Source organism: Streptomyces sp. NPDC045701 (assembly GCF_056432045.1).
This window is the reverse complement of record NZ_JBWKJV010000023.1, coordinates 57,672-104,450: the sequence shown is the minus strand read 5'-3', so window position 1 is coordinate 104,450 and position 46,779 is coordinate 57,672. Positions and strand designations below refer to the sequence as shown.

Sequence of the window (46,779 nt, the reverse complement as noted above, 5' to 3'; positions counted from 1 at the left end):
GCGTCAACGTCCTGTGGGCCCTGATCCGTGACCGGCGGTGCTACGAGGTCACACCCCCCGTGGCCGCAACCGCTTGACAACAACATTAGGAAGCGGTCACCGCGTCAGCCATGCCCCGGCGAACACGACGGTCCAGGTGACGACCGCCGCCACCACGCCGAGGAGGACCAGGCGCAGCTTGAGCCGCTCGTACCGTGCCGAGTACTCGGCCCGCAGTTCCTCGCAGCGAGTGGCGATGCCGCGCAGGACCGTCTTGGACAGTTCGACGCGGTCCTCGGCGTACAGGCGGGCGACCTCCTCCCGCTGTCCTGCGGTCAGCCAGGGCATGCGGCGCGCGAACGCCTCCGCCTCGCCGCGGGCCGTCCGGAGTTCCTGCTGGTAGATCAGGTATCCCTCGACCTCGTTGACGGCTGCGGCCAGCTCCCGGTCCGCCGGGGACCCGGCGGGCCTCATTCCTCGCCCTTCCCGGTGAGGGGTGCTGCTCCTTTGCCCGGTTCGAAGACGTCACGGCGGCCGTGGCTCACCGCGCTGTCGTACTCGCTGATGGCCGGGTGGTGGAGGTCGAACGCCGGGGACTCGGAGCGGATCTTCGGCAGGGTGAGGAAGTTGTGGCGGGGCGGCGGGCAGGAGGTCGCCCACTCCAGGGACCGGCCGTACCCCCACGGGTCGTCGACGTCGACCCGCTTGCCGCTCATGGCCGTCTTGTACACGTTGTAGAGGAACGGCAGGGTGGACAGGCCGAGCAGGAACGAGCCGATGGACGAGACGGTGTTGAGGGCGGTGAACCCGTCGGCGGCGAGGTAGTCGGCGTAGCGCCGCGGCATGCCTTCCGCGCCGAGCCAGTGCTGCACCAGGAAGGTCGTGTGGAAGCCCACGAAGAGGGTCCAGAAGTGGATCTTCCCGAGGCGTTCGTCGAGCATGGTGCCGGTCATCTTGGGCCACCAGAAGTGGAATCCGGCGAACATCGCGAAGACGATCGTGCCGAAGAGCACGTAGTGGAAATGGGCGACGACGAAATAGCTGTCGGTCACGTGGAGGTCCATGGGCGGTGAGCCCAGGATGACACCGGTCAGCCCGCCGAAGAGAAAGGTGACGAGAAATCCGACGGCCCACAGCATGGGTGTCTCGAAGCTGAGGGATCCCTTCCACATGGTGCCGATCCAGTTGAAGAACTTCACACCCGTGGGCACGGCGATGAGGAACGTCATGAAGGAGAAGAACGGCAGCAGCACCGCGCCGGTGGCGAACATGTGGTGGGCCCATACCGTCACCGAAAGGCCGGTGATGGCGATGGTGGCGCCCACCAGACCGATGTAGCCGAACAGCGGTTTGCGGGAGAAGACCGGGAAGATCTCGCTGACGACACCGAAGAACGGCAGCGCCAGGATGTACACCTCGGGATGGCCGAAGAACCAGAACAGGTGCTGCCACAGCATCGCCCCGCCGTTCTCGGGCGCGAAGACGTGGGAGCCGAAGCGCCGGTCGGACTCCAGCACCAGCAGGGCCGCGGCCAGGACCGGGAAGGCCAGCAGTACCAGGATCGAGGTCAGCAGCACGTTCCAGGTGAAGATGGGCATCCGGAACATCGTCATGCCCGGCGCGCGCATGCAGATGATGGTGGTGATGAAGTTGACCGCGCCGAGGATCGTGCCGAAGCCCGACAGGGCCAGACCCATGATCCACATGTCCGATCCCGGGCTGGGCGAGCGCTCCTCCCGGCTGAGCGGCGTGTACGCGGTCCAGCCGAAGTCCGCGGCGCCCTGCGGCTGGAGGAGGCTGGCGACGACGATGAGACCACCGAAGAGGAACAGCCAGTACGAGAGCATGTTCAGGCGCGGAAAGGCCACGTCGGGGGAGCCGATCTGCAGCGGCATGATGGCGTTGGCGAATCCGGCGAAGGTCGGTGTCGCGAACAGCAGCAGCATGATCGTGCCGTGCATGGTGAAGGCCTGGTTGAACTGCTCGGTGGAGACGATCTGCAGGCCCGGCCTCGCCAGCTCGGCGCGCAGCATCATCGCCAGCAGACCGCCGAGGAGGAAGAACGCGAACGACGTGATCAGATACAGGTGACCGATCTTCTTGTGGTCCGTGGTGGTCAGCCAGTCGACGGCAATACGTCCCACCCCTCGCCTCTTGACGGGAACGAGTGTGGTCGGCTCGGTGGTCGTGGCCATGAGAACCCCAGGAATGTGGACATGGACGCGCTCGCCGCGAACGCATGGAAGAGTCGGAGCAGACGCTACTGGGCGGAATGGCGCGTCGGCGGCGGGAACGGTCACCGAGCGAATAAGACGTTTCATGCGACTTACCCGATGCGGTGACCGTCCCCGCCCGGCGCCCGGTATTCCGGGTGCGATGGGGAAAGGGCGGCAAGCAGGGGCTCGGCCCCGGGCTTTGCCGCCCTAATCCGGTCGACTCGCTCCCCGCGGGGCGTCATTCCCCCCGCGTCACCCTGTCCATGAGGCCGCTGTACGCGAGTTGCAGCGCGTCCGCCCCGGCGACGGACGCCATGACGGCAACGGCGGTGCGCGTCGCCCGCGGCCATACGCAGCGTCCCGCGGTCAGGGCCGTGGTCACCCACATGCTCATGCAGAAGGGGCAGGTGAGCAGCTCGCCCGCGGCGTGCCGCAGGCCATGGCGGGGGCGCTCGCTGACCTCCGCGGGCCCCTGGGCGCCTTCGTAGGTGGTGAAGGGTTTCCGCAGCGGGCTGGTGACCGCGCCCTTCGTCAGGAGCCGGCTGACCCTGAAGGCCGCGATCGCCGTCAGGGCGATGTCGCTCGCGTCGTGCCGCTCGGGCAGGCGTCCGCGGCGCCGGATCAGGGCGGCCCACCCGCCGGCGTACGCGGCATACGTCGCCAGAGCCACCGTGTAGCCGCTCATCGGGCGTTCGTCGGCCTCGCCGCCGGTCACCCGCTCGTCCTCTTGCTCGCCCATGCGCACTCTCTCCGTCACCAGTCGCTCGTCCGTGGTCGATCGCCGACAGTCGTCAGCCGGCAGGCCGCCAGGTTCCCCTGTGGGGCCTGTTCAATCCGCCCTCCCCCGTACGGGCGGCCGAGGCCGGGGAGTACGGGGCGGGTGTGGCGGTGCGTCCGGCACCGCCACGCACCGCCCCTCGGCGGCCGCGGGTCAGCTCGGCGGCCGGTCCTCCTCGTCGGTCGCTTCCCGCTTGCCGCCACCGGATGCCTCGCCACCCCGGCGCCGGGCGTCGTCCGCCGCCCGCTCCTCCTCCGGGTGCACGTCGTTCTCGCCGGTGACACGCTCCAGCGGCGACTTGTCCTGGTCTCGTCTTCCGGGCTCTCCCATGACTCCTCCTGTGCCGACAGGCGCTCCCGCACCGCGCGCGTTCACGCCGGGGCGGGCCGGACGGCACGGGTTCCCCTCATGCCCGCCCGCATGCGAACGCCGGTCAGGCACCCAGTTCGCGGGCCATCGTCGCCAGGGCCGCCGCGAGGGTGCGCACCCGGTCCTCCGACGGGTCCGCGGTGCCGAGCCGGTCGACCAGATCGGCGCGGGTCATCAGCACGACGGCGCCGCGGTACGACTCCGACGCCAGTCCGGCCGGACCGACCACCTGGGCCCGTCCCTCCATCAGGACCAGCGCCGCGTCGTCCTCGGACGTTCCCAGCAGCTCATGGACGTGACTTTCCTCGATCATGCGGGCGATCCTCCTTGTCGTACGGAACCTGCGATCAGGCTATCCATTGAGCCTGATGCTGCTCCTATGAGCGCGTACGGGTTTGAGCGCGTCGCTCCGGGACACCCGTCAGATGTGCCGCGGTGCCCGCTTCCGGTTCCTGACGACGAGGGAGCACGGGTCGCGCAGCACCGCGGGAGCGTGCTTCCGGGTGCGCGACATCGCGGCACACCAACAGACTTCCCCCCGTCGCGAGGCGCGGACGGGGGCGTGTTTCGGCCATGTCCCGAACACCGGGCCGCGACGCCGGCATGAACCGGGGCGACGAGGGCACGAGCCGTAGCGAAGGGCGTGCGTGGCGCCCGATGTACCTGGGGAAAGGGACTCGTTGTGCTGATGGCTCACCCGGCTGTCCTGGCCAAGCTCATCGAAGAGTACGAGGTGCTGACCGCCCTCCATGCCGAAGAGAGCACGCCGGAGGTGCAGCAGCGGCTCCAGGACGTTTCCTACACGCTGTGCGTCTCCACCGGCACGTGCGACGTCACCGCCGCGCTCATAGCGGCGCGCCACCAGCTGCCCGGCGCGCGCCCCGAGGACGACTCCCTCCTCGGCGTGTAGCGACCCGGGTGACGGCCCGAGGATCTCCGTAGAACACGCACGTGCCCGCCCGGCCCCCCACTCCCGGGAGTGGGGGGCCGGGCGGGCACGTGCACAATGGGGGGGCTGTGGGATTGAGGTGTGGACGATGACTGATCCCTCCCGGCCTGCGGAGGCCGCCAAGAGGGCCGGCGCTGTGCGGCGCCTCCTGAGCGACGCGCTGGACCGGCTGGGCCTCGGCGCGTACGCGGTCGACGCGGACGGCTGCATCGTCGCGGTGAACGCTCAGGCGGAGGCCCTGCTCGGCCACGACGCGGACGGCCTCCTCGGCCAGGACGCGCACGACTTCCTGCACCGGGACGCCCACGGCAGGTACCTGCCACGCAGCCGCTGCCCGATGATGGAGGCCTTCGTCGCCGGCCGGGCCCGGCAGGAGGACCTGGGCTACTTCCAGCGCGGGGACGGGTCGCTGCTGGCCATGTCATGGCTGGTCGCGCCCCTCCGCATCGGACGTGGCGACACCGGCGCCCTGGTGACGTTCCACGAGTACGATCCGTCCGGCGCGAACCCGGCCGAGCCGGCCATCGAGGCGGGGCTGCTCCCGGAGCTGGAGCGGCTGGCCCTGCTGGCCGAGACCACCACGCAGCTGACCGCCACCCTGGATGTCGGGGAGGCGCTGGACCGGCTGGTGCGGCTGGTGGTCCCCCTGCTGGCGGACTGGGCCGTCATCGACCTGATCACCGAGAACGACGAGGTGTCGCGCGCCGTCGTGGCCTGCGTCGACGACGGCCGGATCGTCCGCCGCGACGACTTGCAGGGAGCCATGCCTCCGGTGCTCCCGGCCTCACCGCTGCCGCTGTCCCGGGCTCTGCGCGGCGCCGGATCCACTCTGGCGACCCCGCAGACGTACCAGGGGCCGCCGGACTCCGGCATCGCCCTGGAGCAGCGCAACCTGTTCGACGCGACCGGCATCCACTCGGCCGTCATCGCGCCCATCCGGGGCCTGCGGGAGGTTCTCGGAGCGCTCACCCTCGGCAGGTCCAAGCGGCCCGAGGCCTTCACCACGGCCGAGATCCCGCTGGTGGAGGACATCACCCGCCGCGCCGGACTGGCCCTGGACAACGCCCGCCTCTACCAGCGCCAGCGCAAGGTCGCCGAGACCATGCAGCGTCATCTCCTGCCCCAGATGCCCCACGTGCCCGGCCTCCAGATGACCGCGCGCTACCTGCCCGCGCCGCACGCCTCCCAGGTCGGCGGCGACTGGTACGACGCCTTCCATCTGCCCGACCACGCCCTCGCCCTGGTGATCGGCGATGTCGTGGGACACGATCTGGACGCCGCGGCGGGCATGGCACAGCTCCGCAACATCCTCCGCGCCTACGCGTGGTCCCAGCAGGATCCGCCCGGCGCCATCGTCAGCCGCTTCGACCGGGCCCTGCCGCACATCGCGGAGGTCGGCATGGCCACCATGATCCTGGGCCGGCTGGAACGGGTCAGCGGTGGCCGGTGGCAGTGGCAGTGGACGAACGCGGGTCACCCGCCGCCCCTGCTGGTGACCCGCGACGGCCAGGCCCGCTACCTCACCGATGGGCACGGTCTCCTGCTCGGCACCGAGGCCGGCGTCCGGCGGAGCAACGCCACGAGCGTCCTGCCGCCGCAGTCCACCCTCGTGCTCTACACCGACGGCCTGGTCGAGTCGCCCCGGCGCCCCATCGACCACGGAATGGAGCGGCTGCGCCGGCACGCCGCGTCCCTGGCGCACCGGCCGCTGGAGTCGTTCAGCGACCTGCTCATGGAACGGGCCCGCCCGGTCGACAACGACGACGACGTGGCCCTCCTCGCCGTACGTCTCCCGGCGCCGGGGGCGTCAGAGGCGCCCGGGACCGAGACGCCCTGAACCGTGCCGTCCGGCTGAGAGGCGTGCCGGGCACCCGGTATGTCCGCCAGCGCCCCGCCGGCCGTGTGCCCGGGCGCGACCGTGTGCCCGGGCGGAGGCCGTCACACTCCCCGTCCGAGCACTCTCCCGAGAGTACGACGGCGGCGCGGCACCGCGAGAGTGCGCCGGTCCGTCCGGTCCGGACGCCTCCGCCGCTCCCCCACGCGGTGTTCGGTAGGGTTGCGGGGGCCGACAAGGCCCCTGGGGAGGATCCGATCGATGCGGGAGAGAAGCGTGCGTACGTTCGTGACGTCCGGCGCCGCCGCCTGCCCGCCGTGACGCCTCGCCCCGGTATGTGAGCCGCCCCGCCCGTTCGCGCGGCCGTCGCTCCCCCTCCTTTCCGGCTCCGTCCCTCACGGGGCCCTCCACGGCGTGCCGACCCGGTACCGCCGTGTCCTCCCGCCCGCCCCGGCCTGCCGACGGGGTGTGCCCGAGCCCGACAGGTGCACGTCTCTTGTCCTCTGCTGTTGCCGCTGTGTCCCCGGCCGCGCGCCTGCGCGGGCTGAAGCCCGACTGGCTGCGTGACCCGAAGGTGTGGCGCACCGAGGTGCTGGCCGGACTGGTCGTCGCCCTCGCGCTGATCCCCGAAGCGATCTCGTTCTCGATCATCGCCGGGGTCGATCCGGCGCTCGGCCTGTTCGCCTCGTTCACGATGGCCGTGACCATCGCGATCGTCGGCGGACGGCGGGCGATGATCTCCGCCGCGACCGGCGCGGTGGCCCTGGTGATCGCGCCGCTCAACCGGGAGCACGGGCTCGGCCACCTGATCGCGGCGGTCATCCTCGCCGGGGTCCTCCAGGTCGTCCTGGGTGCGCTCGGGGTGGCACGGCTGATGCGGTTCGTCCCCCGCTCGGTGATGGTCGGCTTCGTGAACTCCCTCGCCGTGCTCATCTTCATGGCCCAGCTGCCGGAGATGTGGAACGTGCCGTGGGCCGTGTACCCGCTCATCGTGGCCGGCCTGGCACTGATGGTGTTCTTCCCGAAGGTCACCACCGTGATCCCGGCGCCGCTGGTGTCGATCGTGATCCTGACCGTGATCACGGTCGGGGCGGCCGTCGCGGTGCCGACCGTCGGCGACAGGGGCGCTCTGCCCTCCTCGCTGCCGGTGCCGGGGCTGCCCGACGTGCCGTTCACGATGGAGACCCTGACGACGATCGCCCCGTACGCGGTCGCGATGGCGCTGGTCGGGCTGATGGAGTCGCTGATGACCGCCAAGCTGGTCGACGACATCACCGACACGAACTCCGACAAGAGGCGCGAGTCCATCGGGCAGGGCATCGCGAACATCGTCACGGGCTTCTTCGGTGGCATGGGCGGCTGCGCCATGATCGGCCAGACGATGATCAACGTGAAGGTCTCCGGCGCGCGTACCCGCGTGTCGACCTTCCTGGCCGGCGCCTTCCTGATGGTGCTGTGCATCGTCTTCGGGCCGGTCGTCTCCGACATCCCCATGGCCGCTCTGGTCGCCGTCATGATCATGGTGTCGGTCGCGACCTTCGACTGGCACTCCATCGCCCCGAAGACCCTCAGGCGCATGCCGGCCGGGGAGATCGGCGTCATGGTGATCACCGTCGTCTGCGTCGTGGCCACCCACAACCTCGCCGTCGGCGTCGTCGTCGGCTCCGTCACCGCCATGGTCGTCTTCGCCAAGCGCGTCGCGCACCTCACCGACGTCACGGCCGTCGCCGCCCCCCGACGGCACCGGCGTCGTCTACCGGGTCACCGGCGAGCTGTTCTTCGCATCCTCCAACGACCTCGCCGGCCGGTTCGACTACGCGGGCGACCCCGAGGACGTCGTCATCGACCTGAGCGCGGCGCACGTCTGGGACGTCTCGTCCGTCGCCGCTCTCGACGTCGTCCAGACCAAGTACGCCCAGCGCGGCAAGACCGTCAGGATCACCGGCCTGAACCGCCCGAGCGCGGACCTGCACGGCCGGCTCACCGGCGAGCTGACCGGTCACTGACCGGCGGCGCCCACCGCCGGTGAGCGCCGCCGCGGCCCCCGGCCGCTGTCAGCCCGTTGTCAGCAGCCCTCCGAGGGGGCGGGCGCTCCGGAACCGATCCGGAGGGTGGACGGGGCGGCGCAGCAGCCGCCGGCCGGCTCGTCGGCGGCCTCCGGCTCGTCGAAGAGGCCGGCGCCGCCGCACACCCCCGTCTCGGGCAGTGTCAGCTCGACGCGCTCGGCGGCCTCCCGGTCGCCGGCGAGGGCGGCGGCGATGGAGCGGACCTGCTCGTAGCCGGTCATCGCGAGGAAGGTCGGGGCGCGGCCGTAACTCTTCATGCCGACCAGGTACACGTCCTTCTCGGGGTGGGCCAGTTCGTTCACGCCGTGCGGGTATACCGTGCCGCAGGAGTGGACGTTGGGGTCGATGAGGGGTGCCAGGCCCAGCGGTGCCTGGAGCCGGTCGTCGAGGCCGAGGCGGAGCTCGGACAGGAAGGACAGGTCGGGGCGCAGGCCGGTCAGGACGACGACCTCGTCGACCGGGTCGAGGCGGCGCCCGTCCTCGGCGACCAGGACCAGCCGCTCGCCGTCGCGCTCGACGGCGGTCGTACGGAAGCCGGTGACGGTGGCCGCGTGACCGTTCTCCACGGCCGCCTTGGCCGCGAGGCCGAGGGCGCCGCGGGCCGGCAACTGGTCGGCCTCGCCACCGCCGAAGGTGGAGCCGCCGATGCCCCGGCGCAGGATCCAGGTGGTGTGGGTGCCGGCGCCGTCCGCCGACGCGGCCAGACCGGCGAGCCCGGCGAGGGCGGTGAAGGCGGAGGCGCCGGAGCCGACGACGGCGGTGCGCCGGCCGGCGTGGCGGGAGCGGACGGCGGGGTCCGCGAGGTCGGGGACGCGGTAGGCGACGCGGTCGGCGGCCGCGTGTTCGCCGAGGGCGGGCAGGCCGTCGCCGCCGAGGGGGCCGGGGGTGGACCAGGTGCCGGAGGCGTCGATCACGGCCCGCGCCGTGAGCCGCTCCTCGGCGCCGTCGGCGTACCTCACGTGCACGGTGAACGGCTGGGCGTCCCGGTCGGCGTCCACGACGCGGTCCCGGCCGAGGCGGGAGACGCCCGTGACCCGGGCGCCGAAGCGGACACGCTCGCCGAGGACTCCGGCGAGCGGCTGGAGGTACCGCTCGACCCAGTCGCCGCCCGTGGGGCAGGCCGCCGCGTCGGGAGCCGTCCAGCCGGTGGGGGCCAGCAGCTTCTCCGCCGCCGGGTCGACGAGTTCGCCCCAGGGGGAGAACAGCCGGACGTGGCTCCACTCGCGCACCGCCGTGCCCGCCGAAGGGCCGGCCTCCAGCACCAGCGGATCCAGGCCCCGCTGGACGAGCTGGGCGGCGGCGGCCAGGCCGACCGGCCCGGCGCCGATGACCACGATCGGGAGAGCGGAGAACACGGTGGCGGACGCGTCGGTGGTGTCGGTGCTGCCGGCGGTTCCGCTGGGCGGCGCGGACATGATGACTCCCTTGATTCGACATCTGTCGATGGATTGCACGCCTTCAGCATGGCAGGTTGATTCGACAAACGTCAACATAGATCGCCATCGAAATAGTGGTTCGATGTGTGCCAACATAGACGCATGTCGAATTTCAGCCCGCCGCCGGTCCTGGTCCCGGACGTCACCCCGTGCTGCCCACCGCTGACCGAACGCCCGTTGACGGCCGAGGAGGCCGTCCGCACGGCCGCCATGTTCAAGGCCCTGGGCGACCCGGTGCGGCTGCGGCTCTTCTCCGCGGTCGCCTCGCACGAGGGGGGTGAGGCGTGCGTGTGCGACATCTCCGACGTCGGGGTCTCGCAGCCGACCGTCAGCCATCACCTGAAGAAGCTCAAGGAGGCGGGGCTCCTCACCTCCGAGCGCCGCGGCACCTGGGTCTACTACCGCGTGGAGCCGTCCGTGCTCGCCGCGATGGGACACATCCTGGGGCGGTACGCCGCCTGAGCGAGGCGCTGGTACGGCCGGGGGGCTCTAGGCCACCCGGAACCTCTTGCGCCAGGCGAGCGAGACGTACACGAGGGCCACCAGCACCGGCACCTCGATCAGGGGGCCGACGACTCCGGAGAGGGCCTGCCCGGAGGTCACGCCGAAGGTTCCGATGGCGACGGCGATGGCCAGCTCGAAGTTGTTGCCGGCGGCGGTGAAGGCCAGGGTCGCGGTGCGGTCGTAGGCGAGGCCGATGAGCTTGCCCAGCAGGAAGGCGCCGAACCACATGACGCCGAAGTAGACCAGCAGGGGGATCGCGATGCGGGCGACGTCGAGCGGCCGCGAGGTGATGGTTCTCCCCTGAAGGGCGAACAGGATCACGATCGTGAAGAGCAGGCCGTGGAGCGCCCAGGGGCCGATCTTCGGCAGGAAGCGGCCCTCGTAGCCGGCGCGGCCGAGCCTCTTCTCGCCGATGCGGCGGGTCAGGAAGCCGGCGAGCAACGGGACGCCGAGGAAGACGACGACGTTGAGCGCGATCCGCCCCATCGGGATGTCGAGCGGCTCACCCGTGCCCAGGCCGAGCCATCCGGGCAGGAGGTCGAGGTAGAACCAGCCGAGCACGCCGAAGGCGAGGACCTGGAAGACCGAGTTGAGCGCGACGAGGACCGCGGCGGCCTCCCGGTCGCCGCACGCCAGGTCGTTCCAGATGATGACCATGGCGATGCAGCGGGCCAGGCCGACGATGATCAGGCCGGTGCGGTACTCGGGCAGGTCGGGCAGGAAGATCCACGCCAGCGCGAACATCACCGCCGGGCCGAGGACCCAGTTGATGACCAGGGACGAGACCATCAGCTTCTTGTCACCGCTGACGGCGTCGAGCCGGTCGTACCGGACCTTGGCGAGGACCGGGTACATCATGACCAGCAGGCCGACCGCGATCGGCAGCGAGATGCCGCCGATCTCGACCTTCGCCAGGGCGCCACCGAGACCGGGGACCAGCCGCCCGAGCCCGAGCCCGAGGGCCATGGCGAGCAGGATCCACGCGGCGAGGAAGCGGTCGAGCGTCGAGAGCCTCGCGACGACCGACGGGTCCTCGGCGGTCACGGGCGTTCCGGTACGGGTCACGGGCAGGCCCTCTTGTTGTCAGCGGCGCCGCGGGCGGACTCGGCCAGCTCGGCGAACCGGCCGGCGAGCCGGGCGATGACGTCGGGCCGCAGCCTGTAGTAGGTGAACCGGCCGCACGGCTCGGTCTCCACCACCCCCGCCTCGCGCAGCACCTTCAGATGGTTGGACAGGTTCGTCTGACGCGCGCCGGTCTCCTCCACCAGGTGGGTGGTGCAGAGCGTCTCCCTGGCGAGCAGGGTGACGATCCGGAGCCTGAGGGGGTCGGCGAGGACCCGGATCAGTTCGGTGTCGACCGACGTCATCATGGACTGATACTTTCACATCAGCCGCAGCTGACACCACCGGGTGCTGATATCAGTCCGCCCTGATGCACCGCGCGCGCTCCATCCTCGCTTCAACCCGCCGCGACCAGCCGTGAGACCAGGAGAGACCTCGATGCCCCGGAAGCCCTCCGTCCTGTTCGTCTGCGTCCACAACGCCGGCCGCTCGCAGATGGCCGCCGCGTGGCTGACCCACCTGGCCGGGGACCGCGTCGAGGTGCGCTCCGCCGGCTCCGCCCCGGCCGACCGGGTCAACCCGGCCGCGGTCGAGGCGATGCGCGAGGTGGGCATCGACATCTCCGCCGAGCTGCCCAAGGTGCTGACGGTCGACGCGGTCAGGGCGTCGGACGTGTGCGTCACCATGGGTTGCGGCGACACCTGTCCGGTCTTCCCCGGCAAGCGCTACCTGGACTGGCGGCTGGAGGACCCGGCCGGTCAGGGCGTCGAGGCCGTACGGCCGATCCGGGACGACATCAGGAGGCTCGTCGAGAGCCTGATCGAGGAGATCGCCCCGGAGACGCCGGCCTGAGCGGCACCCCGCCGAAGAGGGCGGGCCTGAGCGGCACCCCCGTGGGGCGGGCCCGGCGCGGGTCTCAGACGGGGGCGTCGGCGCGCCGCGCGGCGGCGAGGGCCGCCTCGGTGTCGGCGGCGGCCAGGTCGGCGTTCACGCGGGCGCCCGCCAGGGCGCCGGCCGCGGCGGAGGCGCCGACCTGGGCGGTCGGGTCGGTGGCGTTGCCGGCCACCCACACCCCCGGCACCCCGGTCGAACCCGCCGCCCCGGAGGCGATGCGGCACCCCAGCCCGCCGGGCAGCTCCTCCACGGTGAGCCCCAGCCCGCCCAGGCCCTCGGTGCGGGCCCGCAGGGTGGTCGCGACCGCGAGGACCCTGCGCTCCACGAGGCGCCCGTCACCGAGGCGTACGCCCGCGACGGCGCCGTTCCCGCCGGTCACCACCTCCGCCACCGGGGTGTCGACGACCCGGACGCCCCGGGCGGCGAACCGTTCGCGGGCGCCCGCGTCGAGTGCCGTACCGCGGGTGAAGTAGACGAGGTCGTCGGTCAACTGGCGGAAGAGCAGGGCGTGGTGGAGCGAGGCGGGTCCCACGGCCAGGATTCCGACGGGCTCGTCGCGTACCTCCCATCCGTGGCAGTAGGGGCAGTGCACCACCCCGCGCCCCCAGTGCTCGGCGAGCCCGGGCACCTCGGGCAGGACATCGCGCAGCCCGGTGGCGACGAGCAGGCGACGCGCTCCGAGGGTGCTGCCGTCGGCGAGGGTGACCCGGAAACGCGGATCACCCTCGGCGGAAGGGTCCGCCGGGGCGGCGGAGATCACTTTCCCGGTCACGGCCAGGCCGCCGTACCGGCGTACCTCTTCGCGGCCCTTGCGCAGCAGTTCGGCCGGCGGGGTGCCGTCCAGGCCGAGCAGACCGCGCACGCCTTCGGCCGGGGCGTTGCGCGGGGTACCGCTGTCGATCACGACGACGGAACGGCGGGAGCGGGCGAGCATCAGCGCGCCGCTCAAGCCCGCGGCGCCGCCGCCGATCACGACGGCGTCGACGGTGCCGTCCGGCAGTTCGTCGGTCGCATACGCGGCTGTGGTCGCGGTGGTCACAGACATGGCGTCGCATCCTTTCCTCACGCGGGTCCCGCGGGTCCACGCGGATTCGCACGGCCCCCCGGCGATTCCGGGGGCGTACCGCCGACGATAGGCGCGCCTTGCTCTACGGGCATACGATGTTGCCCATGACGCAAGACGATGACGATCTGGACAGCCTGGTACGCAAGCGGATCCGGGCCCTGCGCGTGGCGCAGGGCTGGTCGCTCGAGGAGCTGGCCACCCGGGCCCGGGTCAGCCAGTCCACGCTCAGCCGCATCGAGAACGGCCGGCGCCGGCTGGCCCTGGACCAGCTCGTGACCCTCGCCCGGGCCCTGGACACCTCCCTGGACCAGCTCGTGGAGACGGCGGCCGACGACGTCCTCATCAGCCCGATGATCGACGCGGCGCACGGCCTCATGCGCTGGCCGGTCAGGGCGGATCCGGGCCTGAGTGTCGTACGTCAGCGGATGACGGACCCGCCGCCCGACAACCCCGCCCGGATGCGCGCCCATCCGGGCCGCGAGTGGCTGGTCGTCCTGTCCGGCACCGCGGTCCTGCTCCTGGGCAACCGGCGCATCCGGGTGGAGACGAACCAGGCGGCGGAGTTCCCCACGATGCTGCCGCACGCCATCGGGGCCGAGGGCGGGCCCTGCGAGGTGCTCGGCATCTTCGACCGCGACGCCCGCCGGGGCCACCAGCGCGGCGACGACGACTGAGCCGGGACCGGGCCCGGGGCGCCGCGCTCCTCCCGGCTGCCGCTTGCGCCTCCGGCAGCAGAACCGGCCGTCGTCTTGCGCATCCCGGGAACCGTGACGCCGCTGCGGCCCGGCGCTCCTAGCGTGGCCGTCATGACCCACACTCCCCCGCGCCCGGCCGCCACTGCCCACACCGCCCCGCGCCCGGCACCCGGTGGCGCGCACGCGGCCACCCGGCACGTACACGACTCCGGCGACCAGGCCGAGCTCCTCGACCTCGAAGCGGAGGTGACCGCCGAGCACCTCGCGTCCGTCATCGCGTGGCTGCCGGTCGGCAAGGGCCCCCGCCACATCACCGACCTGGGGTGCGGGACCGGGGCCGGCACGTTCGCGCTGCTGTCGCGCTTCCCCGGCGCGGAGGTGACCGCCGTGGACGCGTCGGCCGGCCATCTGGACCGCCTGCGGGAGCGGGCCGAGGCCCTCGGGCTCGCCGACCGGGTGCGCACCGTGCGGGCCGACCTCGACGCCGACTGGCCCGAGCTCGGCCGGCCCGAACTGGTGTGGGCGTCGGCATCGCTGCACCACATGGCCGACCCCGGCCGCGTACTGCGCGAGGTCCGCGAACTGATCGCGCCCGGCGGCCTGTTCGCCGTCGTCGAGCCGGCCGGCTTCCCGCGCTTCCTGCCCGACGACGCCCCGGAAGGGCGACCCGGTCTCGAAGAGCGCTGCCACACCGCCCTCGCCCGGCACCACACCGAGCACGTGCCGCACCGCGGCGCCGACTGGGGCCCCGAACTGACCGCCGCGGGGTTCACCGTCGAGGGCGAGCGCGTGATCACCGTGGACGTCGGCGGCTCCGACAGCGCGGCGGTCGGCCCGTACGCGCTCAGCGGTCTGCGGCGCCTGCGCGACGCCGCCGCCCACGCCCTCACCGCCGAGGACCTCGCCGCACTCGACCAGTTGCTCGACCCCGAGAACCCGCGCGGCGTCCTGCGCCGCGGCGACCTCGCGGTCCGCACCGAACGCACCGTGTGGGCGGCCCGCCGCCCGTGAGTCGCACGTCGCCCCGCGCCGCCCCCGCCCGGTGACGGCCGGGGGACGGCCCGGGGGGCGGGGCTCCGGCCCGCCGGAGCCCCGTCCGGGTCAGCCGGTGGGGAAGGCGTCGGGGGTGCTGATCCGGCTCTTGAGCAGCGCCCCGGACTCGGTCAGCACGCCACTGCTGCTGTAGTCGCCGCCGTCGCACGTACCGGGCCTGAAGGCCGCGCTGCTCTCATTGGCGTCGGAGTAGGTCCAGTTCGCGTAACCGATCTTCAGCTGATCGAGCAGGTCCAGCCACGCCGTGGTGCTCGCCCGGTCCATCGCGCCACCGCCGGTGGCGCTCACCGTGCCGAACTCGGTGACGAAGAGCGGGAGTCGCGTCGCCGCGCGGCTCAGGGTGGCGCGGTAGGTGTCCTTGTGGCTCGCGGCGTAGAAGTGGAACGCGTACATGATGTTGGTGGCGTTGACCGGGTTGTTGACGACCTCGCTCTCGTTGGAGCCGTCCGAGACACCGAGCGAGGACCAGCCACGGGTGCCGACGATGATCACAGCGTCCGGGTCGGCGGCGCGGATCACCGGGATGACCTGCTCGGCGTAGTTCTTGATGGCCGTCCAGCTCACGCCGTTGGGCTCGTTGGCGATCTCGTAGATCACGTTCTTCTTGCCGGCGTTGCGGGCGGCGACGGACGCGAAGAACGTCTTGGCGCGGTCGAGGTTGTGGTTCGGGTCGCCCGGCGTCAGGGTGTGGAAGTCGATCATGGCGTACATGCCCCGCGCCTCCGCCAGGTCGACGAGGCCGTTCACACGGCTGGTGAAGCCCGCCGGGTCGGTCTCGTACCCGCCCTCCTGCACGTACATGGCGATGCGCAGCAGGTCCGACTTCCAGTCCTTCGCCAGCGCGTCCGCGGACGCGGTGTTGTAGCACTTGCCGAACCACTGGATGCCGTGGGTGCTCATGCCCCGAAGCTGGATGGGCCGGTTGTACTGGTTGCACAGATGGACGCCGCACACGTGGAGCTGTCCGTTGATACCGACGGGGGTGCCGCCGCCCGGTACCGGCGGCGGGGGCTCCTCGTCGACGGAGCCGGTGCAGGCGACGCCGTTGAGTGTGAAAGCCGTGGGCTTCGGATTGGCGCCCGCGAAGGAGCCCACGAAGCCCAGGTCGGTCGCCGCGCCGGTGACCAGCGTGCGGTTCCAGTCGACGTTGGTGGCGGTGGCCGTGGAACCGGACTGCGACCAGGTGGCGTTCCAGCCCTGGACGATCTTCTGCCCGGCGTCCGGCAGGGCGAACGCGAGCGTCCACCCGGTGACCGGAGCGCCCAGGTTGGTGATCTTCACCGCGGCCTGGTAGCCGCCCTGCCACTGACTGGTGACGGTGTAGTCGACCTTGCAGCCGGCGGCGGCCACCGCCCGGGAACCGGCCACGGCCTGCGGACCGGCCACCGCGGTGAGGCCCAGGGCCGTCGCGCAGGTCGCCAGTAGGGCCAGGATGCGTTTCACAGCGTTCCTCCTCGTGCGAGCGGACACAGCGAGATGGGAGCGCTCCCAAGACCCATCGGCCCGAGACCGTACACCGGTACGAGGGGGCGCGTACAGCCATACGACCGACGAAGTGTGCGGCGGTGCGGTCGACCGGGCGCGCCGCTCGTGCGCCGCGTCCGGTCGACCGGTCGTGCCGCTCAGCCGCCCTCGCGCTCCACCGGGAGCCACAGCTCGGCCTCGCCCTCGGCCCGGTCCGCCGACAGGCGGGTACGCAGGATTTCCGGGCCGGGGCGGCTGCGGTACGGGTTGGAGGGGAACCACTCCACGAAGACGTCGCGCCACAGCTCCTGGATCGCCTCCGGCACCGGTCCGGAGGCGGTGAAGACCGCCCACGTACCGGCCGGCACGGACAGGGCCGTGGCGCCCTCCGGGGTGGGCGCGGACGTGATCACCCCGTGGTAGTAGTCGAGTTCGGTGCCCTCGGCGCGGCTCGGGTCCAGGTCGTCGCAGACCGCGACGATGCCGTGGGGCTCCTCGTCCGACAACTTCTCCAGGCGCTCCAGGACCGGCGGTTCGATCCCCCGGACGAAATCGATGATCGCCTGGTTGGGCCCCGTGTGCACCAAGGGCACCCTGGCCTTGTACCCGACCACGGTGAAGGCCGGACGGTCACTTGTGCGGTAGCGCATACTCCTGCTCCCTTCGACGGTGAGGCGGAAGGCCAACCGGGGCTGGGAGACGAGCACCGCGCCGGTACGCCGGGCCTCGCCCGGGCCGACACCGTGCATGGCGCGGAACGCCCGTGCGAACGCCTCGCCCGAGCCGTAGCCGTAACGCACCGCGATGTCCAGCAGTGACTCGTGGCCCGCGAGCACCTCGGCACCCGCGACGGTGAGCCGCCGGCGCCGGACGTACTCCGACAGCGGCATGCCCGCGAGCGCCGAGAACATCCGGCGCAGGTGGTAGTCCGACGTGGCCGCGATGCGCGCGAGCACGGCCACGTCGACCGTTCGGTCGAGGTTGCTCTCGATGTGCTCCATGGCCCGGTTCAGCCGCTCCAGCATCCTGGTTCCCTTCCTCTTCGCGGTCACCACGCTAGGCAGCGCACCACCACCGGGACCCGACATCTCGTGCCCGTTCCTGTCGGGTGCGCGCACGCGGCTGCCCCGTCCTGGTGGTTCCGGGCGGACTGGGCGAACGGTGATCTCGTACCGGAAGAACGCCGGTTCGAGGCCGGACCCCTCCGCCGCGTGCGCCGTGGGTACGGGCGCGGCGGAGTCCTGGCCCCGGCGCCGCCGCAGCGGGCCGGCGGGCAGTGCGGCAGCGTCACCGTGGTCGCGCCCTCGGCACACGGGCGTCCGGCTCCGCACCGGCCGGGTACCAGTGCTCGCCCCCGCAGGGCCGGGCCCGGGCCCCGGAGGGTGACTCCTCGCCGGCCGCCACGGTGATGCGGCGCTCCGCCGTGCCGTACTCGGTGGGGCCGATGGAGCCGATGAGGGTGACCGCGACGGCCGTGGTGGCCAGGCCGGTGCGGGCGACGGCACCGAGCGGCCGGCAGCCCTTCGGAACGCGGTGTCACATGCGGGATCATGTCGGCCGGTTGTCCAGCACCTCGGCCGTCGTACGGGCGGTGCGCGGGCCGGGGCCGGCGGGCGCCGAAAAACACGTGGATCCGCCCCGGTCCGGCGGCTAGCGTCACGAGATGAGCACTCGTACGTTCCGTATCACCGTCCGTGGAGTCTTCGACGGCCTCAGCGACGACCAGCGGGCCGAACTCCACGCCCGGTCCGCCGAACACGACATGCTGTGCGCGGAGTTCACGCCCGAAGGGCATCTCACCTACGACATCGCCGCCCGCCCCGCCTTCACCTTCCGCTTCCTGGACGGCGGGGAGGAGGAAGCGGACCTCCTGGAGGCGACGGAGCGGGCGGAAGGAGCCGCGAGGGCCTGGCTCACGCAACGCGGCTACGGCTACAAGAGCCTCCGGTCCACCGCCGAGGACCTCTCCCAGGCAGCACTGGGCAAGCGCCGGCGGCGGGCGGCGGCGCGGAATCCCGTCTGAGGGACCCCCTTGAGGTTCGACCCCGGACCGAACCTTTCGTCCGGTCCGTACGGGTAGGGTGCCGGCGCGGCACGACAGGCGTACGCGCGATGGCACCCTTGGACGGACGGAGCACTCATGACCGGCGAGCCGAACGGGCGCGGCGTGATCGTCACCGGGGCGGGTTCGGGCATCGGGCGCGCCACCGCCCTGGCCTTCGCGGCGCGGGGCGACCAGGTCGTCGTGGCGGACCTGAACGAGGTGGCGGCCGACGCGGTCGTCGCGGAGGTGCGGCGAGCGGGCGGCACCGCGACGGCCGTCACGGGGGACGTGAGCGAACAGGCCGTCGTGGACCGGGTGACGGAGACGGCGGTGGAGCGCTTCGGCGGTGTGGACGTCCTGGTGAACAACGCCGGGATCATGGACAGCATGTCGGCGTTGGGGGACGTGGACGACACGGAGTGGGAGCGCGTCATCCGGGTCAACCTGACCGCGCCCTTCCGGCTCACCCGTGCCGTGCTGCCGCACATGCTGGCCGCCGGGCACGGCGTCGTCGTCAACGTCGCGTCCGAGGCCGGCCTGCGCGGCAGCGCGGCGGGGGCCGCGTACACGGCCTCCAAGCACGGCCTGGTGGGTCTGACGAGGTCGCTGGCGGTGACGTACCGCAGGAACGGCATCCGCGCCAACGCCGTGTGTCCGGGCGCCACCGCCACGGGCATCGCGGTGCACGCCGACGGGACCGCGCACGGCCCCTCGGCGCTCGCCCCGCACTTCGTCAACCTCGGCCGGGTGTCACGGCCGGAGGAGCAGGCGGCGGTCGTCCTGTTCCTCGCCTCGGAGGCCGCGAGCGGCATCAACGGTGCGATCGTCCCCGTGGACGACGGCTGGTCCGCCGTCTGACACGGCGTCCGGCACGTCGTCGGGGCGCCGCGCACGGTGCCGCCGGCGCCGGTCGCACGCACCGGTGAGCGTCCCGGCGGCCGTTGCCTTCACCTTCCTCCATTGCAACGCTCCGTTGCTTTCACTCATGACACCATTGCATCAACCTATCGCTGCTGACTTGGGAATACGCGATTTCCATGATTGACCGTTTCCTGAACGCAACGTAGCTTTCCAGTTGCGTCAAACACGTGGCGCAAGGAGCCGAGGAATGGTCATGACCGCACCCGTCCACACCGTCGCGACCCCGCCGTCGGAGCGACGGCCCGGTTGCCCCTTCGCCCCGCCGGCCGAGCTGATCGACGCCCGCCGGCACGGCCCCGTCAGCCGCTACACCCACCCCGGCGGGAGACCCGGCTGGCTGATCACCGGATACGACCTGGTCCGGTCCGTCCTGGCGGACCCGCGGTTCAGCTCGCGCAAGGAACTTCTGAACGTCGTCGACTTCGAGCTCCCGCCGGCGCCGCCCGGCGAGTTCCTCCTGATGGACGAACCGCGGCACGGCCGCTACCGGAAGCCCCTGGTGGGCAGGTTCACCGCACGGCGGATGCGCCTGCTCGCCGAGCGCGTCGAGCAGATCACCGCCGACCGCCTCGACGCCATGGAGAGGACCGGGCCGCCGACGGACCTGGTGACCGCGTTCGCCAAGCCCATTCCCACCGTCGTCATCTGCGAGCTGCTGGGGGTGCCGTACGAGGACCGCGACTCCTTCCAGGAGCAGATCGACACGTTCATGAACGGCGAGACGAACGACGAGGACCTGCTGGCGGCCTACACCGCGACCCAGGAGTACCTCGCGGAGCTGGTGGCCACCAAGCGCGCGAACCCCACCGACGACGTACTGAGCGAACTCACCACCGGCGACCTGACCGACGAGGAACTGATGGGGATCGGCCTGATCCTCCTGGCCGCCGGGGTCGACACCACCGCGAACATGCTGGCGCTGGGCACCTTCGCGCTGCTGCGGCACCCGGACCAACTGGACGCGCTCCGCGCCGATCCCGCCCTCACCGACCGGGCCGTGGAGGAGTTGCTGCGGTATCTGAGCGTCGCCAAGAGCTTCATGAGGACGGCGCTGGTGGACGTCGAGCTGGGCGGCCACACCATCGAGGCCGGGACGACGGTCGTGCTGTCGTACCACACCGCCAACCGCGACCCCGAGCGCTTCACCGACCCCCACGCGCTCGACCTGCGCCGGCAGGACGGCGGGCACCTGGCCTTCGGCCACGGCATCCACCTGTGCCTGGGTCAGCAACTGGCCCGCGTCGAGATGCGGGTCGCGTTCTCCGCCCTGCTCCGGCGGTTCCCCACTCTGCGCCTGGCCGTTCCGGCCGAGGACGTCGCCGTGCGCCCGGAGACCGCGGACGTCCACGGCGTGAAGAGCCTTCCGGTCACCTGGGACGCCTGACGAACCGGGCAGGGGCGGTTTGGTGGCCGGGCAGGCGGCGCGGCGTGACCCCGGACGCCCCCGGTTCCCGTGGCGACAGTGGCCGATTCCCCATGAGCCCGACCCGAGCGGCGGGCGCCCGGGACCGGCTGCGCCGTGCTCAGCGCTTGTCCGCGCGCACTCGATTCGGGCGGACGCGTGCCGGGCCCGGCCCCGTGCGGGGCACGCGAACCTTCTCCAGCACAGGTTCGACTGCGGCGAGTCCTCGCACTGCCCGCCGTGATCACGACCGCCATCGGCTCCTGGCCCTGCTCGGCGGCCAGGTGCAGCTTGGTGGTGAACCCACCACGCGAGCGTCCCGGCCGGTGATCACGGGGCTCGGCGAAGACAACGCCCGGCGGAGTCCCGGCGGCACGGCCGGACGTCAGTGTCCGGCCGTGCCGACCCACCGCAACCGCACAGCGGGAACGGCCGGGGTGGATGGAAGTCGGAGAGCGTGCGTGCCGGGCGGTCGGCCCGGCTCGCCTCACCGGTTCCGGTGTCGCCGCTCCTGGATCTTCTTCACCTGCTCCTCGACGAGCTTGGTGCGGCCCTGGGCCATGTGCCGTGTCTTACCGCTCTGCTCGGTCTGGCCCTTCTGCTGCCGCAACTTCTCAGCCATGTCCTTGGCCCGCTGCCTCATTCCTTCCATGCCCATGACGGCACCTCCTGGCAGTCGCTTCGTGCCCAGTCACCAGACTGGCACTCGGACACGGACCCCGCATCCGGCAGGGCCCGCGCCCTTGCGGCCCCTCCCCCGGAAGCACCGCCCCTCCCCTGTCGGCCCTGTCAGCCCTGTCCGGCGGCCGGTTCGTCCTCGGACCCGACGTACAGCGGCTGAAGCTGCTTCCAGCACCGGTCGAGATGTGCGCGGGTCTCGCGCAGAGCTCGGTCGACGGTGGGGTCGAGCATGGACGCGTGGAGCCGTGCCAGCCGGTCCTCCGCCCCGTCGAGCGGCACATCGTGGTCGTGCCCGAGCATCTTCCACGTCTGCTTCAACGCCGCCCCGGCGATCATGCCGCCGGCGGCCCCGAGGGCCAGGCCGACGGGTGTGTGGGCGACCTTGGACACTCTCACCGGCGCGCCCTGTTCCGGCGCTTCCTGACCAGCACCAGCAGCACGAGGGCGGCCACCGCCGTCAAGGGCCCGCGACGCCGGCGCGTGGACCGCGTGACCTCACTCGCCTTCTCGCTGACCGCCGCCGGGGTCTTCTCCTGGAGCGTGCTCACCACCGTGGCCGCGGCCTGCGTGATCTGTTCCCTGGCCTGGGCGGCCGTCACGGCGACCGGGTCGGGGAGCTTGTCCTGTGCCACCTTCGCGGCCTGGGCCGCCTTCTCCTTGACCTGCGCTGCCTTCTGCCGCACCTGCGCCTTCACCTCGGTGGTCCGGTGCTGGACCTGCGCCGTGACGTCCGCCTTGCCGGCCAGGGCCTCCACCGTCTGTCCGAGCCGCTCGCGCGTCGCCTCGGTCCTCTCGCGCAGTTCCTCGGGCGTGGGGGTCTCGTCTGGGGAGTGCGGCTTGTCGCTCATCGGTGCGCTTTCTCCTTGATTTCGGCCACGTCGACCGTGACACTGTCGATCGCCCGCCTGCACGCGGGCGGGTTCCTCCGGGTTGTCCTGAGCGCGTCACCACAGCGCGTACCCCCGGGGCACCGGGCCATCCCCGATCCCCGCCGGAGGAGGCGGTTCACAGCAGGCGTCGCAGCCACAGCCGGGGAGCACGGTGGATCAGGCGGGCGGCGACCGCTCCGATGGCGGCGCCGACCGCCACGTCGCTGGGATAGTGGGCCCCCGAGTGCACCCGCTCGACCGCGACCGCCGCCGCCGGGACGGCACAGACGGCGCCCCACCCGAGGTGGGTGCCCGCTACGGCGGCGGTGAAGCCGACGGCGGCAGCGGTGTGGCCGGAGGGGAAGGAAGAACTGTCCGGCCGGTCGTGGACATCCTCGTGAGGGATCAGCTCCTTGGGCGGTCTGCGCCGCTCGTACAGCTGCTTGCACACCGCGTTGGAGACCAGTTCCGCCAGGCCCATGGCGGCCAGCCCCGCGACCGCCGCTTTCCGTTCCCGGTAGCCGCCGGTGGCGCACATGACCGCTGCGGCGGCCCACCAGAGCTTGGTGCGTTCGGCCGCCGCCTCCACCGCGGGCAGCGCCTGCCGCGCGAGGGGCGAGGTCCAGTGCGCCACGCTCCGGGTGATGCGACGGTCGCCTTCTTCGAGGTCAGCCAAGCCGGTCATACGCGGCAGGTTCCCGCTCCGGCGCCTGTCATGCGGGTGATCCGTCCGGGGCCGGCGGCTTGGGCGGGCGGCCTCCGCCAGGGCCGCCGGCAGGCACCCGAACACGGTGTGGTCGATCGCGAAGTGGCCCTCAGGAACTGCCATTGACATTCCGCCACGAAGCCGCCGGCGGTTGTGGCGGATCCTGCCAGGCCGGTGAGCGGCGTTTCCCGGCGGGGCTGCCCGCCGCTGCGTGGGAGGGCCCACTCATGGCCTGACAGCCTCAAGGGCCTGCCGTGCGGGAATCGGTATGTACGCGCCGGTCGGCGGCCCCTCGAAGAACGCGGCCGGAAACGGAGTGCGACCGACGACAGCCGCTGTCATGTGGGCTGCGAGCCGGTGCCAGGTGCCGGCATACCGCAGCATGCGGTGGCCGCCCCGGGGCATGGCGATACCGACGGCCCGCGTCCCGTCGGTGCGGGCCCTGCGGACGAAGTCCCAGGACGCACGCGCCGATGTGACGCGGTCCTCTTCGTCGTGCAGAACGACGATGGTGCGACCAGCGAGGTGGGTGACGGGTTCACCCGGGGGGCACCAAGGGGCAAGAGCCACGACGCCGGTCACCTGAGGTTCGTCGGCGGCCCGCAGTGCCGCCCTCCCGCCCATGGAGTGGCCGACCAGGACCACGGGCAGAGGACCGGCCAGGGAGCGCAGCTCACGCAGGGCGTGGCGCGCGTCCTGGGCGGCGTCGCCGCGTGGGCCGTTCCAACCGCGGTGGCGGTAGCGCACTTCGGCCACCAGCAGCGGGTACGGGCGGGACGCGCGGAGGATCGCAGCGGCGAAGGGCCTCATGCGCAGCGCCGGCAGATCGAGCCGGGGCGGTGGTGCCAGTGCGTCGGCGCGCCCGCCGGGCAGCAGCAGAACGGCGGCCTGCGGTGCGCCGGGAAGGTGACGCAGGGCCAGGTGGGTGGTCATGCCGTCGGCCGGGGGTGTTCCGGTACCGGGCGGTGGTTCGGGCGTCAACGGGCACCTCGTGGGGGCATGGGGAGGAAACCGCTCGGGCGGGCGGCGTAGGGCGGCGGATCCCTGGCGCTGGACCATGTGCGGGCCTCCAGCCGTCGTCCACCGCTGCCCCGGGTCGGGAAGACGGCAGGGCCGGTGGCCCGGGTGGTTCTGGGCCCTTCCGGTACGGCTCGGTGAGGACGGCGTCGATGATGTGGACGGTCGCGTGGGCGGCGGAGACGTTGCCGCGTACGACGGTGGCGTTGCTGTTGACCTCGCAGGACTCGCCCGAGCCGGACGGGGCCGGTGTCCCCTTCTGCGGGGTCTCGAAGGTGCCGTTCTCCAACTGCTCGGGGGTGGGCTTCTGACTTGCGACGTGGTGGGTGAGGATTTCGTCAGAGTGTCCTTGTCGTTCAGGACCTTGTCCAGGTCCGCCTTGGGAATCTTCAGCGAAGGCGTCGTTGGCCGGCGCGAAGACGGTGAAGTCCTGGGCGTTGTTCAGGGTGTCGACCAGACCGGCCTTTCTTCACGGCCAAGGGACTGAGCCGCTCCGGGTACGACGGCTCCTTGGCCCCGCCGTTCGTCGGTGCGCCGGCTGCCGCAGCGGGCGTACACCGGACGGCGGTCGGCCCGCGGCGCCGGGCCGACCGGGCGGAGGCGGCGGGGCACAGACACGACTCGGTGGACTCGCACCACGTCGATGCCGAGGCAAGGGCTGAGAGGCCGCGTGAACAACACGGCTCCGGCCGCCGACACCCCGCGGACGGACGGCCACCACCACCCCGCCAAGCGCCCGAGCGGCACGCGCCGCGACCGACGCGACGGTGACGTGTGGCGGACGGAAGGCGGCGCGGCGGCGGTCGGACCGGCGCGGCGGACCGGGCAGCGGCACAGCGACGGCCCCGGCGTCGGACAACGGGATCAGCGCGGCGGCGCGGTGGTGGCGACGCCGTCCGGGGTGCCTGCCGAGCGATGGCTAGGTGTCGATGCCGGTCACCGCTGTCGGGCCGAGCGGCGCCTGGCCGTCGGCGATGCCCGCTCCGCGCAGGGCGGTGGCGGCCGCCTGCTTGGCGCGCTGTTCCGCGCTGCGGCGGTCGTCGGCCTCCACCTTGAGGCGGAGGCTGAAGGTTCCGTCGTCGTTGACCGTGAGGATGTCCAGGTCCTCGCTCTGGCCCAGCGTCGTGTGCTGCGGGTCGGCCGGACGTAGCTGCTGCACGAGAGCGGTTCGTTCCGCTTCGGTCACTTCGTGGAGGAACGTGCCCGGAATCGTGATGACGAAGGTGGTCATGCGGCTCCCTTTCCCGTGCCAGGCTTTCCGGCGCTCCCGCGGCGCAGCACGCGCCTGCCGCGTGCCGAGCGGGAGCGAAAACTCTTGAACGCGATGCGCCGCCCTTCCGCGGCGGTGACCGGGCGTCCTTCCGCTGCGACCGAAGCCGGTTCCGCGGCCCCCAGGGCCAACATCTTTTCCCGCTGGGCCTCGCTGACCTCAGGACTTTTCAGCGTGGCCGGCATCCGGAGCCACAGCCCCGTGACCGAATGCCCCACCACACCACCCGCCAGACGAGAACTCATCCCCACATCCTGCCTCGCCCCAACCGAAAATACCGGCTGAATGCCGCTTTCCTCACCCCATGCGTGCCACCCGGTAAAGTGCGGGAACGGGCAAGGCCTCACCGACCGCAGGTCCGAGATCCACGCGGGCTTCGATCCGCCCGCCGAAGGGCTCGCACCGCACGTCGGCGCCCACGCACATCACGGTGACGGTCCCCAGGCGCGAGCTTGGAGGACGGGTGCAGGCGGCGGCACCGGCCCGGCGGCGGGCGAACGGGTGGCGCTGGACGGGCGGCGCGGCAGGCAGCGACGGTCCGTGCACTGGCCGGGCGGGTGGAGGCGCGGGCAGGCGGCCGGCAGCTCCGCGGCGGGCCGCTGCCCCTTCGGGGCCGTGCTGCTGCCGTCCCCGAGGCGGGTGCGGGGTGGCCGGAGCGGGAGATAGCCTGACGGTGGACCCAGTCTGCAGTGGGATGTGAGACAGGTGGGCGATATGAACGGCACTCACGCCGAGCTGGTGCGCTGCGTACGGCACGTATTGCTGCGGGCGGGTTTCGGTCTGGCGGACGGAGCGGATGAGGAAACGCCCGGTATGCGAGTGGTCCAGGTTCCGGCTGGAGCCAGGGTGTCCTGGACCCCGCTGGGTGGGTCCGCCGAGCTGGCCGGACCCCCCGACAGCGCGGGTCTGAGCAGAGGGTCGGCTGTGTTCACCGCGGTGAGGGCCGTTCTGACCGGGCACGGCTTCACCGTCTTGGCGACCAGCGGGACGCTCGACATCATCGTCCTCCCCTCTCCCCAGACGGATCAGTAACGCGGCATGCCTTGCCGCTGGGCAAGTCCCATGCCGTCCGGGGGGTGCGAGGACCGGACTTGGACGACGACCGGCGGACGGCAACGAGAGACAGCGGCATCCACGCGCCGAGTGGTGGCTCTCGGAACGGGCCGCCGAGGCGCCGCTGCGCGCCCGCGTCCCGGGCACCCTGGCCCTGAGCGGCACGAGATCGAACGGGTCGCCCACGGACGCCTCTGTGTCGGCGCCCGGTTCCGGTCCGCCTCGTGCGTTCCTCACCGACCTGACGCCGGGTGAGGTGCGGCTGTTCGGCGAGGTCAGCCTCGGCCGGTTGACGAACGCCGCGGGCCCTCTGCGGTGACGGTCCTCCGGGCCGGTTGCCTGGTACGTGTTGGAGGGAGTGCAGCCACCCCGTACGACCCGAAACGGGCGGTCGTCCCGTCCGTACTCCTTCGCTTCGAACTGGTGCCGGGGCGTACCCAGCGCAGGCCCCACAGGCGGCGGCGTAACCGCGGCGTCCAGGTGCGCGGCCGAAGCATCGGCGACCTGCTGAGGGTTGTGCCGCGACCCTGGCCAGGCTCCTCAACGCTTCGAACGAGCGCCATACGCCGGACCCGCAGCAGAGTGCGGGTGACCCCTCGCTGCTGTACGGCAGTCAGTCCATGGGGGCCCATTCCACTTGTCGCCGAAAGAGCGAACCAATTCACCCGGACCATAATCGGATGCACGGTCAGGAATTGGTGGTGGTCAGAGGCGCACATCGCGGGGAAGCGCTCACTGAACCGAATGACGCCGGCGCTGACTCAGCCGGATTGGACATAGCCCCAACCCCACCACCCGCTGATCCTATAATGTTTTTAACTGATCCTTCTTCGTTTTGATCTCTTAGATTCATTCGTCCATGCTGAGGCGGTGACCGTTCTGATCACGGGTGCCACCGGATTCGTGGGCTCCCGCATCGCCCATGCTCTTCTGACAACGCGAGCCCAGCGTGTGATCGCGCTCGGCCGCGGTGATCTTCCCGATCTGCGACGTCGTGTCGTGACTGCCATCAGTCTGCACGGCGATACGGAAGCTGATGCCCTGCGCCGCCTGCACTGCGTCAGGGGTGATGTAACAGCGCCGTGGCTCGGGTTGTCGCCCGGCATGCACGCACGGTTGGCCGATCAGGTCGATGCCGTCTGGCACTGTGCCGGAGACATCGCGCTCGCCGGGGAGCGGAACCGGCTCTTCCGCGTCAATGCCCACGGCACGGCCCAAGTGCTCGCCTTCGCCGATCAGACTCGGCCCGAATGCCGTCTGGTACATATGAGCACGATGGCGGTTGCCGGAAACCGGCCTGCCGGATCGGTGGCCGAGGACGATCTCACGGACGCATACGGCTTCGTGACGCACTACGACGCCTCCAAGTACGAGGCGGAGCAGTTGGTCCGGGGCTGGGCCGCCCGTCGTGGCCGCCCGGCGGTGGTGCTACGACCCGGCATCATCGCCAGCGACCGCCCGCTGCCGGAAACAGCAGCTGATCATCCGCTGGCAATGCTGGGGCGGATGATCGAGACAGTGGCGATCGGCGGCGCACCCGGCATTCCGTCCGCTGCCGAACGCCCTTCGGGGACGGGGGTGCGGTTGCGGCTGAAGGCCTCGGCTTCGGCCACGTTCAACATCGTGCCGAGCGACTATGCGACGGAGGCGATGGTCCGCATCGGGTACGACACACCACATGACCGAGCGGGGGTGCACACCTATCACGTCGTGCATCCCAACCCCACACGACTCGGAAGCCTGCTGCGCGCTTTCGAACAGCGCTACCGGGGGTTGCGGCTGGAATGCTCGCAGAACCTCAACGACGCGACACCGGCCGAACAGTTCATCGCCACGCACCTGACCGGCTTCCTCAACTACTGCCGGCTCCAGCACGAGTTCGACCGCACCCACACCCTGGCCGCGACCGCGGGGCTGTCTGAACCTGCGGCCCTCGATGAACGGTATCTCCAGCGAGCGTTGGGCTTCACTTTCGTGGGCGCCGACGGCTCGGCCGCAAGCGACTCCTGACCGGGACCCCCGCTCCCTGTCCGGTAGCTCCCTCTCACGCGCATACGCGCGCCGTCGGTTCATCTCCTCTCCCCTTCCTGCTTGGAGCACCCGTTGCCTCTTCCTGTGCAGCTTCTGCCTGATGACGCCATCGCCGTGGTGGGCTCCGCCTGTCGCCTCCCGGGCGATATCCAGCACCTGGACGACCTGTGGGCTGTTCTGGCGGCCGGAGCCGACTTGGTGACCGAAGTACCGCCCGATCGATTCCCCGTCGCGGAGTTCGTCGACGCCACCAGGCGCCCGGGCCGGTCATACACCGCGGCAGGCGGTTTCCTCAGGGACATCTCCGGCTTCGACACCTCGTTCTTCACCGGCATCTCACCGAGGGAGGCGGCCCAGATGGACCCGCAGCAGCGGCTGCTGCTGGAGATGGCGGTGGAGGTACTGGATGACGCCGGCACCGACGCGGCGACGCTGAACGGATCCGACACAGCGGTGTTCATCGGCTGTTCGAGTCGGGACTACGGCGAACTCCAGTCGCTCTCACCGGAGTCGGGGAACGCCTACACCATGTCCGGAATGGCCGGAGCGATCGTCGCCAACCGGCTGTCGCACCACTTCGACTGGCACGGACAAAGCCTCGCCGTCGACACCGCGTGCTCCTCGGCACTGACCGCCGTGCACCAGGCGTGCGAGCACTTGCGTGGCGGGCATGCGCGTCTTGCGGTGGCGGGCGGGGTCAACGTCCTTCTCAATCCCCACGTCTTCTCCGGATTCTGCAACGCCTCCATGCTGTCGCCGACGGGGCGGTGCCGGCCGTTCTCCGCGCACGCTGATGGCTTCACCCGTGCGGAAGGCGGCGGGCTGGTGATGCTCAAGAGGCTGTCCGACGCCCGGGCCGACGGGGACCGCGTCCACGGTGTGATCGTATCCAGCGGCACCAACAACGACGGCCGGACCCCCGGCCTGGCACTGCCGAGCAGCACTGCGCAGGAGGCGCTGCTGCGCCAGGTGTACGAGCGGGCCGGACTGGTGCCCGACGACGTTGCCTACCTGGAGGCACACGGCACCGGCACCCCGGCCGGAGATCCGTTGGAGGTGGAGGCGATCGGCCGGGCCTTGGGTGTCGGCCGCAGCCGGGGGCCTCTGCCGATCGGATCGGTGAAGAGCAACCTCGGCCACATGGAGGCAGCCGCCGGAATGGCGGGCCTGTTCAAAGCACTGCTGGTCCTCAAGCACCGGCAGATCCCAGGCACGTTGTATGCCGAGCAGCTCAACCCCGCGATCGCGTTCGACGAGCTGAACGTACGCCCGGTCACGCGGCTGGAACCACTCGATGCGCCCGGCGTGGCCTTGGCGGGAGTGAACTCGTTCGGATTCGGCGGTGCCAACGCCCACCTGATCCTGGCCGCCCATCACCCCGCGCCCGCGGCGACAGCCGAGGCCGTGCCGAGCCGGGCACGGAGCGCCGCACTGCCGGTGGTGGTGTCCGCCCGGACTCCGGCAGCACTGGCACAGGCGTGCCAGCAGCTGGCGGAGCACTTGCAGTTCACCGACGACGACCTCTACGACATCGCCTACACCGCTACCCAGCGCCGCACCCGTCACGAGAACACCGCCTGCGTCTGGGCCGAGGACACGTCGCAGGCCGCCGAGGATCTGCTGCGGGTGGCCGGCGGCGAGCTGCCAGAAGCAGCCGCAACCACCGTCCGGGCGGCCCCGGGACGGATCGCCTTCGTCTTCGACGGCAACGGGTCACAGTGGGCCGGCATGGGAACCGACCTGCTGACCGAGCCGGTCTTCGCGGCCGCCATCGACGAGGTCGACGCGTGCCTGCGCCCCCACCTGAGCTGGTCGGTGCGTGAGGTGCTTTCCGCAGGCTCACCGGGACTGGAGCGCACCGAAGTGGCCCAGCCCCTTCTGTTCGCCCTGCAGGTCGGTGTCGTGCGGCTTCTGGAAGCCTGCGGCATCGAGCCCGACGCAGTCGTCGGCCACAGTGTCGGTGAGATCGCCGCCGCGTACGTCGCCGGCTGCCTCGATCTGGAGGAGGCGTGCCGTGTCGTCGCGGTGCGCAGCCAGGCACAGGCGGTCACGGCCGGCAGCGGCCGTATGGCCGCGGTGGGTCTGGGTCGTGAGGAGGCCGGCAAGGAGGTGGCGTCCTTCCACGGCCGTTTGGAAGTAGCAGGTGTCAACAGCCCCGGTGACGTCACCATCGCCGGTGACGCGGTCGCGCTCGAAGAACTGGGCGGGGACTTGAAGGCCCGGGGGGTGTTCTTCCGTGAGCTCGACCTCGATTACGCCTTCCACTCACGGCACATGGACCCGGTGCACGAGGAGGTCGTGGGGCCGCTGCGCGCACTACGGCCCCGCCGGGGCCGCTGTTTGTTCGCCTCCACCGTGACGGGCGCGCTCCTGTCGGGGCAACGGCTGGATGCAGACTACTGGTGGCGGAACGTACGCCGACCCGTCCTGTTCGCCGACGCCGTACGGGCCCTCGCCGACGAGGGGTGCACGCACTTCGTCGAAGTCGGCCCGCACCCGATCCTCGCCACCTACCTGAAGCGGCTGCTGCCCGTACAGACGGGTGCTCACGCGACGCTGCGCCGCGACGCCCGGGGCCCAGCGGCGGTTCGCCGCGCCACCGCCGCGGTCATCGCCGCCGGAGCCCGCGCCGGCGCGCGGTGCTTCCCCCGCCCCGGCAGCGTGGTGTCCCTGCCCGCATATCCCTGGCAGCGTGAGCGGCACTGGACGGGAACGCCCGACTGGTGGGTCACCATCCCGCAGGACAAGGCGCTCGTGCATCCGCTGCTGGGGCGACGGGCGGCTGTGGCCGAGCCCACCTGGCACCAGCAGCTCACCCCCGGCCGGATTCCCTGGCTGGCCGACCACCGGGTCGGCACGGACATCGTCATGCCGGCCACCGCCTACCTGGAAGCCGTCCTGGCAGCGGGGCGCGCCGGACTGGGCGCAGACTGTGAGGTCACCGACCTCGATGTGCTCAGGCCACTGACCCTCCCGCGCGCCGATGACCCGACGTCCGTATCGGTCCAGACCTCGCTGTCCGTCGAGGACGGTATCGTCCTCGTCGCCTCCCGCAGTGACGCCGCCGCGCAGTGGACACCGCACGCTCGCGGCCGGGTTCGCCGCCTCACGGCCCCTGCCCCGGCACCGCTGAGCGGCCCCGGTGCGGGCACGGAGGTGGAGGCCACCGTGCACTACGAGCACGCTGCCCGTGCGGGTCTGTCCTACGGACCGGCGTTCCAGGTGTTGACCGGTCTGAAGGTGTCCGACACGGCGGTCACCGCCACCTACCGACTGCCCCCACCGGCCACTCCTGGGCATGCCGAGTTCGAAGCACACCCGGTGGTCTGCGACGGCGCCCTGCAGGCAGCCGCCCCGCTCCTCGCCCGGGCAGCCGACGGCCGCGTGTTCCTGCCCACCGCGATCGAGTCCGCCCGCGTATGGCGGCGGCCGGCGGCCAGCGGGATGATTCACGTGAGTCTGCGCCACCTCACGGGTTCGGACGCGGTCATCGACGTCGCCGTGACCGGGGACGACGGCACCGTTGCCGTGCATCTGTCCGGCTGCCGCCTGCACGCCGTCACCCCACGGGAGCAACTGCGAGAGCTGACCACCGTACTGCGGTACGCACCGCGTCCCGGCCGGCCGACGGCAACGACCCCCGCACCACTGCCCGACCCCGCGCATACGGTGGCCGCCACCGCCAAGGCCCGGGCCGCCTTCGAGCTGGAGCTGGCGGACGACTACCCCCACTTCGCTCCCCTGGTGAAGACCGCGGCCGGGCACTACGCAGCCGCGAGCTTCGCCGCTCTCCTGGGCACCCCGGACAGCTTTCGGCTGAGCGACCTGCTGGAGGCGGGCCTGCGACCGCAGTACGTGTCTTATGCGCGACTGCTGGCCGGACTCGCGACCCGGGCCGGCCTGCTGCGCCGCCTGCCCGCCGCACCGACCGGCGAGGAATACTGGCAGTTCACCGGCGCAGAAGCCGCCCCCGAAGCGCGCTTGCGGCAGTGTGCGGAGCTGTTCCCCCAGTGGATCACCGCCATCGCCCTGTACGCCCGCTGCGGCACGCACCTGACGGACATCCTCACCGGCCGCACCGACGCCCGCCAGATGTTGTTCAGCGAGGCCGACCGCCACCTGGTGGAATCGTTCTACGCCGACACCCCGCAAATGCGAGCTCACAGCCACTACGCCCGCCTCGCGCTGGAGGAGGCGTTGCGCGAGTGGCCGGCCGACCGGCCGCTGCGCGTCCTCGAAGTCGGTGGTGGCACCGGTGGCCTCACCACGGCGCTGCTTCCCGTACTGCCGCCCCACCTGACCCGCTACACCTTCTCCGACATCACACCGGCCTTCTTCCCCCGCGCACAAGCCCGGTTCGCCGACTACGACTTCCTCGACTACCGCACCCTCGACCTCAACCGAGACCCGGTCGAGCAGGGCCTCCACCTCAACTCCTTCGACGTGATCGTCGCCGCCAACGTGCTACACGCCACGACCGACCTGCGCGCCACCTGCACGCGCCTGGCGCAACTGCTCGTTGAGAGCGGGCAGTTGCTGGCAGTGGAGAGCCACGACGAGGAGATCCTCGGTCCCTGTTTCGGGCTGCTGCCGGATTACTGGTCCTTCAACGACAACGAGCTCCGCTCCAGCCCTCTGCTCCCGCGCGCCGCGTGGCAGCCTCTGCTGTCCGAATGCGGCTTCGACGCCGTCGTCGACACCGGCAGCGACAGCCCCGAGACCTCGGAGGACTACTGTCTGCTGGTTGCTCGCCGCGCCACGTCACCGCAGGCTCCGTCACACAGCGCACCACCGGCCACAGGGGAGTCCTTCCGTACCGACGCCCCCTGGGTGATCATCACTGACTCCGCCGGCCGGTGCCTGAGCACCGAGTTGGCCGCTGCCCTTGAGGCAGCCGGGGCACACGTCAGCACCACCTCCTTGCCCAGCACCGTGGACGCCTGGGACCAGTCACCCACCGACCTGGCATCGCGGCACATCGTGATGCTGTTCGGCGCCGACCAGGACCGGCCCGATGCCGATGTCATCACCAGAGCCGCAGGTGCCTTGAGAGGTGCGGCAGCCACAGGCACCGCGGCCGGCGGGACCGACCCCCAACTGTGGGTGATCACCCCGCCGACCGGCCTCCACCCGGCCCCCGCTGATACCTCTGGCAGCCCGTGGGCTGCGGCACTGTGGGGAATCAGCCGGGTCGTGGCCAACGAGCATCCCACGCTGACCGTACGCCGAATCAGCCTCGCCCCCTCCAGCGATCACGCGGCCGATGCCGCCCGGCTCCTCACCGAACTCCTCGACCCCGGCGAGGAGGACGAGATCGTGTGGGAAGCCGACGGGCGCTTCACCCCCCGCCTGCGCGCCCTTCCCTCCGTCACCCGGCATGCCGGTCGGCACGACACCTACCGACTGCGGCTGAGTCGGCCGGAACGAGGCCGTCGGCCGGTCTGGGCACCTTTCGATCCGGGAAGCCCCGGCCCCGGCGAACTCGTCGTCAGCGTCAGGGCCGCCGCCCTCAACTACCGTGACGTGATGCTCGCCGAAGGGGTGCTTCCACCCGGAGCCGAACCGGCCACCCCCACCGGTCCGCTCCTCGGCCTGGAGTGCGCCGGTGTCGTCACCGCTACCGGACCAGACGTCACCGGCTGGTCGGTAGGGGACCGGGTGTTCGCCTTCGCACACGGCACCTTCGCCTCGCAGGTGCGCGTACGCATCGAGCAGGTCGGCCGTATCCCGGACCACATGACCTTCGAGCAGGCGGCGACCCTGCCCGCTGTCTGCCTCACCGTCCAGCACAGTCTGGAAACGCTAGCCGGCCTTCGGGCCGGGGACACCCTGCTGGTACACGGTGGCGCCGGCGGAATCGGTCTGGCGGCCCTGGCCCATGCCCGTCACGTCGGCGCCCGGGTGATCGCCACCGCCGGCACCCCGGCCAAACGGGACCTGTTGTGCGCCCTGGGCGCCGACGCCGTCTTCAACTCCCGCGACCTCTCCTTCGCGCACCCGGTCCGTGAGGCAACCGACGGCCGAGGCGTCGACGTCGTCCTGAACTCTCTGGCCGGCGAGGCCATCGCCCGCAGCCTCGAGTGCCTGAAGCCCGGCGGCCGGTTCGTCGAGCTGGGCAAGCGTGACATCTACGCCAACACCCCGTTGTTGTTGCGACCCTTCCGGGACAACCTGGCCTACTTCGCAGTCGATGTGACCCGTCTGATCGCCGACGCTCCCGAGCAGGTCGCAGCCGCGTTCCGTACGGTCACGGACCGCGTCGCCGACGGCACCTACCGGCCACTGCCCCATCAGGTCCACCCGGCGCCGCGCATCGGCGACGCCTTCAGCGCGCTACGCCACTCCCGTCACCTGGGCAAGGTCGTCATCACCTTCACCGACAGCCTGCCCGTCTCCATCACGGAGCCTCTCCCAGCACCCCGCCTCGACTCCGACGCCACCTATCTGGTGACCGGTGGGCTGAGCGGCCTGGGAGCGGCAACCGCCCGTCACCTCGCCCGCCGCGGCGCCTGCCACCTGGCCCTCGTCTCCCGGCGCGGCATCGAAGCCCCGGAGGCCGCAGCGCTGCTCGCCGACCTCGAAGACGCTCATGTGACCGCCCATGTGTTCGCCGCCGACATCACCGACCCCGAGGCCGTACAGGCGATCTTCACCGAAGCGGAACAGTGCGGCCGCCCGGTACGCGGAATCGTGCACGCCGCCATGCGCCTCGACGACGCGCCCATGGACGATCTCACCAGAGAGCGGTTCGCCGACGTCCTGGCGCCCAAGGTACGCGGCGCGGAAATCCTTCACGAGCTCACCCTGGGCAAGAGTCTGGACTTCTTCGTCGTCTACTCCTCCGTCGCCGCTCTGATCGGCAACCAGCACCAGGCTCCCTACGCGGCCGCCAACCTGTACATGGAAGCGCTCATGCGAAGGCGCCGGGACCACGGCAGGCCGGGTCTCGCACTGGCCTGGGGCGGCATCTCCGAAACGGGCTATGTGGCCCGGACCCGGATGGCCGACACCATCATGCGCTCCGGCATCGGACTGATCACACCCGCCACCGCCCTGGCAGCCCTCGACCGGCACATGACCCGCCCCGATGGTCAAGCAGCCATCGGCGTCATGGACTGGGACAGACTCACCCACCTGCTGCCCGCACTGTCCGTCCCCCGATTCAGCGCCCAGCTCTCCCACGGCAGCAGCCGGGTTCAGCGCACACAAGCCCATGACCTGCGCCGGCGACTGAAGAATGCCGAAAGCGAGCAGGTGCGTCTCGACCTGATCACCGGGACGATCGTCGACGCGACAGCGCACATCCTGCAGACCACACCGGACCGGGTGGACCCGGCTGCGAATCTCGCCGATCTCGGGCTGGACTCACTGATGGGCGCAGAACTGTCAGTTGCCCTTCAGCAGACCTTCAGCTGCGAACTGTCCATGATGGAGCTCATGGCCGCCGCGACCATCGACGGTATCGCTCACCGCATCCATCGCGTGCTCCACGGTTGACGGAGCAGCGGGCACAGGTGAAGGACCCCGGCCTGCGTCGGCCGTCCTTCCCTGTGCCCGCTCGCTCAGCCGCGAGCCTGCCGTGATTTCGTTGGAACGTGCTGGTGACCGTCTTGGGGTGACGACTGCTGGTTGCCCGTATCGGCTCTGGTCGTCCGCTCGCGCACGTCGCGGCCGAGACGGGTGTCTCGCGGGCGACCGTGACAAGTGGATACGCCGCTGGCGGGTCGAGGGTGAGGCCACTGGGCCCGGCCGGGATCGGACCGGTCCCCGGCGTGCCGGCATCGACCGTCCACCCGCATCCTCGTCCGCATGGCGGGCACCGCCGGGCCGGGCTCGACCGGCCCACCGGCGAACCCGTACGCCGCTACACCGACCTGACTCGGCCCGTCACAGAAGCTGCCGACTCAACCGTGGGGGCAAGCTCGGGAGTACGGTCGCGCCAGCTTCCCGGCTTGCCGGCTTGCCGGCCAGGGAAGCAGCGGTGATTCTCAGTCCCGCTTCCAGGGGCGTGGCAGGTTTCCAGCCGAGCACCTCGATGGCGAGGCTGATGTCCGGACAGCGGACCTTCGGGTCGTCGACCATCCTGGGTGCCGAAACAATCCGGGAGCGGGAGCCTGTGAGGTCGCGGATCATCTCGGCAACGCGCCGCACGCTCAACTCGTGGGGGCTTCCGATGTTTACCGGACCGCAGTGAGATGAGCGGAGGAGACGGACGAGGCCCTCGACCGTGTCATCGACGAAGCAGAGGGAGCGAGTCTGTCGGCCGTCTCCGTGGACGGTCATCGGTTCTCCCGCGAGGGCCTGCCGGAAGAAGGTCGGCACCATACGGCCGTCGTCCGCTTGCATGCCTGGACCGTAGGTATTGAAGATCCGCGCGATCTTCGTGTCCAATCCGTGGGCCGCGCGGTAGGCGGTGGTCAGAGCTTCCGCGAAGCGCTTGGCCTCGTCGTAAGAGCTGCGTGGTCCGATCGGGTTCACATGGCCCCAGTAATGCTCGGTCTGCGGATGTACCTGTGGGTCGCCGTAGACCTCACTCGTCGAGGCGAGGAGGTAGCGGGCGCCTTTCCGCCGCGCCAGCTCCAGCAGATTCCGTGTCCCGATTGATCCTGTCAGCAGCGTCGCCACGGGCCGGGCGAGGTAATCGGATGGAGATGCGGGCGAGGCCAGATTGCACACCGCTGCGACGTCGCCGGGGATAGCGACCCCTTCGACGATGTCCCTATGGACGAACCGGAAGTCCCGGCATGTCGCAAGGTCCTCCAAGTTGCTTGTCCTACCGGTACTCAGGTCGTCCACGCAGGTGACGGAGCACCCGTCGGCCAGAAGGCGGCGACAAAGGTGAGAGCCGAGGAAGCCGGCGCCACCGGCCACGACGACGTTTCTCCGACCATTCACGAGCAGGCCTTCCTCGCGACTGGCAATCCGGCTTGGCCCAGAGCACGCTCCACGATGCCGCAGGCCGTCTCGATGCCGGACTCGTCACGAAGACGGCGCCCGAGCTGCTCGGCCCTGTGGCGCATCGCCTGATCGCTCACCGCCTGCCCGATGGCTGCGGCCAAGTTCTGGGACGTCAAGTCATTCGCGGGTAGCGGCCGGGGCCCGGCGCCCAGGGCATGAACCAGGGACCCCCAGAACGGCTGGTCGAGGAAGTGGGGGCAGGTGACCGTGGGAACTCCCGCTGTCAGACCGGCGCCCACCGTACTGGCCCCCGCGTGGTGGACGACCGCGGACATCCTCGGAAAGAGCCACGCGTGAGGAACGCTCGACACCACGTGGCTGAGGTCGTCCGAGGGCGTCACTGCCGGGTCACCGAGGAGGACTCCGCGCACGCCGGCCCTTTGAAGCGCATCCCGGATCAGCTTGTGGCGACGTGTCGGATCATCGGTGACCATGCTGCCGAAGCCGACGTATACGATTGGCGGCCCCTGCGTGTCGAGGAACGCCGCCAGCTCGGGGGAAGGCTCCCAGTCGCGCGGGCGGTCGAACAGCCAATATCCCGTGACGTGTGCCGTCGCGGGCCAGTCGCTGGGAGCGGGAAGTACGGAAGGGCTGTAGCAGTACAGAGTGGGCCGTTGCTCCCGGCGCCTTTGACCGAAGGGGCCTGTCAGCGGCCACGGCGGGAGGCCCAGGCTCGCGGTCCGCCATGCGTTGACACGCTTGCGGAAAACCTGCCAGAACGCTTGTTCCGTCACCCGCAGACTCAAAGCGTTGCCGATCGGGCCCAAGGAGCGACTGAAGCCGATCGCTGGAAACGCACGGGTCGGGTGCGCCGGCATGAAGGAGGCCACGAACGACGCGGCCTCCCAGCGCTCCGCCAGACTCTCCGCCGGTAGGGCGAAGGGAGAGTAGATGACACAGTCGCTGGGCCGCGCCGCCGTGGAGATCCCCTGCAACAACTGGTCCAGATTGGAGCTGACCACCTGCCGCATCCAGCGCGCGAAGCCCAGCGAGTTCGATCCTGCGGTCAGCCACCGTTGACCGTCAGGCGTTGCCAACAGCGACTCGAAGTCGGGTTCCAAAGCGCTGAACTCGACGCCGGTGCCGGACACCGTGTCCGCGTATCGGGGTGCTCCGACAAGGTGCACGGCGTAACCTCTTCGCTGCAGGGCAACCCCCAGAGCGGCGAGCGGTTGGGTGTCTCCGCGGATACCCACCGACACGATGGTGATCCTTTGCGGCATCGATATTCCTTCCTGTACGCCATCGGCGCGCAGAGCACAGCAGACAGTGGCCCAATCCCCAACGAGTCGGGAACCCGGCATCCCGGTACGATCGTTGCCGTCTGGTGGCTGGGGACCGCACGTGCGGGTCGCTACGCGGAGGCATCGACTGCGGCCACCGAGGCGGTGGTGCGCGGGGGCGGTGGCAGTTTCGGAGGGTGTGGCAGGCGACGCCGCAGGGGGGCCGGGAGCCACCAGTTGGCAGCACCGGCCAGCTTCATCACGGCCGGCACGAGAAGCGGACGGATCACGGCGGCGTCCAGGAGGACGGACAAGGCGACGGTGACGGCGATGCCCTTCACCATGGCCACCTCCGTGGTCGCAAGCGCCAGAAGGACGACGAGGACGACGGTGGCGGAAGCGGTGAAGAGAGGCGCGGCGGCCTGAAGGCCGTCCGCGGTCGCGCGGGTCGTGTCACGGGTACGGTGGTACGCCTCCGAGATCCGGGCGAGAAGCAGGATCTCGTAGTCCATCGACAGCCCGAAGGCCAGGAAGAAGGCGATCAGTGGCAGCATGAGGTCGGTGGTCCCGGTAGCGATGAAGTCGCCGACCAGCCAGCGCAGGTGCCCCTGCTGGAAGATGAAGACCATCCCGCCGAAAGTCGCCGTCAGGCTGAGGACGTTGATCAGCAGGGCTTTCACGGGCAGGAACAGGCTGCGGGTGAAGACCAGCAGCAGGACCAGCGTCCCCAGTGCCACGGCGGCGAGCGCGCCCGGCAGCCGGTGGAGGACCACGGTGCGGGTGTCGAGGAACTCGGCGGCGACGCCGCCGGTGATGGCGGGCGCAGGGGCCGACTGGGCGCGGATGCTCTGCAGCAGGTCGATGCCCTGGGGGCTGTAGGGCCGTGGCTTGGAGCTGATGGCTAGCCACGTGCCGCTCGACAGGGTGAACTGCCGCAGCCCTGTGCACGGACTGGTGGGGGCCGGGACGGCGGAGGGTGTGCAGCGTGGCCCGAGAGGTTTCCCGTCCAGGTAGGTACCCGTGGCGGTGCGCAATCCCTGTACTCCCGGCAGGCTGGAGAGCCGGCGGGCGTAGGCGTCGAGACGGGCGGCGCCGTCACGGCCCGTCGGGTGCCAGTCGGGCAGGACGACGTCGACCTCCGTCCCCACTTGAGGGAAGTCGGTGCGCAGGTCCTGCATGGCCCTGACCACTGGCGAGTGAGGGGGGAGCGCCTGCTCGTCACTGAAGCCGAAGACGACGTCGCGGAAGGGTAGCGCGAGCAGGAGCAGCAGTCCGCTGGTGACGGTGAAGACGGTGAGGGGGCGGCGCATGACGGCGGTGGCCATTGCGCGCCATCGGGCTGCGTTTCGGGCGGCGCGGCGTCGGCGGGCGAGGATGTCGCGGTTCGCCACGCGTTCGCCGAAGCAGGCGAGGGCGGCGGGGATGACGAGCAGGGACGCGACCGCTGCCAGCACGACGACGCTGATACCCGCGATGGCCAGGGAGCGCATGAGGGTGAGAGGGAACAGGAGGAGTCCCAGCAGCGAGGCGGCGACGACGCCTGCCGAGACGGCTACGGTCCGACCGGCTGTGCGGAGGGCGTGGATGAGAGCCTGGTCGTGTGAGAGGCCGGACATCCTTTCCTCGCGGTACCGCGCGACGATGAACAGGCTGTAGTCGACGGCCAGGGCGAGTCCGACGGCCGTGGTGAGGCTGAGGGCGAAGGCGGACACGGGGGTGACGGTCGCGATGGCGCGCAGGATCGCGGTGGTCCCGGCCACCGCCACGGCGCCGACGGCGAGCGGCAGAAGTGCCGCCGGGACGCTGCCGAACACCAGGAGGAGCAGTACGAGCGTGGCGGGCATGGCCAGCAGCTCCGTACGCAGCAAGTCTTGCTCACTGTGGAGCTGCAGCGCGCGCGTGAAGGCGGCCTGACCCGCGGCCTGCGTCTCCAGTGGGCCGTCGTGCTCAGCGGCCCGGGTGAGTACCCGTTCCGTGACCTCGAGCCGGGTGCGTCCGTCCGCCTCGAACCACAGGGCGACGAGGGCCGTACGGCCGTCGGCGGAACGCAGCAGCGGGTCAGGCGGAGGAGGGGTCGGCAGGTTCTTGGTCGCCGGGCCGAGTGGCCCCGTCCAGTACGAGTCGACGGCTGTGACGCCGGCTTCGCGCCGCAGGTCCTCGACGAGCCGGACGCCGGCGGCGCGCGCCGGTGCGTCGTCGACGGAGCCGGTGGTGCGGGCGAGGAACAGGAGGGGCGGCGTGCCGCCGCGGGGCGTCTCGCCGAGCATGCCGCGTACACGGCCGGAAGGGGTGTCCTCCGCGATCCAGCCCCCGGCACCGAGGTTCGCCGAGACTCCGCTGGAGAGGAAGCCTGCCACGGCGACGAACAGGGCGGCGGCGGCCAGGACCAGCCGGTTGCGGCGTACGGCCCAACGGGCGAGCGCGGCCAGGGGGCCCGGGGGGTACGAGCCGTCTGGGTGCTCGGACCGCTCGCACTTCACAAGTGGCTCCTGCGGGGGGATGGGTGGACACGTCGGCGGGATTCGGCTGCTGGACGGGGTCACGTCGGGGGCTGATAGCCGAGGCGGATCAGAGCGCGCCTGGCGAGGTCGGTGATGCCCTGGGCGTTGAGGAACTCCAGCGTCGGCAGTTCGCAGCCCAGTCGGCGGCGGGCGGCGACGACGGCCTCGACGGCCATGAGGGAGTCCAAGCCGAGTTGGTCCAGTCGGCGGTCGCGGTCGAGTCGTGCCGGGTCGGTCTGCAGGATGTCGGCGAGGACCTGGGTGATGGCGTCGGCCGCCAGGGTGAGGGCCTCGTCGGGGGTGGCGGTGGCGAGACGGTGGCGCAGGTGGTCGGGGCCGTCGTCCCGGGGCGTGTGGGCGGGGATGAGGCCGGCCAAGCGGGGCGTCTGCACGGCCGGCATCATGCTGCGGACGCGGGCCCAGTCGATCCGGGCGGCGGCACGGACGTCGGTGTCGCAGGCGATGGCGTCCTCGAGGGCGGCGCAGGCTTCGCGGGGCGTGAGGTTGTCGAGGCCGAGGCGGGCGAGCATGTCGGTGATGCCGTGGCGGGCGGCGTAGCCGGTGTCGCCGATGGCTCCCCAGGCCACGGTGGTACCGGGCAGCCCGGTCCCGCGCCGGTTGCGGGTGAGCGCTTCCAGGTAGCCGTTGGCAGCGGTGTAGTTGGCCTGGTAGGCGTTGCCGAACCAGGCGGTCACGGAGGAGCAGGCGGCGAAGAAGTGGAGATCGCGGTCCCGGGTGAGGGAGTCCAGGTGTGCCGCTCCGAGCATCTTGGGTGCCAGGGCGGTGCGGAGGCGTTCGTCGGTCAGATCGGCGAGCGGGGCGTCGTCCAGGGCCATCGCGGCGTGGAGGACTCCGCGCAGCGGGTGGGGGGAGGCGTCGACGGCGTCCAGTACCCGGCGCAGGTCGGCTTCGCGTGTGACGTCGGCCGTGTGGGCGGTCGCCCGGGCGCCACGCTCGGCCAAGTGCTGGATGAGGTCCTCGGCGCCGGGGGTGTCGGCGCCCCTGCGGCCCAGGAGGGCGAGGTGGCGGGCGCCGCGGTCGACGAGGCGGTGTGCGAGGGCGGCTCCGAGGCCGCTGAGTCCTCCGGTGATCAGGTAGGTGGCGTCCGGGGACAGTCGCAGGGGTGGATGGGACCTGTCGAGGGGCGGCGGTTCCTCGAAAGTGATGACGACCTTGCCGAGGTGGCGGGAGCGTTGCAGCGCCCGCAGGGCCTCACCGATCCGGGCGGCCGGGTAGGACAGGTGGAGCAGCGGCCGGTAGGTGCCGTCCGTGATCCGTTGTGCCATCTCGTCGAAGCAGGTGCCGGCCTGGGGCAGGCGGCCGGAGATGAGCTGGTGGGCGTCGACGCCGAAGAAGGCGATGTTGTTGCCGAAGGGCCGCAGGGCCAGCGGCGTGGAAGCGTAGATGTCGCGCTTGCCCAGTTCCACGAAGCGTCCGCCGGGCCGCAGCAGCTCCAGGCTGCGGCTGATGGCCTCGCCGGCGAGGGAGTTGAGGACGACGTCGACGCCCTGGCCGCCGGTGAGGTCGAGGACGTGCTCGGCGAAGTCCAGGGTGCGGGAGTCGAGGACGTGGGGTACGCCGAGCATGTGCAGCAGGTCGCGCTTGGCGGGAGTGCCGGCGGTGGCGATGACGGTGGCGCCTCGTGCCCGGGCGAATTGGAGGGCGGCCAGGCCGATGCCGCCGGCGGCGCCGTGGACGAGGACGGTCTCGTCCGGCTGGAGGTGGGCGAGGCGTTCCAGGGCGTGGTGGACGGTGAAGCACACGACGGGCAGGGTGGCGGCTTCGGTGAACGACATGCCCTCGGGGACGGGGCCGACGAGGCGGGCGTTGACGGTCACGTGTGAACTGATGCTGCGGGGTGCGAGCGCGTAGACGCGGTCGCCCGGTGCGAGGTGCGAGACGTCACGGCCGACGGCGGTGACCGTACCGGCGCATTCGAGGCCCAGGGCGGGCCCGTCCGGCAGCGGTGTCTCCGCTCCCGGCGGCAAGAGGCCCACGGCCAGCATGACGTCGCGGTAGTTGAGCGCCGCCGCTTCGACGGCGATGGTGACCTCGTCCTCGGCGGGTCGCTGCGGGCGGTCGGCCACCCAGCTGAGCCGGGGATGGAGGCCGCCGTCGTGCAGGCTCAGTGTGAAGGGCCCGGGGGCCGGGGCGTCGTGGGTGTCGGCGGCGGTTCGCAGGGCGACGGTGCGAGGGACGAAGCGTCCGCCGCGGGTGAGGACGATTTCGTCCTCGTCGCTGGGGTGCAGGAGCTCGGCCGCCAGGCGCCGAGCGTCGTCCGCGGGCCGGGGTCCGGCGTCGAGGGAGACGCGGCGGACGGACAGGTGGGGGATCTCGTTGGCGAGGGAGCGCGTCGCGCCCCACAGCGCCGCGTCCTGCGGGACTCGGGGCTGTTCGGGGGCGGCGTGGACACCGCTGGGACGCGTGACGATCCACAGGTCGACGGTGGTTCCGGCCGGCAGGTGCGAGGCGGTGCCGGCGAGGTCCCGTAGTACGCCGAGACGGGTGACGGCCTGCTCGGTTGCCTCGGAGGGTCCGGTGTGGGGACCGCCGGCGTCGAAGACCAGGACGGTGTTCGGTGGCTTCCGGTCGCTCGCGAGCCGGTCCCAGTGCCGGGGGGCCTGGTCCAACTCGGTGAGGCGGACGTCGGCGCCCGTGGCGGTGAGTGCGTCGGCGAGGCCGCGGGTCAGGTCGCTGTCCGGGTTCTCACCGGCGAGCAGCCATTGGGTGTCCTGGTCACCTTGCGGTGCCATGGGGCTGGCGTTGGTGGTGGCGGCCCGCTCGGTGCGGCGGGCGCAGAGAACGGAGTACTCGAGTTCGGGCAGGGGCTGGTCGTGCCCGAGTTGGGCGATCTCGTCGAAGCCGCACTCCCGTAGCAGCGGGGACCAGGCGTCAGCGGGGAGCAGAGGGGAGCCCTGCCGGAGTGCGGTGTCGGTGAAGTCCCAGAATCCGTCGAGGGTTCCGAAGCAGGGGGCCAGCAGGCCGGGCTCGTGGGTCTCGTGGGCGAGGAGGTGTCCGCCGTCGGCGAGCAGGTGGGTGATGCGGGCGAGCGTCGTGCGCAGGTCCCGGGTGGCGTGCAGGACGTTGGTGGCGATCACCACGTCGAAGGACGCCTCGATGAAGCCCTGCTCGGCGGGGTCCTGGTTCAGATCGAGGGTTCGGTAGTCGACGAAGTCGAACTCGGCGAAGCGGGCCTTGGCGGAGGGGAAGAAGCCGGCGGAGAGGTCGGTGAAGGTGTAGGCGGTGCGTTCGGCCGGGAGTTCGGGCAGCAGCAGGGCGGTACTGCTGCCGGTACCGGCACCGGCCTCCAGGATCCGCAGCGGCCGGTCGGCCGGCCAGCCGCGGACCTGCTCCCGCACCAGGGCGCGCAGCAACTGGTTGTGGAAGCGGGGCTGTGCCGCGTCGCTGTAGAAGTACTCGATCAGGTGGCGATCGGGCTCGTCGAAGAGCAGCGTCAGCGGATCGCGTTCGCCGCGCAGGACGTCGGCCAGGTGCAGGCAGCACCGGCCGAACAGGGAGATCTCGACGGCTTGGTGCGGGAAGTCCCGTACGAGCTGCTGGAACAGCTCCAGCGACGGGGGGCCGTCCGTGTCGGGGAGGTGCCAGCGGGCGGGCCGGTCACCCTGGGGTGGCCGGGCCTGGCGGATCAGGCCGCGGGTGGCGTGGGCGAGGAGTTCGGCCAGCCGGGCGTGCTGGGGTCGCATGCCGCCCGCCACCAGATCACCGGTGTCGAACTCGACCTGTCCCGGCGGCAGGAGCCGAGCGAACGCATCGGAGATGAGACGGGCGCAGCACTCGCGGAGGCGTTGCAGTCCGACCCCGTGGCCCTCCGCGCGCCAGGCGGCCTCGAGCCGGTCCCGGCGGGGCAGACACGCCTGGGCCAAGGCGGTCGGTGAGGGCAGGGGCGCCGGCCGTGCCGGGTCGGTGGCGCTGGGGGCGGCGCGCAGCACGTTGACGAGGTGCTGCACGGGTTCGGTCGGCGTGTTGCCCATGCGGCGCAGTCGGCAACCGGTGAGTTCGAGGCAGACCTCCCCCTCGGTGTCGGACACGGTGATGTCCCAGCACAGTTCCTGGGGACCGCTCTCGCGCAGGCGTACGTGGATGAGTCCGGTCTGCGGCGGGGTGTGCCACAGGCGCAGCGCTTCGGCGGCGACCGGGAGGAACGGCAGGTATTCGCCGTCGACGGTGGTCAGGCAGCCGCCTGCCTGCAGGGCTCCGTCGAGCAGCGCGGGATGGACGTGGTAGCCGTCGGCGGATTCCGTCTGGGTGTAGGAGGCGAGGACTTCCCCGTCCCCGAGGTGAAGGTCGGTGAGGACCTTGAAGGCGGGGCCGTAGACGAGACCGGCGCGGCCCGCACGGGCGTAGTGCTCGGCGGCGTCCAGCCGGGTGTGCAGACGCGCGCGCAGGGCGATGGGGTCGACGGGCGCCGGGGCGGCGGCCAGCAGACGCCGTACCCGGGCGCGGGCGTACGGCTGCCACGGCACGTCGTCGCCGGTGCGTGCGGCGATCTCCAGGGCCTGGTCGGGCTGATGGAGGGAGACCTGTACGCGGACGTCGGTGGTGTCGTCGTCCCAGGGCAGATCGAGCGCACGGGTGATGAGGAGGTGGTTCACCTCGACGGGGGCGTCGTGGACGAGCCTGCCTGCTGCGAGCGCCATCTCCAGGTAGGCCGCGGCGGGCATGACCACGGCGCCGGCGACCTGGTGGTCGGTCAGCCACGGGAGTCGGGTGGGCTCCACCAGGTTGGACCAGGCGGCGTGCTGGACCGGGACGCGCGCCCCCAGCAGCGGGTGCTGGACGGGAGTGGTCTCGCCGGCGACACGCAGCCACCACTGGGGGTCGCCGCGCCAGTGCCGTTCGCGCTGCCAGGGATAGGCGGGCAGGCCCACGGTCCGGCCCGGCCGGGGGAAGAAGGCGTCCCAGTGGGAGCGGGCGCCGGCGGCCAGCAGTTGGGCGGCCGCGGTGTCGACGGCGTCGGGCCCGGGCACCGCGCGGGCGCAGGTGCCCGTGGTCAGTGCCGGCCGTTCCAGGGTCTTGGTGGCCTTGCGGAGGTAGGGCCGCAGGACGGGGTGGGGGCCGACGTCGACGAAGGTGTCGTAGCCGTCGTCGAGCAGCGTACGCAGTGCCGGCCCGAACAGCACGGGTTCCCGGACGTTGCGCCACCAGTAGCGGGCTCCGAGGTGCTCACCCGGGCAGATGGTGCCGGTGACCGTCGAGACGAACGGGATGCCGGTAGCGGACGGGCGCAGCCCTTCCAGGGAGGAGATCAGATCGTCCTGGATGGGGTCCATGGTGCGGCTGTGGAAGGCGTAGTCCAGATCCAGCATGCGGAAGAACACCGCACGTAGGTCCAGGTCACGGCCCAGCGCGCGGAGGTCCTCCTCAGGGCCGCAGACCGTGACGTCCTGGTCGCCGTTCACGGCGGCGATCTCCAGGGTTCCGGCGTAGGGAGCGAGCTCCTTGGCTGCTTCCTCCGCGGACAGGCCGATCGCGGCCATGCGTCCCCGGCCGCGGGTCGCGGCCTGGGCACGGCTGCGTTCGGCGACCACGCGCGCGGCGGTGGGCAGGTCGAGGGCGCCGGCGACGTGAGCGGCGGCGATCTCGCCGACGCTGTGGCCCAGGACGGCGGCCGGCCGGATCCCACGGGCCCCGAGCAGTTCCACCAGACCGATCTGGAAGGCGAACAGCAACGGCTGGGCGATCTCGGTGGCCTGGACACGGTCTGGGTCGGCCGCGAT

At 71.4% G+C, this 46,779-nt stretch carries 32 protein-coding genes and 3 pseudogenes (1 of these 35 cut by a window edge); 13 read left to right on the top strand and 22 right to left on the bottom strand.

What is annotated here, in order from left to right:
* Nucleotides 1-96: 96 nt before the first annotated feature.
* From AC07DW_RS22920 to AC07DW_RS22900, 5 genes are all read right to left on the bottom strand, one after another.
* The gene (locus tag AC07DW_RS22920) at nucleotides 97-453 is read right to left on the bottom strand and encodes a hypothetical protein (RefSeq protein ID WP_478859534.1); all 357 of its coding nucleotides are present in this window, start codon (nucleotides 451-453) and stop codon (nucleotides 97-99) included.
* Nucleotides 450-2,174: an aa3-type cytochrome oxidase subunit I gene (gene ctaD / locus AC07DW_RS22915; protein WP_478859533.1), complete on the bottom strand. Its 1,725-nt coding sequence runs from the start codon at nucleotides 2,172-2,174 to the stop codon at nucleotides 450-452. The genes AC07DW_RS22920 and ctaD overlap by 4 nt, the downstream gene beginning before the upstream one ends.
* A 259-nt stretch (nucleotides 2,175-2,433) precedes the next feature.
* Nucleotides 2,434-2,934 (bottom strand): DUF1360 domain-containing protein, encoded by a 501-nt coding sequence (locus tag AC07DW_RS22910; protein WP_478859532.1) that lies wholly within the window; start codon nucleotides 2,932-2,934, stop codon nucleotides 2,434-2,436.
* Between the two features lie 192 nt (nucleotides 2,935-3,126).
* The gene (locus tag AC07DW_RS22905) at nucleotides 3,127-3,303 is read right to left on the bottom strand and encodes a hypothetical protein (RefSeq protein ID WP_478859531.1); all 177 of its coding nucleotides are present in this window, start codon (nucleotides 3,301-3,303) and stop codon (nucleotides 3,127-3,129) included.
* Between the two features lie 103 nt (nucleotides 3,304-3,406).
* A complete protein-coding gene (locus AC07DW_RS22900) occupies nucleotides 3,407-3,655 on the bottom strand; it encodes a hypothetical protein (RefSeq protein ID WP_478859530.1) in 249 nt (82 codons plus the stop codon).
* 369 nt (nucleotides 3,656-4,024) lie between these two features.
* Between AC07DW_RS22900 and AC07DW_RS22895 the strand changes: the two genes are divergently transcribed.
* The 3 genes and pseudogenes from AC07DW_RS22895 (at nucleotide 4,025) to AC07DW_RS22885 (ending at nucleotide 8,131) form a co-directional block, all read left to right on the top strand.
* On the top strand, nucleotides 4,025-4,252 hold the full coding sequence (locus tag AC07DW_RS22895) for a DUF5133 domain-containing protein (RefSeq protein WP_478859529.1): 228 nt from the start codon (nucleotides 4,025-4,027) through the stop codon (nucleotides 4,250-4,252).
* A 127-nt stretch (nucleotides 4,253-4,379) separates the two neighbouring features.
* Nucleotides 4,380-6,128 carry a PP2C family protein-serine/threonine phosphatase gene (locus tag AC07DW_RS22890; protein ID WP_478859528.1) on the top strand — a complete coding sequence of 583 codons (1,749 nt, stop codon included), beginning with the start codon at nucleotides 4,380-4,382 and terminating at the stop codon, nucleotides 6,126-6,128.
* Between the two features lie 514 nt (nucleotides 6,129-6,642).
* Nucleotides 6,643-8,131, top strand: a pseudogene (locus AC07DW_RS22885) (SulP family inorganic anion transporter).
* Nucleotides 8,132-8,190: 59 nt separating this feature from the next.
* Here the strand turns inward: AC07DW_RS22885 and AC07DW_RS22880 are convergent.
* A complete protein-coding gene (locus AC07DW_RS22880; RefSeq protein WP_478859527.1) occupies nucleotides 8,191-9,606 on the bottom strand; it encodes an FAD-dependent oxidoreductase in 1,416 nt (471 codons plus the stop codon).
* A 123-nt stretch (nucleotides 9,607-9,729) separates the two neighbouring features.
* Between AC07DW_RS22880 and AC07DW_RS22875 the strand changes: the two genes are divergently transcribed.
* The gene (locus AC07DW_RS22875; protein WP_478859526.1) at nucleotides 9,730-10,089 is read left to right on the top strand and encodes an ArsR/SmtB family transcription factor; all 360 of its coding nucleotides are present in this window, start codon (nucleotides 9,730-9,732) and stop codon (nucleotides 10,087-10,089) included.
* A 27-nt stretch (nucleotides 10,090-10,116) separates the two neighbouring features.
* Here AC07DW_RS22875 and arsB read toward each other — a convergent pair whose 3' ends face one another.
* Together arsB and AC07DW_RS22865 are read right to left on the bottom strand one after the other, a co-directional pair.
* Nucleotides 10,117-11,196, bottom strand: coding sequence for an ACR3 family arsenite efflux transporter (gene arsB / locus AC07DW_RS22870; RefSeq protein WP_478859525.1), 1,080 nt, complete (start codon nucleotides 11,194-11,196; stop codon nucleotides 10,117-10,119).
* A complete protein-coding gene (locus AC07DW_RS22865) occupies nucleotides 11,193-11,501 on the bottom strand; it encodes an ArsR/SmtB family transcription factor (RefSeq protein ID WP_478859524.1) in 309 nt (102 codons plus the stop codon). Before AC07DW_RS22865 ends, arsB begins: the two co-directional genes overlap by 4 nt.
* Before the next feature lie 130 nt (nucleotides 11,502-11,631).
* Between AC07DW_RS22865 and AC07DW_RS22860 the strand changes: the two genes are divergently transcribed.
* Nucleotides 11,632-12,045, top strand: a complete 414-nt coding sequence (locus AC07DW_RS22860; protein ID WP_478859523.1) for an arsenate reductase ArsC — start codon at nucleotides 11,632-11,634, stop codon at nucleotides 12,043-12,045.
* 64 nt (nucleotides 12,046-12,109) lie between these two features.
* Here the strand turns inward: AC07DW_RS22860 and AC07DW_RS22855 are convergent, their stop codons facing one another.
* Nucleotides 12,110-13,132, bottom strand: coding sequence for an NAD(P)/FAD-dependent oxidoreductase (locus AC07DW_RS22855; protein WP_478859522.1), 1,023 nt, complete (start codon nucleotides 13,130-13,132; stop codon nucleotides 12,110-12,112).
* Between the two features lie 125 nt (nucleotides 13,133-13,257).
* Between AC07DW_RS22855 and AC07DW_RS22850 the strand changes: the two genes are divergently transcribed.
* Together AC07DW_RS22850 and AC07DW_RS22845 are read left to right on the top strand one after the other, a co-directional pair.
* Nucleotides 13,258-13,827, top strand: a complete 570-nt coding sequence (locus AC07DW_RS22850) for a helix-turn-helix domain-containing protein (RefSeq protein WP_478859521.1) — start codon at nucleotides 13,258-13,260, stop codon at nucleotides 13,825-13,827.
* A gap of 132 nt (nucleotides 13,828-13,959) precedes the next feature.
* Nucleotides 13,960-14,859: a class I SAM-dependent methyltransferase gene (locus AC07DW_RS22845; RefSeq protein WP_478859520.1), complete on the top strand. Its 900-nt coding sequence runs from the start codon at nucleotides 13,960-13,962 to the stop codon at nucleotides 14,857-14,859.
* 90 nt (nucleotides 14,860-14,949) lie between these two features.
* Here the strand turns inward: AC07DW_RS22845 and AC07DW_RS22840 are convergent, their stop codons facing one another.
* Entirely contained in the window at nucleotides 14,950-16,344 is a 1,395-nt protein-coding gene (locus tag AC07DW_RS22840) for a cellulase family glycosylhydrolase (protein ID WP_478859519.1), read from the bottom strand.
* A 179-nt stretch (nucleotides 16,345-16,523) separates the two neighbouring features.
* Nucleotides 16,524-17,390: an AraC family transcriptional regulator gene (locus tag AC07DW_RS22835; protein WP_478859518.1), complete on the bottom strand. Its 867-nt coding sequence runs from the start codon at nucleotides 17,388-17,390 to the stop codon at nucleotides 16,524-16,526.
* Nucleotides 17,391-18,028: 638 nt separating this feature from the next.
* Here AC07DW_RS22835 and AC07DW_RS22830 point away from each other — a divergent pair.
* From AC07DW_RS22830 to AC07DW_RS22820, 3 genes are all read left to right on the top strand, one after another.
* Entirely contained in the window at nucleotides 18,029-18,388 is a 360-nt protein-coding gene (locus AC07DW_RS22830) for a DUF6204 family protein (protein WP_478859517.1), read from the top strand.
* A 117-nt stretch (nucleotides 18,389-18,505) separates the two neighbouring features.
* A complete protein-coding gene (locus AC07DW_RS22825) occupies nucleotides 18,506-19,267 on the top strand; it encodes an SDR family NAD(P)-dependent oxidoreductase (protein WP_478859516.1) in 762 nt (253 codons plus the stop codon).
* Between the two features lie 256 nt (nucleotides 19,268-19,523).
* Nucleotides 19,524-20,714, top strand: a complete 1,191-nt coding sequence (locus AC07DW_RS22820) for a cytochrome P450 (RefSeq protein WP_478859515.1) — start codon at nucleotides 19,524-19,526, stop codon at nucleotides 20,712-20,714.
* Between the two features lie 505 nt (nucleotides 20,715-21,219).
* Here the strand turns inward: AC07DW_RS22820 and AC07DW_RS22815 are convergent.
* From AC07DW_RS22815 to AC07DW_RS22785, 7 genes and pseudogenes are all read right to left on the bottom strand, one after another.
* The gene (locus tag AC07DW_RS22815) at nucleotides 21,220-21,390 is read right to left on the bottom strand and encodes a hypothetical protein (RefSeq protein WP_478859514.1); all 171 of its coding nucleotides are present in this window, start codon (nucleotides 21,388-21,390) and stop codon (nucleotides 21,220-21,222) included.
* A gap of 131 nt (nucleotides 21,391-21,521) precedes the next feature.
* Nucleotides 21,522-21,809, bottom strand: coding sequence for a DUF4235 domain-containing protein (locus AC07DW_RS22810; protein WP_478859513.1), 288 nt, complete (start codon nucleotides 21,807-21,809; stop codon nucleotides 21,522-21,524).
* The gene (locus tag AC07DW_RS22805) at nucleotides 21,806-22,261 is read right to left on the bottom strand and encodes a DUF3618 domain-containing protein (RefSeq protein WP_478859512.1); all 456 of its coding nucleotides are present in this window, start codon (nucleotides 22,259-22,261) and stop codon (nucleotides 21,806-21,808) included. The genes AC07DW_RS22810 and AC07DW_RS22805 overlap by 4 nt, the downstream gene beginning before the upstream one ends.
* 157 nt (nucleotides 22,262-22,418) lie before the next feature.
* Entirely contained in the window at nucleotides 22,419-22,967 is a 549-nt protein-coding gene (locus AC07DW_RS22800) for a phosphatase PAP2 family protein (RefSeq protein WP_478859511.1), read from the bottom strand.
* Between the two features lie 246 nt (nucleotides 22,968-23,213).
* Nucleotides 23,214-23,921 carry an alpha/beta hydrolase gene (locus AC07DW_RS22795; RefSeq protein WP_478859510.1) on the bottom strand — a complete coding sequence of 236 codons (708 nt, stop codon included), beginning with the start codon at nucleotides 23,919-23,921 and terminating at the stop codon, nucleotides 23,214-23,216.
* 280 nt (nucleotides 23,922-24,201) lie between these two features.
* Nucleotides 24,202-24,450: pseudogene (locus AC07DW_RS22790) on the bottom strand (fasciclin domain-containing protein); the annotation flags it as partial.
* Between the two features lie 474 nt (nucleotides 24,451-24,924).
* Nucleotides 24,925-25,236, bottom strand: a complete 312-nt coding sequence (locus AC07DW_RS22785) for a hypothetical protein (protein WP_478859509.1) — start codon at nucleotides 25,234-25,236, stop codon at nucleotides 24,925-24,927.
* A gap of 1,962 nt (nucleotides 25,237-27,198) precedes the next feature.
* On the opposite strand from AC07DW_RS22785, the gene AC07DW_RS22780 reads away from it, so the two are divergent.
* The 3 genes and pseudogenes from AC07DW_RS22780 to AC07DW_RS22770 all read left to right on the top strand — a co-directional run.
* On the top strand, nucleotides 27,199-28,338 hold the full coding sequence (locus AC07DW_RS22780) for an SDR family oxidoreductase (RefSeq protein ID WP_478859508.1): 1,140 nt from the start codon (nucleotides 27,199-27,201) through the stop codon (nucleotides 28,336-28,338).
* Nucleotides 28,339-28,443: 105 nt separating this feature from the next.
* Complete coding sequence (locus AC07DW_RS22775; RefSeq protein ID WP_478859507.1) at nucleotides 28,444-35,856, top strand: SDR family NAD(P)-dependent oxidoreductase; 7,413 nt, start codon at nucleotides 28,444-28,446, stop codon at nucleotides 35,854-35,856.
* Nucleotides 35,857-35,981: 125 nt separating this feature from the next.
* Nucleotides 35,982-36,227, top strand: a pseudogene (locus AC07DW_RS22770) (helix-turn-helix domain-containing protein); the annotation flags it as partial.
* Nucleotides 36,228-36,246: 19 nt separating this feature from the next.
* On the opposite strand, the gene AC07DW_RS22765 reads toward AC07DW_RS22770, so the two are convergent.
* From AC07DW_RS22765 to AC07DW_RS22750, 4 genes are all read right to left on the bottom strand, one after another.
* Entirely contained in the window at nucleotides 36,247-37,230 is a 984-nt protein-coding gene (locus AC07DW_RS22765) for a UDP-glucuronic acid decarboxylase family protein (RefSeq protein WP_478859537.1), read from the bottom strand.
* 20 nt (nucleotides 37,231-37,250) lie between these two features.
* On the bottom strand, nucleotides 37,251-38,540 hold the full coding sequence (locus AC07DW_RS22760; RefSeq protein ID WP_478859506.1) for a glycosyltransferase: 1,290 nt from the start codon (nucleotides 38,538-38,540) through the stop codon (nucleotides 37,251-37,253).
* A 131-nt stretch (nucleotides 38,541-38,671) separates the two neighbouring features.
* Entirely contained in the window at nucleotides 38,672-41,020 is a 2,349-nt protein-coding gene (locus AC07DW_RS22755; protein ID WP_478859505.1) for an MMPL family transporter, read from the bottom strand.
* Between the two features lie 59 nt (nucleotides 41,021-41,079).
* A protein-coding gene (locus AC07DW_RS22750; protein ID WP_478859536.1) for an SDR family NAD(P)-dependent oxidoreductase crosses the window boundary here: on the bottom strand, nucleotides 41,080-46,779 show its 3' portion. It continues 1,752 nt past the right edge of the window; the window shows 5,700 of its 7,452 coding nt (coding positions 1,753-7,452); the start codon falls outside the window, past its right edge — the gene reads right to left on this strand; its stop codon occupies nucleotides 41,080-41,082.

What these genes read in the sequence shown, in the direction of transcription:
- AC07DW_RS22920 (WP_478859534.1), bottom strand. Translation starts at nt 453, where the DNA reads ATGAGGCCCGCCGGGTCCCCGGCGGACCGGGAGCTGGCCGCAGCCGTC.
- ctaD (WP_478859533.1), bottom strand. Translation starts at nt 2,174, where the DNA reads ATGGCCACGACCACCGAGCCGACCACACTCGTTCCCGTCAAGAGGCGA.
- AC07DW_RS22910 (WP_478859532.1), bottom strand. Translation starts at nt 2,934, where the DNA reads ATGGGCGAGCAAGAGGACGAGCGGGTGACCGGCGGCGAGGCCGACGAA.
- AC07DW_RS22905 (WP_478859531.1), bottom strand. Translation starts at nt 3,303, where the DNA reads ATGGGAGAGCCCGGAAGACGAGACCAGGACAAGTCGCCGCTGGAGCGT.
- AC07DW_RS22900 (WP_478859530.1), bottom strand. Translation starts at nt 3,655, where the DNA reads ATGATCGAGGAAAGTCACGTCCATGAGCTGCTGGGAACGTCCGAGGAC.
- AC07DW_RS22890 (WP_478859528.1), top strand. Translation starts at nt 4,380, where the DNA reads ATGACTGATCCCTCCCGGCCTGCGGAGGCCGCCAAGAGGGCCGGCGCT.
- AC07DW_RS22880 (WP_478859527.1), bottom strand. Translation starts at nt 9,606, where the DNA reads ATGTCCGCGCCGCCCAGCGGAACCGCCGGCAGCACCGACACCACCGAC.
- AC07DW_RS22875 (WP_478859526.1), top strand. Translation starts at nt 9,730, where the DNA reads ATGTCGAATTTCAGCCCGCCGCCGGTCCTGGTCCCGGACGTCACCCCG.
- AC07DW_RS22865 (WP_478859524.1), bottom strand. Translation starts at nt 11,501, where the DNA reads ATGATGACGTCGGTCGACACCGAACTGATCCGGGTCCTCGCCGACCCC.
- AC07DW_RS22860 (WP_478859523.1), top strand. Translation starts at nt 11,632, where the DNA reads ATGCCCCGGAAGCCCTCCGTCCTGTTCGTCTGCGTCCACAACGCCGGC.
- AC07DW_RS22855 (WP_478859522.1), bottom strand. Translation starts at nt 13,132, where the DNA reads ATGTCTGTGACCACCGCGACCACAGCCGCGTATGCGACCGACGAACTG.
- AC07DW_RS22850 (WP_478859521.1), top strand. Translation starts at nt 13,258, where the DNA reads ATGACGCAAGACGATGACGATCTGGACAGCCTGGTACGCAAGCGGATC.
- AC07DW_RS22845 (WP_478859520.1), top strand. Translation starts at nt 13,960, where the DNA reads ATGACCCACACTCCCCCGCGCCCGGCCGCCACTGCCCACACCGCCCCG.
- AC07DW_RS22835 (WP_478859518.1), bottom strand. Translation starts at nt 17,390, where the DNA reads ATGCTGGAGCGGCTGAACCGGGCCATGGAGCACATCGAGAGCAACCTC.
- AC07DW_RS22830 (WP_478859517.1), top strand. Translation starts at nt 18,029, where the DNA reads ATGAGCACTCGTACGTTCCGTATCACCGTCCGTGGAGTCTTCGACGGC.
- AC07DW_RS22825 (WP_478859516.1), top strand. Translation starts at nt 18,506, where the DNA reads ATGACCGGCGAGCCGAACGGGCGCGGCGTGATCGTCACCGGGGCGGGT.
- AC07DW_RS22820 (WP_478859515.1), top strand. Translation starts at nt 19,524, where the DNA reads ATGACCGCACCCGTCCACACCGTCGCGACCCCGCCGTCGGAGCGACGG.
- AC07DW_RS22815 (WP_478859514.1), bottom strand. Translation starts at nt 21,390, where the DNA reads ATGGGCATGGAAGGAATGAGGCAGCGGGCCAAGGACATGGCTGAGAAG.
- AC07DW_RS22805 (WP_478859512.1), bottom strand. Translation starts at nt 22,261, where the DNA reads ATGAGCGACAAGCCGCACTCCCCAGACGAGACCCCCACGCCCGAGGAA.
- AC07DW_RS22800 (WP_478859511.1), bottom strand. Translation starts at nt 22,967, where the DNA reads ATGACCGGCTTGGCTGACCTCGAAGAAGGCGACCGTCGCATCACCCGG.
- AC07DW_RS22795 (WP_478859510.1), bottom strand. Translation starts at nt 23,921, where the DNA reads ATGACCACCCACCTGGCCCTGCGTCACCTTCCCGGCGCACCGCAGGCC.
- AC07DW_RS22785 (WP_478859509.1), bottom strand. Translation starts at nt 25,236, where the DNA reads ATGACCACCTTCGTCATCACGATTCCGGGCACGTTCCTCCACGAAGTG.
- AC07DW_RS22760 (WP_478859506.1), bottom strand. Translation starts at nt 38,540, where the DNA reads ATGCCGCAAAGGATCACCATCGTGTCGGTGGGTATCCGCGGAGACACC.